This window comes from Flavobacterium plurextorum (assembly GCF_024638035.1).
Taxonomy (GTDB): Bacteria; Bacteroidota; Bacteroidia; order Flavobacteriales; family Flavobacteriaceae; genus Flavobacterium; species Flavobacterium plurextorum.
Genome location: NZ_CP100442.1, coordinates 2,939,970 through 2,997,640 on the forward strand (window position 1 = coordinate 2,939,970; position 57,671 = coordinate 2,997,640).

General features: G+C 32.1%; 58 protein-coding genes and 1 pseudogene (2 of these 59 cut by a window edge). 29 read left to right on the top strand and 30 right to left on the bottom strand.

Annotated elements, in window-relative coordinates:
• Together NLG42_RS13050 and NLG42_RS13055 are read right to left on the bottom strand one after the other, a co-directional pair.
• Nucleotides 1–859, bottom strand: partial view of an acyltransferase family protein gene (locus NLG42_RS13050; RefSeq protein ID WP_257681254.1) — the 5' portion only. It extends 293 nt beyond the left edge of the window; 859 of the gene's 1,152 nt are visible here — the first part of the coding sequence; the start codon lies at nt 857–859; its stop codon lies beyond the left edge, outside the window.
• Nucleotides 860–1,096: 237 nt separating this feature from the next.
• Complete coding sequence (locus NLG42_RS13055) at nt 1,097–2,059, bottom strand: WaaS/CpsH family glycosyltransferase (protein WP_257681255.1); 963 nt, start codon at nt 2,057–2,059, stop codon at nt 1,097–1,099.
• A 59-nt stretch (nt 2,060–2,118) separates the two neighbouring features.
• Here NLG42_RS13055 and NLG42_RS13060 point away from each other — a divergent pair, with 59 nt between their 5' ends.
• Nucleotides 2,119–2,883 (top strand): lipopolysaccharide kinase InaA family protein, encoded by a 765-nt coding sequence (locus tag NLG42_RS13060; protein WP_257681256.1) that lies wholly within the window; start codon nt 2,119–2,121, stop codon nt 2,881–2,883.
• Here NLG42_RS13060 and NLG42_RS13065 read toward each other — a convergent pair.
• Together NLG42_RS13065 and NLG42_RS13070 are read right to left on the bottom strand one after the other, a co-directional pair.
• A complete protein-coding gene (locus NLG42_RS13065; protein WP_257681257.1) occupies nt 2,864–3,637 on the bottom strand; it encodes a glycosyltransferase family 2 protein in 774 nt (257 codons plus the stop codon). The two genes, NLG42_RS13060 and NLG42_RS13065, sit on opposite strands and share 20 nt — an antisense overlap.
• A gap of 19 nt (nt 3,638–3,656) precedes the next feature.
• Nucleotides 3,657–4,721, bottom strand: coding sequence for a glycosyltransferase family 9 protein (locus tag NLG42_RS13070; RefSeq protein WP_089059000.1), 1,065 nt, complete (start codon nt 4,719–4,721; stop codon nt 3,657–3,659).
• Nucleotides 4,722–4,847: 126 nt separating this feature from the next.
• Here NLG42_RS13070 and NLG42_RS13075 point away from each other — a divergent pair, with 126 nt between their 5' ends.
• From NLG42_RS13075 to NLG42_RS13085, 3 genes and pseudogenes are all read left to right on the top strand, one after another.
• Nucleotides 4,848–5,594: a glycosyltransferase family 2 protein gene (locus NLG42_RS13075; RefSeq protein ID WP_257681258.1), complete on the top strand. Its 747-nt coding sequence runs from the start codon at nt 4,848–4,850 to the stop codon at nt 5,592–5,594.
• A 274-nt stretch (nt 5,595–5,868) separates the two neighbouring features.
• Nucleotides 5,869–6,582: a polysaccharide deacetylase family protein gene (locus NLG42_RS13080; protein ID WP_257681259.1), complete on the top strand. Its 714-nt coding sequence runs from the start codon at nt 5,869–5,871 to the stop codon at nt 6,580–6,582.
• 5 nt (nt 6,583–6,587) lie between these two features.
• Nucleotides 6,588–7,346, top strand: a pseudogene (locus NLG42_RS13085) (glycosyltransferase family 2 protein).
• A gap of 61 nt (nt 7,347–7,407) precedes the next feature.
• Here the strand turns inward: NLG42_RS13085 and NLG42_RS13090 are convergent.
• A complete protein-coding gene (locus NLG42_RS13090; protein WP_099719754.1) occupies nt 7,408–8,223 on the bottom strand; it encodes a 2,3,4,5-tetrahydropyridine-2,6-dicarboxylate N-succinyltransferase in 816 nt (271 codons plus the stop codon).
• 288 nt (nt 8,224–8,511) lie between these two features.
• On the opposite strand from NLG42_RS13090, the gene NLG42_RS13095 reads away from it, so the two are divergent.
• The 5 genes from NLG42_RS13095 to NLG42_RS13115 all read left to right on the top strand — a co-directional run bounded on the left by NLG42_RS13095 (nt 8,512) and on the right by NLG42_RS13115 (nt 11,864).
• Nucleotides 8,512–9,150, top strand: a complete 639-nt coding sequence (locus NLG42_RS13095) for a PAS domain-containing protein (protein WP_089052449.1) — start codon at nt 8,512–8,514, stop codon at nt 9,148–9,150.
• A 134-nt stretch (nt 9,151–9,284) separates the two neighbouring features.
• Nucleotides 9,285–9,530, top strand: a complete 246-nt coding sequence (locus tag NLG42_RS13100; RefSeq protein WP_257681260.1) for a hypothetical protein — start codon at nt 9,285–9,287, stop codon at nt 9,528–9,530.
• A complete protein-coding gene (locus NLG42_RS13105; RefSeq protein WP_089058994.1) occupies nt 9,520–9,801 on the top strand; it encodes a type II toxin-antitoxin system RelE/ParE family toxin in 282 nt (93 codons plus the stop codon). Before NLG42_RS13100 ends, NLG42_RS13105 begins: the two co-directional genes overlap by 11 nt.
• 24 nt (nt 9,802–9,825) lie before the next feature.
• The gene (gene ruvX / locus NLG42_RS13110) at nt 9,826–10,242 is read left to right on the top strand and encodes a Holliday junction resolvase RuvX (RefSeq protein ID WP_089052378.1); all 417 of its coding nucleotides are present in this window, start codon (nt 9,826–9,828) and stop codon (nt 10,240–10,242) included.
• Between the two features lie 125 nt (nt 10,243–10,367).
• Nucleotides 10,368–11,864: a malate:quinone oxidoreductase gene (locus NLG42_RS13115; protein WP_257681261.1), complete on the top strand. Its 1,497-nt coding sequence runs from the start codon at nt 10,368–10,370 to the stop codon at nt 11,862–11,864.
• A gap of 38 nt (nt 11,865–11,902) precedes the next feature.
• Here the strand turns inward: NLG42_RS13115 and NLG42_RS13120 are convergent, their stop codons facing one another.
• Complete coding sequence (locus NLG42_RS13120) at nt 11,903–14,125, bottom strand: FUSC family protein (protein ID WP_257681262.1); 2,223 nt, start codon at nt 14,123–14,125, stop codon at nt 11,903–11,905.
• Between the two features lie 198 nt (nt 14,126–14,323).
• Here NLG42_RS13120 and def point away from each other — a divergent pair, with 198 nt between their 5' ends.
• From def to mazG, 3 genes are all read left to right on the top strand, one after another.
• On the top strand, nt 14,324–14,914 hold the full coding sequence (def, locus tag NLG42_RS13125; RefSeq protein ID WP_099719750.1) for a peptide deformylase: 591 nt from the start codon (nt 14,324–14,326) through the stop codon (nt 14,912–14,914).
• Between the two features lie 65 nt (nt 14,915–14,979).
• A complete protein-coding gene (locus tag NLG42_RS13130; RefSeq protein WP_257681263.1) occupies nt 14,980–15,465 on the top strand; it encodes a DUF5606 family protein in 486 nt (161 codons plus the stop codon).
• Nucleotides 15,466–15,566: 101 nt separating this feature from the next.
• Complete coding sequence (mazG, locus tag NLG42_RS13135; RefSeq protein ID WP_089052373.1) at nt 15,567–16,337, top strand: nucleoside triphosphate pyrophosphohydrolase; 771 nt, start codon at nt 15,567–15,569, stop codon at nt 16,335–16,337.
• Between the two features lies 1 nt (nt 16,338).
• Here mazG and NLG42_RS13140 read toward each other — a convergent pair whose 3' ends face one another.
• Nucleotides 16,339–17,019, bottom strand: coding sequence for a Crp/Fnr family transcriptional regulator (locus NLG42_RS13140; protein ID WP_089052372.1), 681 nt, complete (start codon nt 17,017–17,019; stop codon nt 16,339–16,341).
• A gap of 202 nt (nt 17,020–17,221) precedes the next feature.
• On the opposite strand from NLG42_RS13140, the gene NLG42_RS13145 reads away from it, so the two are divergent.
• From NLG42_RS13145 to NLG42_RS13180, 8 genes are all read left to right on the top strand, one after another.
• Nucleotides 17,222–19,609 (top strand): heavy metal translocating P-type ATPase, encoded by a 2,388-nt coding sequence (locus NLG42_RS13145; protein WP_257681264.1) that lies wholly within the window; start codon nt 17,222–17,224, stop codon nt 19,607–19,609.
• A gap of 114 nt (nt 19,610–19,723) precedes the next feature.
• Nucleotides 19,724–19,915, top strand: coding sequence for a cbb3-type cytochrome oxidase assembly protein CcoS (gene ccoS / locus NLG42_RS13150; RefSeq protein WP_089052370.1), 192 nt, complete (start codon nt 19,724–19,726; stop codon nt 19,913–19,915).
• Nucleotides 19,916–19,917: 2 nt separating this feature from the next.
• Nucleotides 19,918–22,104: a cytochrome-c oxidase, cbb3-type subunit I gene (gene ccoN, locus NLG42_RS13155; protein WP_089058988.1), complete on the top strand. Its 2,187-nt coding sequence runs from the start codon at nt 19,918–19,920 to the stop codon at nt 22,102–22,104.
• Nucleotides 22,105–22,111: 7 nt separating this feature from the next.
• Complete coding sequence (locus NLG42_RS13160) at nt 22,112–22,300, top strand: CcoQ/FixQ family Cbb3-type cytochrome c oxidase assembly chaperone (RefSeq protein ID WP_089052368.1); 189 nt, start codon at nt 22,112–22,114, stop codon at nt 22,298–22,300.
• A 1-nt stretch (nt 22,301) separates the two neighbouring features.
• Complete coding sequence (locus NLG42_RS13165; RefSeq protein ID WP_257681265.1) at nt 22,302–23,240, top strand: cbb3-type cytochrome c oxidase N-terminal domain-containing protein; 939 nt, start codon at nt 22,302–22,304, stop codon at nt 23,238–23,240.
• A gap of 11 nt (nt 23,241–23,251) precedes the next feature.
• Complete coding sequence (ccoG, locus tag NLG42_RS13170; RefSeq protein WP_257681266.1) at nt 23,252–24,670, top strand: cytochrome c oxidase accessory protein CcoG; 1,419 nt, start codon at nt 23,252–23,254, stop codon at nt 24,668–24,670.
• A gap of 15 nt (nt 24,671–24,685) precedes the next feature.
• The gene (locus tag NLG42_RS13175) at nt 24,686–25,135 is read left to right on the top strand and encodes a FixH family protein (RefSeq protein WP_257681267.1); all 450 of its coding nucleotides are present in this window, start codon (nt 24,686–24,688) and stop codon (nt 25,133–25,135) included.
• 7 nt (nt 25,136–25,142) lie between these two features.
• A complete protein-coding gene (locus tag NLG42_RS13180; protein WP_099719746.1) occupies nt 25,143–25,844 on the top strand; it encodes a sulfite exporter TauE/SafE family protein in 702 nt (233 codons plus the stop codon).
• Nucleotides 25,845–25,884: 40 nt separating this feature from the next.
• Here NLG42_RS13180 and hemN read toward each other — a convergent pair whose 3' ends face one another.
• The 8 genes from hemN to prfB form a co-directional block, all read right to left on the bottom strand.
• Nucleotides 25,885–27,249 carry an oxygen-independent coproporphyrinogen III oxidase gene (gene hemN, locus NLG42_RS13185; RefSeq protein ID WP_257681268.1) on the bottom strand — a complete coding sequence of 455 codons (1,365 nt, stop codon included), beginning with the start codon at nt 27,247–27,249 and terminating at the stop codon, nt 25,885–25,887.
• A 126-nt stretch (nt 27,250–27,375) separates the two neighbouring features.
• The gene (locus NLG42_RS13190) at nt 27,376–27,846 is read right to left on the bottom strand and encodes a hypothetical protein (RefSeq protein WP_099719744.1); all 471 of its coding nucleotides are present in this window, start codon (nt 27,844–27,846) and stop codon (nt 27,376–27,378) included.
• A 110-nt stretch (nt 27,847–27,956) separates the two neighbouring features.
• A complete protein-coding gene (locus NLG42_RS13195; RefSeq protein ID WP_257681269.1) occupies nt 27,957–28,304 on the bottom strand; it encodes a hypothetical protein in 348 nt (115 codons plus the stop codon).
• A 119-nt stretch (nt 28,305–28,423) separates the two neighbouring features.
• Complete coding sequence (locus tag NLG42_RS13200) at nt 28,424–28,846, bottom strand: DoxX family protein (protein WP_089058980.1); 423 nt, start codon at nt 28,844–28,846, stop codon at nt 28,424–28,426.
• A 120-nt stretch (nt 28,847–28,966) separates the two neighbouring features.
• Nucleotides 28,967–30,595: an acyl-CoA carboxylase subunit beta gene (locus NLG42_RS13205; protein ID WP_257681270.1), complete on the bottom strand. Its 1,629-nt coding sequence runs from the start codon at nt 30,593–30,595 to the stop codon at nt 28,967–28,969.
• A gap of 166 nt (nt 30,596–30,761) precedes the next feature.
• Entirely contained in the window at nt 30,762–31,760 is a 999-nt protein-coding gene (gene lpxD, locus NLG42_RS13210) for a UDP-3-O-(3-hydroxymyristoyl)glucosamine N-acyltransferase (RefSeq protein ID WP_089058978.1), read from the bottom strand.
• A gap of 340 nt (nt 31,761–32,100) precedes the next feature.
• Nucleotides 32,101–32,547: a peptide-methionine (R)-S-oxide reductase MsrB gene (gene msrB / locus NLG42_RS13215; protein ID WP_257681271.1), complete on the bottom strand. Its 447-nt coding sequence runs from the start codon at nt 32,545–32,547 to the stop codon at nt 32,101–32,103.
• Between the two features lie 61 nt (nt 32,548–32,608).
• Nucleotides 32,609–33,707, bottom strand: a protein-coding gene (prfB, locus tag NLG42_RS13220) for a peptide chain release factor 2 (RefSeq protein ID WP_123922200.1) whose coding sequence is annotated in 2 segments (ribosomal slippage) — nt 32,609–33,643 and nt 33,645–33,707 — 1,098 coding nt in all. Because the reading frame shifts where the segments join, the coding sequence is not laid out codon by codon here.
• 382 nt (nt 33,708–34,089) lie between these two features.
• Between prfB and NLG42_RS13225 the strand changes: the two genes are divergently transcribed.
• Nucleotides 34,090–35,109, top strand: a complete 1,020-nt coding sequence (locus NLG42_RS13225; RefSeq protein WP_257681272.1) for a threonine aldolase family protein — start codon at nt 34,090–34,092, stop codon at nt 35,107–35,109.
• 181 nt (nt 35,110–35,290) lie between these two features.
• Here the strand turns inward: NLG42_RS13225 and NLG42_RS13230 are convergent, their stop codons facing one another.
• Nucleotides 35,291–35,611, bottom strand: a complete 321-nt coding sequence (locus NLG42_RS13230; RefSeq protein WP_089052354.1) for a YbaB/EbfC family nucleoid-associated protein — start codon at nt 35,609–35,611, stop codon at nt 35,291–35,293.
• Between the two features lie 149 nt (nt 35,612–35,760).
• On the opposite strand from NLG42_RS13230, the gene NLG42_RS13235 reads away from it, so the two are divergent.
• From NLG42_RS13235 to NLG42_RS13245, 3 genes are all read left to right on the top strand, one after another.
• Nucleotides 35,761–37,821 carry a S9 family peptidase gene (locus NLG42_RS13235; protein ID WP_257681273.1) on the top strand — a complete coding sequence of 687 codons (2,061 nt, stop codon included), beginning with the start codon at nt 35,761–35,763 and terminating at the stop codon, nt 37,819–37,821.
• Between the two features lie 72 nt (nt 37,822–37,893).
• A complete protein-coding gene (locus NLG42_RS13240; RefSeq protein ID WP_089058973.1) occupies nt 37,894–38,934 on the top strand; it encodes a cysteate synthase in 1,041 nt (346 codons plus the stop codon).
• 370 nt (nt 38,935–39,304) lie between these two features.
• The gene (locus NLG42_RS13245) at nt 39,305–40,213 is read left to right on the top strand and encodes a LamG-like jellyroll fold domain-containing protein (RefSeq protein WP_257681274.1); all 909 of its coding nucleotides are present in this window, start codon (nt 39,305–39,307) and stop codon (nt 40,211–40,213) included.
• 302 nt (nt 40,214–40,515) lie between these two features.
• Here NLG42_RS13245 and NLG42_RS13250 read toward each other — a convergent pair whose 3' ends face one another.
• The 6 genes from NLG42_RS13250 to gcvT form a co-directional block, all read right to left on the bottom strand.
• Nucleotides 40,516–40,992, bottom strand: a complete 477-nt coding sequence (locus NLG42_RS13250) for a hypothetical protein (protein WP_257681275.1) — start codon at nt 40,990–40,992, stop codon at nt 40,516–40,518.
• Nucleotides 40,993–41,506: 514 nt separating this feature from the next.
• Entirely contained in the window at nt 41,507–42,163 is a 657-nt protein-coding gene (locus tag NLG42_RS13255; protein ID WP_257681276.1) for a hypothetical protein, read from the bottom strand.
• Nucleotides 42,164–42,184: 21 nt separating this feature from the next.
• The gene (locus tag NLG42_RS13260) at nt 42,185–42,613 is read right to left on the bottom strand and encodes an SMI1/KNR4 family protein (RefSeq protein ID WP_257681277.1); all 429 of its coding nucleotides are present in this window, start codon (nt 42,611–42,613) and stop codon (nt 42,185–42,187) included.
• 364 nt (nt 42,614–42,977) lie between these two features.
• Entirely contained in the window at nt 42,978–43,691 is a 714-nt protein-coding gene (locus NLG42_RS13265) for a YebC/PmpR family DNA-binding transcriptional regulator (RefSeq protein WP_257681278.1), read from the bottom strand.
• 190 nt (nt 43,692–43,881) lie between these two features.
• The gene (locus NLG42_RS13270; protein WP_257681279.1) at nt 43,882–45,912 is read right to left on the bottom strand and encodes a S41 family peptidase; all 2,031 of its coding nucleotides are present in this window, start codon (nt 45,910–45,912) and stop codon (nt 43,882–43,884) included.
• A 220-nt stretch (nt 45,913–46,132) separates the two neighbouring features.
• Nucleotides 46,133–47,215 carry a glycine cleavage system aminomethyltransferase GcvT gene (gene gcvT, locus NLG42_RS13275; RefSeq protein ID WP_257681280.1) on the bottom strand — a complete coding sequence of 361 codons (1,083 nt, stop codon included), beginning with the start codon at nt 47,213–47,215 and terminating at the stop codon, nt 46,133–46,135.
• 344 nt (nt 47,216–47,559) lie between these two features.
• Between gcvT and NLG42_RS13280 the strand changes: the two genes are divergently transcribed.
• The 3 genes from NLG42_RS13280 (at nt 47,560) to NLG42_RS13290 (ending at nt 49,817) form a co-directional block, all read left to right on the top strand.
• Nucleotides 47,560–48,408 (top strand): NAD(P)H-hydrate dehydratase, encoded by an 849-nt coding sequence (locus NLG42_RS13280; protein WP_257681281.1) that lies wholly within the window; start codon nt 47,560–47,562, stop codon nt 48,406–48,408.
• Between the two features lie 253 nt (nt 48,409–48,661).
• On the top strand, nt 48,662–49,444 hold the full coding sequence (locus NLG42_RS13285; RefSeq protein ID WP_089058169.1) for a HipA family kinase: 783 nt from the start codon (nt 48,662–48,664) through the stop codon (nt 49,442–49,444).
• Nucleotides 49,434–49,817, top strand: a complete 384-nt coding sequence (locus tag NLG42_RS13290; RefSeq protein ID WP_257681282.1) for a DUF3037 domain-containing protein — start codon at nt 49,434–49,436, stop codon at nt 49,815–49,817. The genes NLG42_RS13285 and NLG42_RS13290 overlap by 11 nt, the downstream gene beginning before the upstream one ends.
• Before the next feature lie 232 nt (nt 49,818–50,049).
• Here the strand turns inward: NLG42_RS13290 and NLG42_RS13295 are convergent, their stop codons facing one another.
• Nucleotides 50,050–50,598 (bottom strand): HutD family protein, encoded by a 549-nt coding sequence (locus NLG42_RS13295; RefSeq protein WP_257681283.1) that lies wholly within the window; start codon nt 50,596–50,598, stop codon nt 50,050–50,052.
• Nucleotides 50,599–50,882: 284 nt separating this feature from the next.
• Nucleotides 50,883–51,389 (bottom strand): GNAT family N-acetyltransferase, encoded by a 507-nt coding sequence (locus tag NLG42_RS13300; protein WP_257681284.1) that lies wholly within the window; start codon nt 51,387–51,389, stop codon nt 50,883–50,885.
• 234 nt (nt 51,390–51,623) lie between these two features.
• Here NLG42_RS13300 and NLG42_RS13305 point away from each other — a divergent pair, with 234 nt between their 5' ends.
• Together NLG42_RS13305 and NLG42_RS13310 are read left to right on the top strand one after the other, a co-directional pair.
• Nucleotides 51,624–52,688, top strand: coding sequence for an endonuclease/exonuclease/phosphatase family protein (locus NLG42_RS13305; protein ID WP_257681285.1), 1,065 nt, complete (start codon nt 51,624–51,626; stop codon nt 52,686–52,688).
• 125 nt (nt 52,689–52,813) lie between these two features.
• The gene (locus NLG42_RS13310; RefSeq protein WP_257681286.1) at nt 52,814–53,197 is read left to right on the top strand and encodes a helix-turn-helix domain-containing protein; all 384 of its coding nucleotides are present in this window, start codon (nt 52,814–52,816) and stop codon (nt 53,195–53,197) included.
• A gap of 53 nt (nt 53,198–53,250) precedes the next feature.
• Here NLG42_RS13310 and NLG42_RS13315 read toward each other — a convergent pair whose 3' ends face one another.
• From NLG42_RS13315 to thrC, 6 genes are all read right to left on the bottom strand, one after another.
• Nucleotides 53,251–53,706 (bottom strand): hypothetical protein, encoded by a 456-nt coding sequence (locus NLG42_RS13315; protein ID WP_257681287.1) that lies wholly within the window; start codon nt 53,704–53,706, stop codon nt 53,251–53,253.
• 214 nt (nt 53,707–53,920) lie between these two features.
• Nucleotides 53,921–54,430, bottom strand: a complete 510-nt coding sequence (locus NLG42_RS13320) for a hypothetical protein (RefSeq protein ID WP_257681288.1) — start codon at nt 54,428–54,430, stop codon at nt 53,921–53,923.
• A 72-nt stretch (nt 54,431–54,502) separates the two neighbouring features.
• The gene (locus NLG42_RS13325) at nt 54,503–55,033 is read right to left on the bottom strand and encodes a hypothetical protein (protein WP_257681289.1); all 531 of its coding nucleotides are present in this window, start codon (nt 55,031–55,033) and stop codon (nt 54,503–54,505) included.
• Nucleotides 55,034–55,356: 323 nt separating this feature from the next.
• Nucleotides 55,357–55,500, bottom strand: a complete 144-nt coding sequence (locus NLG42_RS13330) for a hypothetical protein (RefSeq protein ID WP_257681290.1) — start codon at nt 55,498–55,500, stop codon at nt 55,357–55,359.
• Between the two features lie 71 nt (nt 55,501–55,571).
• Nucleotides 55,572–56,606: a hypothetical protein gene (locus tag NLG42_RS13335; protein ID WP_257681291.1), complete on the bottom strand. Its 1,035-nt coding sequence runs from the start codon at nt 56,604–56,606 to the stop codon at nt 55,572–55,574.
• A gap of 252 nt (nt 56,607–56,858) precedes the next feature.
• Nucleotides 56,859–57,671: the 3' portion of a threonine synthase gene (gene thrC / locus NLG42_RS13340; protein WP_257681292.1), read on the bottom strand. Its footprint extends 477 nt past the window's final position; the window shows 813 of its 1,290 coding nt (coding positions 478–1,290); the start codon falls outside the window, past its right edge — the gene reads right to left on this strand; the stop codon is at nt 56,859–56,861.

Here is a 57,671-nt window from a genome sequence, read left to right on the forward strand (position 1 = left end):
ACGCCGCTATCAGCGGATAAGGTTTTCTGCCGCTGTTGAAAAAATAGACAGAAACAGCTAATAATAACAGTGCTAATATGGTGTACTTTTTCTGTTTTAAAATCGTATTAAGCTTTTTTGTGTTTATTAATAATGCAACACAAATTCCGCCAATAAAAGGCATAAAATGTCTTAATGACGATTTGTTTATAACCATAATTATTGCGGCGGTAATTGTAAAACCGATTAACGCTTTGTAGTTGGTTTTTATTTTAAAGAACAATGCGATAAGAGGCAATAAAAAGTAAAAAATCCATTCGTAAGGCAATGTCCAAGTAATTCCGGCATTTAGAATGAAAGTATCTTCTAAGCCATTTAAGTTTGAGTTTTTCTTGCTGACGTTAAAAAATATCCAAGAAAGAATGCTTTTTAAGTTTTCTAAAAACGGAACTCTAATAGTAAAATTAGTCAAGCAGGCAGCCAGAATAAAAATGATAATTACGGAGAAAAAATACATTGGAAAAAGCCTGAAAAATCTTGATTTAAGATAGTTTGACCAATCAATTTCTCCCGTTTTATTATTGAGTAACTTGGTTGTAAACAAAAAAGCAGTAATTATAAAAAAGAAAACAACAGTAGTTTCTCCAAATTGATTGAACAAGTTAGATTCTGGATCTTCCCAATTTTCAGTTTTTAAATATACCTGCCATATATAACTGTGGTGCAAGAAAACAAAAAAGGCTAAATAACCTCGCAGTCCATCAATTTCGGGATAACTAACATCAGTTAACTTTATTTTTACTAGCCGATTAATTGCTAAAACAGATAGTACTAAGGCAATTAAAGCGGTAATTATAATCAGAGAAAAGGTGAAATTCATTTTGTTTTACATATTGAATAACACCAAAGTTTGACAATGAAAGTGAGGTGATATTTTTATTTTTGTGCAAACATACAGAATGATTAATTAAAATTGAACGAATTACAGCGTGTTTTTTTTATGTATTTAGGAGGTATAAATTGGTTAATTAAAGCATAAAAAAAAATAAACAATACGGTATGAGAACGCCAAATACGCTCAGTTTTTAATATTGAAGAGCTGCAAAAAGTAAAAGATTTACTTGAGATTTTTAAAAATTACATTCTCGCACCATCCTTCGATAGTATATTGATGTAAGATAGAATCAGGAATTTTTTCGTATTCATTTTTAAAAAAATCGGGAGAAATTACAGGATTCTTTTCATCTATAATAAGGATGTTATTAGGATTATAAAAATCGTAATTTTTGATATCAGAGTTCGTGGTAATTAACTTTTTATCCAAACCTAAGCTTTCAAAAACTCTAAAAGTTAATCCAATCTGACCAATTCTGTTAATGTCCAAAAGTACTTTTGAGCGGCCGATATAATCGTTTACTTCAGATAATGGCATATGTTTGTTGATATAAGTAATAGTATTATCAACAGGTTTTCGTTTTTTATCGTAAACAATAAATTTGAATTTTATTGATTTAGATTTTAACTCATCAGCGATTCGAGCTAAAATTGGCATTCTTTTATCGATTGAGCTAATATTGAAAACATCATACTCAAAAGCAGTATTGCTGCTTAAAGAAACATTGTTATTGTAGATCCAATTTGGAGCAAATTTTAGATTAAATTTCGCGCAGTCATCTTTTTCAAATGAAAAAACGTCATCAAAACAATGCAGAACTCGTTTAATTTTTGGGCAACGATAGATATTGTCGTTAAAAAATCCAATAGACTTTTTAGTATATTTTTTAAACTCAAGAATATTTTTAGGATCTATAAAATTACCTTTTATAGTTAAAATTACATCTTGAATTTCCTTATTTTCCTCTAACCGTTTTAAAATTTCTTTGCCAAAATGCTGATGCTTTAGGTTTGGTTTGTTTAAAGCTTTTAAAATAAAATTATAAGCCTTGTGCAGTACAGATGGATATTTGTATTTGAAGGTATTGAAATCGATATGCTGAACTATATGTCCTTGTTTTTCTAGAGTTGAAGCAATATGTTTATTGAGTCCCCAATTGTCAAGACTTATTAGTGTAATACGCATTATCGATATTTTTTTTTTATTAGATGGTAAAACTAACTAAATTTGCTGAAACATTTTTTATGATCTTAAGATTAAATCGAGGGTATGAAGAATTCGAAAATGAGATTGTCGAATTTATTCAGTTTTTTGACACCAAAGGAGAAGACTTCGTTATTGGTCAGCGTAATCAGATAAAACTTTTTGATTTTAACAATCAAAAAATGAATATCAAATCGTTTAAGGTTCCACATCTTATTAATAAAATCGCCTATAAATATTTTCGAAAATCAAAAGCAAGACGTTCTTACGAATTTGCAAATAAATTATTAGAATTAGGCGTAGGAACACCAAAACCAATTGCTTATGCCGAGTTTTCTTCGATCGTAGGTTTAGAGAAAAGTTTTTATATCAGCGAACAGCTTCAATGTGATCTGACTTATAGAGAACTGGTTGAAATTCCTGATTTTCCGGATCGCGAAAATATTTTAAGACAGTTTACCAGATTTAGTTTTGATCTTCATGAAAAAGGAATTGAGTTTTTAGATCATTCGCCTGGAAATACTTTGATTAAAAAGAATGCTGAGGGAAATTATGATTTCTTTTTAGTGGATTTAAATAGAATGGAATTTCATAATACAATGACTTTTGAAATGCGTATGAAAAATTTATGCCGTTTAACTCCTCTTGAGGAAATGGTTGCGGTTATGAGCAATGAATACGCTAAATTATATTCAGAATCTGAAGAAAGAATTTTTGAGGTATTATGGAAATATACTTCTGATTTTCAGGAGAAGTTTTACAGAAAAAAACGCTTAAAGAAGAAACTTAAATTTTGGAAGAAGTAAGTTCTTGCAGTTTTTTGTAACGAACAAAAACGCTATAAGCATTTAGGTAACAAATGGTAATGCCATTGAGACCGTCGAGAAAGCCAAGACGAATTAAAAATTGGTATAAAAAAGTATATAAAGGGTGAAGAATCATTAAAATATAAGATGATTTTTGCCCTTTTTTTAGTTTTTCATTCGCCTTCAAAATTCCGTAACTATGCATTTTTGACTTGTAATCTTGATACGAAGTATAAGAAAAGTGAATGATTTTGTTCTTTAAAATCGAAGTTTTACCGTTTACGATTAACTTTTCATGAACCATTCTTTCGGCATTGTATCTGCAATCTGATTTTTTAAAAAGCCTGAAAATCTTGTCAGTCTGCCAGCCGCTGAAGTTTAACGGCTTATTTTTGAACATAAAAGTTCGATATATTAAATAAGCACTTGCAGTGTTATTGCTGTTTATTGTCGAGATAATTTCAGTTTTTAATTCTGAAGTCAATCGTTCATCGGCATCAATAAATAAAACCCAAGAATTTCTAGCTTGATCTAAAGCAAAATTACGTTGAGCAGTATAGTTTGTAAAATGATTCTGAATCAATTTTACGTTCGGAAATGATTTGACTATAGCAACAGTTTGATCAGTACTATAGGAATCAATTACGATAATTTCATCAGCAAAATCAATGTCTTCGAGCAGAGATTTTATGTATCGTTCCTCGTTGAGTGTAATTATTAGAACCGATAATTTTTGCTCTTTATTAATATGCATATTGATATCCTGAGTATTCTCAGTTTTTGTACTCTTGAAAATAAGTTTCTAATTTTTCAAGCATTAATGGCAAAGGATACTCCGCATAATACTCAAAAGTATGTTCTTTTATGTATTGCTCAGTATGCTGCTCGTAAATTTCAGGTTTTAAGTCTTTCAAGTGAATAGAAGCATTTTTAGCCTCATTTTCAAATATTTGCCAAGTTTCTTTTCTAACAGAAGGTGTGAATATAGAAAATGTTGGAATTTCAAGTGCTTTTGCCATGTTTACCGCGCCGCCTTCATTTCCTATAAGCATTTCGCATTGTGATAGAAGTGCTAAAAAAGAACGTAATTCAGTACAATATAAATCAAAAGCGATGTGTTTTTTTGTTTCCTCACTACAATAATTATAAACTTCCATAGCAAGATCTTTTTGATCTGGAACATAATTAAAGATGATCGAAGCATTAGTTTTGGCAACCGTAAAATCAATTATTTTCGCCATTCCTTCAAGCGGATAAGTTTTGTAAACCTCGCTTCCTAGAATTCCAAACATGATTAAGGGTTTGCTGGTGTCAATGTTATGACTTTTTAAAAGACTTTTGGCATCATTAATTTCAGATTCTTTTAAAAAGATTTTTGGTTTAACATCTGTAATTTTTTCAGATATAAAAGGTTTTAAAAGTAACAATCGGTTTTCGATTGCAAGACCGTGTTCTGATTTTACAGCATCAAAACGCTCATAACTGTGATTGTAAAAAACGCTTGAATACCATTTATGATAAGAAACTTTATATTTTGCTCCAGAGAACAACGTAATTAAATTTGTTTCTAATTTGCTGTAAACATCAATTACAGCATTGTATTTTTTTCTTCGAATTTGAAAAATAAACTTAAATAAGGAAGGAATTGATTTTCTAACCTTATTTGTTAGTACAATAACATTGTCAATATTAGGATTTTCTTTTAGAACATCAACAGAATTAGGATAGCACATATAATCTATTGTGGAATCAGGATATTTTGTTTTTAGATTATTACAAATTATTGTACTCGTTAATACGTCTCCAATTCTTTTTTGCTGAATGACTAATATTTTCATTTATTTCTTTAATTCAATTTGAGGCTAAATTACAAACTATTTTATAATGTGTGCAAGCTGATCGTTAAGAATAGGATAAAACTAATCTAAAAGTTATCTTTGCATTAAAACAAATCGAATTTTAGAATGGAAATAAGCGGCTTAGTTATTACTTTTAATGAAGAGAAAAACATAGGAAAATGCATTGATGCTTTATTAAAAGTTTGTAATGAAGTAATTATAGTAGATTCTTTTAGTAAAGATCGTACAGTAGAAATTGCCAAAGAAAAAGGTGCAATAGTTATTGAGCAGGCTTTTTTGGGCGACGGACCACAGCGTACTCATGGTTTGCCATACTGCAAAAATGATTGGATTTTAAATCTTGATGCGGATGAATTTTTAGATAAAGATGCTGAAGCATTTATTTTGAATAAAAAATATCTTGAAGGGAATTATGATGCATTTAGTTTTCGAGTAAAAAATTTCTTAGGGGATAAATTGATTAATTTTTCGGGATGGTATCCAGATCATAAAGTCCGTTTTTTTAATAAACAAACAGCGCATCCTTCTGATTCAAAAGTGCATCAGAAAATAATTACTCAAAACGAGAAAAAAGTTGCAGTTCATATTTTGCATTACGGCTGGGATTCTTTAGATCAGATAATTGCCAAAAAGAATCAATATTCTGGCTGGCATGCACAGCAATTATTCGATCAAGGAATAAGAATAAATGCTTTAAAACCAGTACTTAATGGCGCCGTTGCATTTATTCGATGTTACTTTTTTAAAAAAGGTATTTTTAATGGTATTGACGGACTTACAATTGCAATGATTCAAAGCTTTTTCTCTTATATAAAATATGCAAAGCTTTTAAAACTTCAAAAAAAGCAATAATTAAAGAGCATCAAGATTAAAATTATTAAGAAAGATGCTCCATAAATATTTTAACTATAATTTATTGCAGACAATCTCAATGTCTGCTTTTTTTGTTTATAAAATAAGGTTTACAGTTATTATAAACGTACGGAATCTTCTGTAAATCAACTTCGATTATTGCCTAATTTTACATCGGTTTACTAGTTGGATTCTTATTTTTAGGTTAAGAAATGTTTTTTTTGTGCATAATAATACTATTAATGTTAGATTTGCAAAAAAAATGCAAAAGTAAATGTCAAAGCTGCCAATTTTAATGTACCATAATGTTGTTGAAGATGAAGCAAAATCTTTGAATTTATCTATTTCTGTGTCAAAGTTAGAGGCGCAGTTTAAATTTCTTTGCGATAATAATTACACAACATTTCATTTTAAGGATCTAGACAATTTAAAAGAATTGCCTTCAAAAAGCATTATTATTACTTTTGATGATGTTACCGAATGTCAGCTTTTATATGCTGTGCCTTTACTCGAAAAATACCAATTAAAAGCTTCTTTTTTTATACCTTTTACTTACGTTGGAAATTTTGATTATTGGATAGAAGGAAAAGAAAAGATAATGAGTGCAGAACAATTAAAAGGATTAGACAGTAATCTTATTGAGTTGGGATATCATTCTTTTGAGCATAAAAAATACAGTTCATTATCTAAAGAAGAACTGGAAGCCGACTTTATTAAATCGAATGATTTTATACTTGAAAATCAATTAGATATAAAACCTGTTTTGGCATATCCTTTTGGGAATTATGCTAAGAAAGATACCGAATTTGCTGTTTTTGAAAAAATAATGCGCGATAATGGTATCAAATATGGTTTACGAATAGGGAACAGGGTGAATAAATTTCCTTTTAAGAACAACTATTTAGTAAAAAGAATAGATATAAAAGGAGAAGATAGTTTATTGAAATTTAGATTGAAACTGAAAATAGGAAAGCTTAAAATATTTTAAGGAATATGGAAATTAGTGGGTTAGTAATTACCTATAATGAAGAAAAGTGTATAGGTAAATGTATTGATGCTTTGTTTAGAATTTGTGATGAAGTAATTGTTATAGATTCATTAAGTGTTGATAATACGGTTAAAATTGCAGAAGAAAAAGGGGCTAAAGTTATCTCGCAAGCTTTTTTAGGCGACGGACCCCAGAGAATTCACGGACTGCCTTATTGTAAAAACGATTGGATTTTAAATCTAGATGCTGATGAGATTTTGGCAGAAGATGCTGAAAAGTTTATCTTATCAAGAAAATATGAAGACCAGCATTTTGATGTTTATGCTTTTAGTCTTTATAACTATTTAGGAAATAAATTAATAAATTTTTCTGGCTGGTATCCTGATAAAACATCTCGTTTTTTTAATAAAAAAACTGCATCACCATCAAAAGACAGTGTTCATCAAAAGGTTTCAGGAAACAATAAAACCCATTTAAAAGTTCATGTCCACCATTATGCATGGGAGGATTTTGATCAGCTTATCAGGAAGAAAAATTTATATTCGACTTGGCACGCGTAACAGCTTTTTGAACAGAATAAAAAGATTAATAGTTTTAAACCGATATTAAACGGTTTGGTTGCTTTTATAAGATGCTACTTTTTTAAAAAAGGCTTTTTAAATGGATTGGATGGTCTTACATTCGCAATGATTCAGAGCTTTTTTTCTTATATGAAATATGCTAAGCTTTTAAAGCTTCAGGAAGCAGGCAAGAAGCAGAAATAACAATAAAAAAGGAATGAGTTTTTGAAATTCATTCCTTTTTTCTTATTTATAAAGCTATAAATTAAACGGCAACATCGTATTCACGAAGTGCATTGTTTAGGGAAGTTTTTAAATCTGTAGAAGGTTTACGAGTACCAATAATTAAAGCACATGGAACTTGAAATTCGCCGGCAGCAAACTTTTTAGTATAACTTCCAGGAATTACAACTGAACGAGCAGGAACAAAACCTTTCATTTCAACAGGCTCATCACCAGTAACGTCGATAATTTTTGTTGAAGCAGTTAAACACACATTAGCACCAAGAACAGCTTCTTTACCTACGTGAACTCCTTCTACAACAATACAACGAGAACCAATAAAAGCACCGTCTTCGATAATAACTGGAGCAGCTTGCAATGGCTCAAGAACACCGCCAATACCAACACCACCGCTTAAGTGAACGTTTTTACCAATTTGAGCACAGCTTCCAACAGTTGCCCAAGTATCTACCATAGTTCCTTCATCTACATAAGCACCAATATTTACATAACTTGGCATTAAGATTACACCGCTTGAAATATAAGCTCCGTAACGTGCAACAGCATTTGGTACTACACGAATTCCTTTTTCAGCATAATTTCTTTTTAGTAACATTTTATCGTGGTATTCAAAAATACCAGACTCCCATGTTTCCATTTTTTGAATTGGGAAATACATTACAACAGCTTTTTTTACCCATTCGTTTACCTGCCATTTATCGCCAACTGGTTCAGCACAACGTAATTTTCCAGCATCAATTAATTCGATAACCTCTCTAATAGCGTCAGTTGTTGTAGTTTCTTGTAATAAAGCTCTGTTTTCCCAAGCTTGTTCAATTATAGTCTGTAAAGAATTCATAGTGTTTAATTTTTGGCAAAGATAAGGTATTTGGGCAAATGCAAAAAAGAGAAAGCCTTTTGAAGATGTTATATATTTAACTTTTTGTTTGTATTTTGATAAATAATAAAGAAGCAATAATATAAAAATTGAAACTAAGAGCTATTAAAAGTTTTTTTAATATCAAAATATGACAAAAATCAGATTTTGCTTTTTTTCTTCTATCTAATTTCGCGACATAATTCCAGAGCAATTTTGTAAGGAAATTAAGCGTACAATCCAAAACAAATAATATAAGCAGAAAAAATGATGAATCAAGAAAATCAACTTCAAAATCGAATTCCAGTTATAGATAAAGAGGTTACGTGGGACAAGACACAAGTAATTATGAGTAAAACAAATGCGTTTGGTATTATTGAATATGCCAATGAAGTTTTTGTTGATGTTTCTGGTTATGAAGATTACGAATTAATGGGACAGCCGCATAATATTATTCGTCACCCAGATATGCCAAAAGTCATTTTTAAAGTTTTATGGGAAAATCTTAAAGCTGGAAAAAACTTCCATGCAATTGTAAAGAATTTAGCGAGATCTGGACGTTATTATTGGGTTATTACCGATTTTGAGATTGCAAAAGATGAAAACGGAGTCATTATGAACTATTTTGGAAGAAGACAAGCCGTTCCGCAAGAAGTTATTTCCCTGCATATTGAACCGTTGTATAAAAAACTGCTGCAAATAGAAGCTGCAAGCGGTGTTGAATACAGCGAGAAATATTTAATTGGATTTCTAGAGGAGAAAAAGAGAACTTATGTAGAGTATATAAAAGAGTTGATATACGAACATGAAAAAACACAGTCTAAGTTTGCGAATTACGAAGAAAAGGAAAAAGAAGACGAGGAGGAAGAGGAAGAAAGAGGCTTTTTTAGAAGACTGTTTAATAGATAGATATATTTTTTTAGTTTTAAATATTTTTGGTGAGGTCCGTTCTGAGTTTTTCAGAACGGATTTTTTATTAGAAAGTTAAACCTAAATGAGTTTACATAGAAAAGGTCTATATTTGTATGGTAAATGATAGTGTTATGGAAGCGATCAGATTAGAGTTTCAGCCGGAAATTAAAGAGAAAATCTTAAAATTATTAAGTTCATTTTCTTCAGATGAATTGAAAATAGTTGAGGAAGATAGCTTTGTTGATCCTAATTTTATTAAAAATAAAAGAAAATTTGAGGCTACAGCAGCTAAAATTGATAATGGTACCGCAAAATTCTATACGTTTGAAGAGTTAGATGAAATTTTAGAAAAAACAATTTCTAAATATGAAGATTAGTTTTACGGAAGATTTTGCGTTACAACTTAAAGAATTAGTAAAATATATAGCTAAAGATAAACCAAAAGCTGCGAAAAAATTTAAACAAGATCTGCTTAAAAACATTAAAAAAGATTTAATGAATCCTTTTTATTTTAAAAAGTCTATTTACTTTAAAGACGAAAAGTATAGAGATTATGTTTTTAAAGGTTATACTACAATTATAAGAATCGAATCTGAAATAGAAATAGTTTATATTATTGGTATTTTAAAACATAAAGCATTATTTTAAAGTAAATTTGCTAAAAAAAATAAAATGCCTAGAATCCTCTCATTAGATTACGGACAAAAACGTACAGGAATTGCTGTTACTGACGAAATGCAGATTATTGCATCAGGATTAACTACGATTCCAACTCATACTTTAATTGATTTTCTAAAAGATTATTTCGCTAAAGAAAAAGTAGAAGCAGTTTTAATAGGCGAGCCAAAACAAATGAACGGCGAGCCATCTCAGAGTGCATCGATAATTAAAGGTTTTGTAACTCACTTTTCAAATATTTTTCCCGAGATGAAGGTAATTCGTGTTGATGAACGATTTACTTCAAAAATGGCATTCCAGACTATGATCGACAGTGGTTTGAGTAAAAAGCAAAGACAGAATAAAGGTTTGATTGATGAGATTTCGGCAACAATTATGCTTCAGGATTATCTTTCTTCAAAGCGTTTTTAGGTTTATTTCTGATTAATTTCACATTTTTGGAAAAATTTATAATTTTCTAACTTTTATCATGTAAAAATTAGTTTTTTTTTGCGATTGAAAAAGGTACCTTTGCACTTTAAAAACAAATTACTGTTATGCCTGACAATACAATACGTTCCAATAGTGAAGTAGTGCTTATTGGAGCTGGAATTATGAGTGCAACTCTTGGATTAATTTTAAAAGAGCTGCAACCAGATATTAAAATTGAAATTTATGAAAGATTAGATGTGGCTGCTGCCGAAAGTTCCGATGCTTGGAACAATGCAGGAACCGGACACTCTGCTTTTTGTGAATTAAATTATACCCCAGAAAAGGCTGACGGAAGCATTGATCCAAAAAAAGCAATAAGTATTGCTGAATCTTTTGAAATTTCCCGCCAGTTTTGGTCTTATTTGGTACAACAAAATAAAGTACCTTCTCCAGAAAATTTTATAAAAAGCGTTCCTCATATGAGTTTTGTTTGGGGAGATAAAAATGTAGAATACCTTAAAAAGAGATTTAAAGCACTTCAAAGTAATCCTATTTTTTCTGAAATGACATTCAGTACTGATTTTAATCAGTTAAAAGAATGGATGCCATTGGTTATGGAAGGCAGAGCGGCTGATGAAAAATTAGCAGCTACTCACATGGAAATTGGTACCGATGTTAATTTTGGAGCGCTGACAAGAAGCATGTTTAATTATCTTGAAAAATTAGATGGTGTTAATTTATACTTTAACCACGAGGTTAAAAAATTAAAACAACGTGAGGATAAATCTTGGAGAATTAAAATCACTGATTTATCTACTGGTCAAAAGCGAAAAGCATATACTAAATTTGTGTTTATTGGAGCTGGTGGAGGTTCGTTACCTTTATTAGAAAAAGCAAATGTTCCTGAAGGAGCAGGTTATGGTGGATTTCCAGTAAGCGGACAATGGTTAAAATGTACAAATCCAGACGTTATTTCAAAACATCAGGCTAAAGTTTATGGAAAAGCAAGTGTGGGAGCACCGCCAATGTCAGTTCCACATATCGATACACGTGTAATTGATGGTGAAAAAGCATTGTTGTTTGGTCCTTTTGCAGGATTCTCAACACGATTCTTGAAAAATGGTTCGTATTTAGATCTTCCACTATCGATTAAAGCAAACAACTTAATTCCTATGCTTTCTGCAGGATATCATAATATTCCTTTAACAAAATATCTAATTGAGCAAGTTCGTCAAACTCCGAAGGACAGAATGAAAGCACTTCGTGAATATTTGCCAAGCGCTCGTTCTAAAGATTGGAAATTAGAAAAAGCAGGACAACGTGTGCAGGTTATTAAAAAAGGTGAAGATGGAGGCGGAGTTCTAGAATTTGGTACAGAAGTTATCAGCACACACGACGGAAGTTTAGCAGTTTTATTAGGAGCTTCTCCTGGAGCATCTACTGCAGTTGCTATTATGATTGATTTGATTGGAAGATGTTTTACAAATCAGATTAAAACACCAGAATGGGAAGCAAAAATGAAAGAAATGATTCCTTCTTATGGAAAAACGCTTAATGACAAACCAGAACTTTTAGCAGAACTTAGAAAAGAAACTGCCGAGGTTTTGAAATTGAATAATTAAAGTCAATATTTATATAAAAAACAACAAATTCAGATGAATTAATCTGGATTTGTTGTTTTTAGTTCTTTTGTAATTTTTAATATTTTTTCTGCAAGATTGCTCATCCATATTAATTGCTCAATAACCATTTGAGCTTCCTGCATTTTTGCTTGACGTGTTTCCTTGTCCAGTTCATCATCAGCAGCAAGACGCGAAAAATTTCGGCGTTTAAGCTCTTCAAATTGCAGTGTAACATCTTCTTTGTCAAAGAAAGTATCTGTTATAATAGCTTCATTTCTTAAAATTGAAATAGAATGCTCTAAATTTTGAAGAATAGTTTTTATGATGTAATTGAATGATTCTGAAGCCGATGTTGTTTGATGTGACTGTATATAAGTTGATAAAGAAGCTAAAGCGGATAAAAAAGAATGATTTAAAACTACTAACTTGTTTACCAAAGGCATAGTTTTTTGCTTAGATTTTGGTTCTTGCATCATCCTTTGAAAAGAAGTCATTAAATTTCCAGTCTCAACAAAAGCATTCTTTCTCGCTAATTTATAAGAGGTAGGAACTTCACCTTTTTTATTATAGAAATCAGCAATTTCTTTAAGATAATTTCTATTTGCTCTAATCGAATTTTCGATATGAATTGGTGTATTTAAAAATTCCCAAGCCGGCCATAAAAATTGATTGGCGATAAAAGCCAAAGTGGCGCCAGCAAGCGAATCGAGTATTCTAAACTGAATTACTTCAACAACATTTGGCGTCAAAATTCCGTAAATAAACACAACATACATCGTTACAAATGTGGCGCTTATTTTATAGTTAATTTGAGTAAACGAAATTCCGAGAAGCATACAAACAATCGAGAAAATACTCAAAGCAACATGGTTTTGAATAAGTGATACAATTCCAAACGCTAAAAGACCTCCTAAAATAGTTCCGAAAATTCTATTATACGATCGTTCTTTAGTTAAGCCATATCCAGGACGCATAATTACAACTATAGTTAACAGAATCCAGTAATTATTTTGAAGATGTAATAATTGACCAAGAATTAAACCACACAAAATAGTTACCGTTAAGCGAATCGAATGTCTGAATATTGACGACGAATAGCTTAGATTTTCAATTAAAGTTCGGAGTGGATAATATTGCGGTGTTAAGAATTTTTCTAATTCCTTGTCTTTATCTTTTAATTTATAAGATTGCATTGCCAGTGATAATGCACGTTGAATAGTTTTAATTTTTCCAACCTGATTTTTGGCGTATTTCAGCATATTAGTAAGCATTAATACGCCTTCTGCAGCTTCTTCTTTACCTAGACTTTTTTCATAATCAAAAATTGCAAACTCAAGAGCGTCAAGTTCATCTTTCAAATCATTTTTGTCAACATAAACAGCAATATGTTGTACGTTTTTAGAAAGCTTTTTTAAAGTTGATGCTAGTTTATAAGCTACATTTTGATAGCTGCGTAAAACTTCAGGATGTTTATTAAATTTTTCATGAATCTTATTATGATCAAAAGAAGTATACAAAGCAAGTTCTTGAATTTCTACTAAGGTTATAAAAACCAACAGCATTTTTCGATTTTGACTTGTTGTTCCTGATGTATTTTGATTTCCAATCAGCATTTTTCTCAAATCTTCATGAATCAAATTAAGATCAACTTGTATTGCGAGTTGTTTTTCGATTATCTTTTCGCGATTTGCTTCAGGATTCCATAAATCGCCTCTAAGTTTTAAGTATTTAGACGTTAGCTTTATACCTTCGGCAATTTGCAGTTCCATATATTTATAAGGTTGTACAAAGTGAAAAACAAGAGAAACTATTAAGTACAAAATTCCTCCGACAAAAATAAAACCGGAGTATTGAAAAGCTTCCCAGCCTTCATGTAAGTGACCAAATGATAATGAAATCGATAATAAAGCAGAAAATGAAACCAATGTTGCTCTCTGGCCATATACCGAAATCATTGAGCATATAAACAATAAAAAGCCCAAAAAAGGATAAAATAAGTAAGGATGCGGATAGGCAAGATTTACTAACAAATTTACACCCGAAACAATAAAAGAAGCAACAATAAGACCTTTTATTTTATGACTTAAAGAACTTGGAATATCACTGGGATACGTATAAAATGCACCTAATGCGATTGTAAAACCTATTTCGAAATGTCCTAAAAAATTTAAAATTAAAACGGGTACAACTGAGGCGATGGTTACTTTTGACGCATTTAAAAAAGAAGTACTATTTGTGAATTTCGAGATACGTTCAAACATAAAGTGAGGTTTACTAGCAAAGGTAAGAATTGTACGAGCTATTTTGGCATAATTATAGCTGAGTTTTTAGAAGCATGCAAAATATATCATAAATATAGGTTTAAAATTATTCATTGACTATTTTTTACTATTTTTGCCAGCTGAAATATAAGAACCCAATATAGGGTTTTTGTTAGATAAAACATTAAACAAGAACAAATGATTTTACCAATTGTAGGATATGGTGACCCAGTTTTAAGAAAAGTGGGTACGGTAATTACACCAGATTATCCAAACTTAAAAGAGACTTTAGCAAACATGTATGAAACCATGTATAATGCATATGGAGTTGGTCTTGCTGCACCGCAGGTTGGCCTTCCAATTCGTGTGTTTGTTATTGATACAACTCCTTTTAGTGACGATGAGGATTTATCATCAAATGAGCAGAAAGATTTGAAAGGCTTTAAAAAGACTTTTATCAATGCAAAAATCATTAAAGAAGAAGGTGAAGAGTGGAGTTTTAATGAAGGATGTTTAAGTATTCCAGATGTTCGTGAAGACGTTTATAGAAAACCAACCGTTACTATCGAATATTGTGAAGAAGATTTTGTAATGAAAACGGAAGTTTTTGATGGTTTAATCGCCAGAGTTATTCAGCACGAATATGATCATATCGAAGGCGTTTTATTTACAGATAAAATATCATCTTTGAAAAAACGTTTGATTCAGAAAAAATTGAAAAATATTACTGAAGGTAAAACGTTTCAAGAATATAGAATGAAATTTGCTGCTGCTAAAAAAGGAAGATAAATGTTCCGAATAATTTAGAACATAAAAAAAATATAATAAAATTCTTAATACTAATTTTAATAAACATGAATTTAGACAAAATTTTAGCCATTTCTGGGAAACCAGGTTTATATGTATTGAAAGTACAGACTCGTACAGGTTTTGTGGCAGAATCATTATTAGACGGAAAAAAAATTACTGTAAACTTAAAAAGTAATGTAAGTTTATTATCAGAAATTTCAATTTATACATACGAAGGAGAAAAACCATTGACTGAAGTAATGCAAAAAATTGCTGCTAAAGAAAACAAAGGTCAAGCTATTTCGCATAAAGAAGATAACGCAACATTAAGCGCTTATTTTAAAGAAATTTTACCAGAGTATGATGAAGAAAGAGTTTATCCTTCTGATATTAAAAAAGTATTAAACTGGTATAATTCACTTCAAGTTAAAGGTTTAGTTACTGATTTAGCACCAGCTGCAGCAGAAGCTCCAGAAGAAACTCCAGCAGTAGAAGAAAAAGTGAAAAAAGCTCCAGCTGCTAAAAAAGCAAAAGCTCAGAAAGAAGAATAATAGTTTTTCTAAATTTAAATATATTAATCCTGTTGAGATGTTTTCTTGACAGGATTTTTTACTTTTACAATCACTTGCCTGAAACATAAAAAATAAAAAAAATGAGCAAAGAACTTCAATTAAAAGCTTTTGAAAGATTATTAATTATAATGGATGAACTTCGTGAGCAATGCCCGTGGGATAAAAAACAGACATTGCAAACGCTGAGACACTTAACGATTGAAGAAACTTACGAATTGGGTGATGCTATTTTAGATAATGATTTGAATGAAGTAAAAAAAGAACTTGGTGATTTGCTGCTTCACATTGTTTTTTATGCAAAAATAGGTTCAGAAACAAATGATTTTGATATTGCTGATGTGTGTAATGAAATTTGTGATAAATTGATTCATCGCCATCCTCATATATATAGCGACACAGTCGTGAAAGATGAAGAAGAAGTAAAACAAAACTGGGAAAAGCTTAAACTTAAAGAAGGTAAAAAATCAGTTTTAGAAGGTGTACCTAGAAGTCTTCCTGCATTAGTAAAAGCAAGCCGTATTCAAGATAAAGTAAAAGGTGTTGGTTTTGATTGGGAAGAACCGCATCAAGTTTGGGATAAAGTTCAAGAAGAATTAGAAGAACTTCAAGTAGAAGTTAGATCCGGCGATCAAGATAAAATTGAAGCCGAATTTGGAGATGTTTTATTCTCCATGATAAATTATGCGCGTTTTTTAAATGTTAATCCAGAAGATGCTTTGGAACGCACTAATAAAAAATTCATCAAACGCTTTCAATATTTAGAAAGTAAAGCAGGTGAATTAGGGAAACCTTTAATGGATATGACTTTAGCCGAAATGGATGTTTTCTGGAACGAAGCAAAAAAGCAATAAACTATTCGGCCATTTTTTTTAGAGCCTTAATATTTTTCAGCATAATTTTTTTTCCAACAAGTTCAATCAGGTCCAGTTTATTAAAATCAGATAACAAACGGATACAGCTTTCTGTTGCTGTACCTATTATTCCCGCCAATTCCTCTCTTGTAAGTTGTACTTTTAAGGTTTTGTCTGTGTTTTCACCAAAACCTTCATGCAACTGTAATAAAGTTTCAGCTAAACGCTGTTTTACTGTTTTTTGAACTAAAGCAATTTTATCATTTTCAGATTCTTTTAAATCTTCGCAGACAGACTGCATTAAATTCAAAGAGAATTGATTGTTTGTATTGAAGAAATGTATGATTTCGTTTTTAGGAATAAAGCAAACCTCCATATCTGCAACCGCTTTTGCAGTTAAGTTTGCAGGTTCATTGCTGATCATTGAGCGTTGTCCTAATAATTCACCAGATTTTACCAGTTTTACAATCTGATCTTTTCCGTTAGCGCTTAACTTAGAAAGTTTTCCAACACCATCTTTAACACAAAATACACCATTGGTAACTTCGCCTTCTTCAAAAATAGCTTCGCCTTTTTTAATTGTATAGGTAGTTTTGCTGCTAGCCAATTTTACAACTTCATCTTTACTGAGGGCTTTTAGAGAAGAAAGTTGTCTTACGATACATTGATCACATTTACTCATGGCAAAAAAATTTAGTGCAAAATTAACCAATATTGACGTTTAATACTAGTAATATCGCTTAAAATATCTATAAAAAAGAGGATGATGCAATTTGGCAGTTTTATTTTCATTAAATTAGAATTCTATTTCATTTTAATATGATAATTGTCATAGTTAAAAGTGGTACTTATTTTGAATATTTGTTGCATTAAAAAAACAAATTATGATTGAGCAGAGTTGTTTTCATTGCGGATTAACTATTCCTAAAAATGAAGAAATCAATTTTGATGAAAAAAAGTTTTGTTGCACCGGTTGTAAAACGGTTTATGAAATTTTCAGTTTTCATGATTTGACCTGTTATTACGATTTTCAAAAATCACCGGGAGCCACACCGCAAGATATTCAGGGAAAATATGATTTTTTAGATAATGAAGCAATCCTTTCAAAAGTTTTAGAATTTCAGGAAGGAAATACCGCTATAGTTTCATTAAGTATTCCGCACATTCATTGCAGTTCATGTATTTGGATTCTAGAAAATCTTAACCGTCTTGAAACGGGAATAAGTACTTCGCAGGTTAATTTTCCAGAGAAAAAAGTTCGAATTACCTTCAATTCAGACGTGGTTTCACTAAAATCAATAGCTTATTTATTAAGTTCAATTGGTTATGAACCTTATATAAGTTTAGAAAATTACGAAACAGGAAAAAACAATGTTGACAGAAGTTTGACGTATAAACTGGGTGTTGCCTTTTTTTGTTTCGGAAATATTATGCTTCTTTCATTTCCTGAGTACTTTGAAATAAAAGAGTTTTGGCTGGATAATTATAAACCATTTTTTAGGATATTGATTTTTGTTTTGGCACTGCCAAGTTTCTTATATTCTGCAAGTGGTTATTACGTTTCAGCTTATAAAAGCATAAAATCAAAAATGCTTAATATAGATATTCCAATTGCTTTAGGAATCATCGTAATGTTCATTCGCAGCACTTTTGATATGGTGATGAATTATGGTCCTGGCTTTTTTGATAGTCTAACAGGGTTAGTATTCTTTATGCTCCTTGGAAAAATGTTTCAAATTAAAACGTATAGCTTTTTAAGTTTTGAACGTGATTTTAAATCTTATTTCCCTATTGCAGTTACTCGTATAAATCCTGATTCATCAGAAGAAAGCGTTCCTATTTATGATGTTTTAAAAGGAAATCGTTTGTTGATACGAAATCAAGAGTTAATTCCTGTTGATGGAATTTTAATAAGCGAAAAGGCTGAGATTGACTATAGTTTTGTAACAGGAGAAGCAGATCCTATTATTAAGAAGTCTGGAGATAAAGTATTTGCCGGTGGAAAACAGATTGGAAAAGTCATTGAAATGGAAGTACTGCAATCTGTTTCACAAAGTTATTTAACGCAATTATGGAGTAATGAGATATTTCAGAAAAAAGTACTTCAAAAGCATAAAACGATTACCGATGCAATAAGTCGTTATTTTACTCCTATTTTATTATTGATAGCCTTTGCAGGTTTCAGTTATTGGATTTTTATAGATGCAACTACAGCATTTAATGTTTTTACGGCGGTTTTAATCGTTGCCTGTCCTTGTGCGCTTGCGTTAACTGCACCATTTACTTTTGGTAATATACTGCGTATAATGGGGAAACAAAAAATGTACTTGAAAAATGCATTGGTTATTGAGCAATTAGCAAAAGTTGATACTATAGTTTTTGATAAAACAGGAACTATTACGACCAATAAAAAGTCTAATATTTTATATGAAGGAAAAGAGATTTCGAAAGAAAATTATATCCTGATAAAAAACGTTCTTCGTGGTTCAAACCACCCTTTAAGCCGTATGCTGTATGATTTTTTACCTGATGAGGATCGCATTAAAATTGACGAATTTACGGAGATAACAGGAAAAGGAATTTTGGCAGAAGTTAATAATCGAACAATAAAAATCGGGTCAGCTTCTTTTGTAGGAAATCCAAGTTTAAATACGTCAGAAATAGAACGAACTGCACTGCATATAAAGATTGATGATTTGTATTACGGACAGTTTGTGTTTCAAAATAAGTATAGGGAAGGTTTGGAGAAACTTTTTGCAACACTCAGCAGGGATTATAATATAAAAGTCCTTTCGGGAGATAATGATGGTGAAAGAGCTAATCTAGAAGCTATTTTACCTAAAAACACAGAATTGGTTTTTAATCAAAAACCAGAACAAAAACTTGATTTCATTAAAAAACTGCAAGATGCAGGAAAGAATGTTATGATGGTTGGTGATGGACTGAATGATGCTGGAGCATTAGCGCAAAGTAATGTAGGAGTATCAGTTTCCGAGAATGTCAATGTTTTTTCTCCAGCTTGTGATGCTATTTTGGATGCAGGAGAGTTTTATAGATTAGATTATTTTTTAAAACTGTCGCATAAATCCATATTAATCATCAAAATGAGTTTTGGATTGTCGCTGTTGTATAACATAGTCGGGCTCTCATTTGCTGTAACAGGAAATTTACTACCTTTAGTTGCAGCCATTATAATGCCATTGAGTACAATTACAATTGTCAGCTTTGTAACTGTCATGTCTAACTATTTCAGCAAGAGTAGTTTAGAATGATTTTAAATAATTCAAAGAGTAAATTTTATAAATTTAACATTATTCTTTGATTATGATAATTATCATATTTTACACGCAGGTAACCTATTAATTTTGTTAACATAAATTTACGGTATGAGTGTTATTTATCTATTAATTTCAGTAAGTATTTTCGTAGCAATATGTTTCTTTATTGCTTTCATCGCAGCGGTCAAATCTGGGCAGTATGATGACGATTATACGCCTTCGGTCAGAATACTTTTTGACGACGAAACCAAAATTACTTCCCAAAATAATAATTCACCAATAGAAGAAAAACAAGTATAATTATGGAAATGGAACAGTTTTATTACGACAACAAAATTGTAAAAAAATTCATTTACGCCACCATCCTTTTTGGAGTAGTGGGTATGTTAGTGGGGCTGACCTTAGCGGTCATGTACCTTTTTCCCAATTTGACAGATGGGATATCGTGGTTAAGTTATGGTCGTTTAAGACCGTTGCACACCAACGCCGTTATCTTTGCATTTGTTGGAAATGCCTTTTTTGCGGGGATGTATTATTCCATGCAAAGATTGCTTAAAGCCAGAATGTTTAGTGACTTTTTAAGTAACTTACATTTTTGGGGCTGGCAGTTAATTATCGTAGCCGCCGCAATTACATTGCCATTAGGCTATACTTCTTCAAAAGAATATGCTGAGCTTGAGTGGCCTATAGATATTGCCATAGCGCTTATTTGGGTAGTAATGGGGATCAATATGATAGGTACAATGCTGCGACGCAGGGAACGTCACTTATATGTAGCTATTTGGTTTTACTTGGCTACGTTTGTAACTGTTGCAGTTCTTCATATTTTTAACAATATTGAAATTCCAGTTTCAGCATTAAAAAGTTATTCAGTTTATGCTGGAGTACAAGATGCTTTGGTACAATGGTGGTACGGTCACAATGCAGTTGCATTTTTCTTGACAACTCCATTTTTAGGATTAATGTATTATTTCGTGCCTAAAGTAGCAAATCGTCCAGTTTACTCTTATAGACTGTCAATTATTCACTTTTGGTCTTTAATCTTTATTTATATCTGGGCAGGACCGCACCATTTATTATATTCAGCATTACCTAACTGGGCTCAAAATTTAGGTGTTGCATTCTCTGTAATGTTAATTGCTCCATCATGGGGAGGTATGATCAACGGATTGTTAACATTAAGAGGAGCGTGGGACAAAGTTCGTGAAGAACCAGTTTTAAAATTCTTTGTTGTAGCTATTACAGGTTATGGTATGGCGACTTTTGAAGGACCAATGTTATCTCTTAAAAATGTAAATGCTATCGCGCATTACACGGACTGGATCGTTGCTCACGTACACGTAGGTGCATTAGCATGGAATGGATTTATGTCTTTTGGTATCATTTATTGGTTGATTCCTCGAATGACAAAATCAGATTTATTCTCTAAGAAATTAGCAAACTTCCATTTCTGGATCGGTACATTAGGTATTATAGTATATACAATTCCATTATACGTAGCAGGTTTTCAACAAGCTTCAATGTGGAAACAGTTTAATCCAGATGGTACATTAACGTATGGAAACTTTCTTGAAACAGTAACTGCAATTATGCCAATGTATTGGATGAGAGCAATTGGAGGAAGTTTATATTTGATAGGTATGTTGACTTTGGTTTACAATATCATTATGACTGTAAAAGCTGGGCAGACAATTGAAGATGAATTGGCTCAAGCTCCAGCCTTGCAAAAAATCAGCAGCGGAAGACTTAATGGAGAAAAATTCCATTCTTGGTTAGAAAGAAAACCAATTCAATTAACCATTTTAGCTACAATAGCAATTTTAATTGGAGGGATTATTCAAATTGTACCAACCATTATGGTAAAATCTAATATACCAACAATTTCAAGTGTAAAACCATATACACCGTTAGAACTTGAAGGACGTGATTTGTATATCAGAGAAGGTTGTGTAGGTTGTCACTCACAATCAGTTCGACCATTTAGAAGTGAAGTTGAGCGTTATGGAGTACAATCAAAAGCAGGAGAATTTGTTTATGATCATCCGTTCTTATGGGGATCAAAACGTACAGGTCCAGATTTATTAAGAGTTGGTGGTAAGTATAATGATAACTGGCACTTTAATCATATGTGGAATCCGCAAAGTACATCTGCAGGATCGATAATGCCAGGTTATAAGTGGTTGTTTGATAATGAGCCAATGGACATTTCATTAACTCAGAAGAAAATGAAAGCAATGATTTCACTTGGTGTACCTTACACTGAAGAAGAAGTTGCAAATGCACAAAGAACTTTAAGAGATCAGGCAGTTAAAATTGAAAAAAGCTTAGAAAGTGATCCTGATTTTGTAAAAAGTTATGAAGACAGCAGAAAAAAAGCAGAAGCTAAAGGCGAGAAATTTATTCCTATGAATGAAAGAGAAATCGTTGCTTTGATTGCTTACATTCAAAGACTTGGTACTGATATTAAAGTAAAAGAAACTTCTAAATAACAGCATTATGTTTGAACAAATAAAACACAATATGGAAACGATATCGGGTATAGAAATTTACCCGATTCTTTCTCTCTTGATTTTCTTTTTCTTTTTCGTAGGATTAGGCTTTTGGGTATTTTCTTACAAGAAAGATAAAATTCAAGAAATGAGCCAAATACCTTTAGAGGATAATTTAATTTCAAAAGATAGATAAAATGAAAAAGTTTTTCCCAGTATATGTTAGAGTACCGTTGATTTTTTTCATCGTTTTTGCTTTGATGGAGTATTTTATAGATTCAGGTGATAAACCGGCATTTATTAAATATCCAATGGTATCTGTCTTTTTGTTTGTATTTCTATTTATTTTGATTGCAATCGAAATTACGCTTAGCGCAGTAAATCGTGTTATGTATCAATTAATGTCTCCCGAAGAAAAGGCAAAAGCTGAGTATGAAAACAGTTTGAGTCTTCAAGAGAGTACTTGGTACAAAGACTTAATGCATAAACTTACTAAGACAGTGCCAATGTCTAAAGAGGCTGATTTATTGCTGGATCATGATTATGACGGTATTAAAGAACTTGATAATAATTTACCGCCATGGTGGGTTTATTTATTCTATATCTGTATCATTTTTGGTGTAATCTATGTAGTTCGTTATGATGTTTTAGGAGCTGATGATCAGGAAATGGAGCTTAAAAAAGCAATGGCTCAGGCAAAAATTGATGTCGAAGAATATATGAAAACTGCTCCAGATTTGATGGATGAGAAAACAGTTGTTTTACTTACCGATGCACCAAGTTTAGATGCAGGAAAAGAAATATTTACAACTAATTGTGCAGCTTGCCATAGAGCAGATGGAGGAGGACAAATTGGTCCAAACTTAACAGATGATCATTGGATTTTAGGAGGCGGAATCAAAGAAATATTCCATACTATTACAAATGGAGGTCGTGATGGTAAAGGGATGATCGCTTGGAAAGGAACCCTTAAACCGAAAGAAATTCAAAAGGTTGCCAGCTACATTTTATCATTGCAGGGAAGTAATCCAAAAGACCCAAAAGAAGCCGAAGGTGAAGTATGGGCAGGAGAAGGTGCTCCTAAAGCAGATACTGCAGCAAACACACCAAAAGATACCACAGAAGTTAAAAAATAATTTAGAATATCATGTCAAATTTACCAGACGAAGCTTTTAGAGATACCATTGGAACTATAGATGAAGGCGGTAACAGGAAATTTATATTCCCTAAGAAACCGTCTGGTAAATTTTATAACTACAGAAAAATAGTCAGTTACATTTTACTGACTATTTTAATTGTTAATCCGTTTATCAAAGTAAACGGAAACCAATTTATGATGTTCAACATACTTGAACGTCGTTTTAATATTTTCGGATTTCCCTTTTGGCCCCAGGATTTCTACCTTTTCGTTATTTCAATACTTGTCGGCGTTGTATTTGTTATTTTGTTTACAGTTGTTTTTGGACGGATTTTTTGTGGATGGATATGTCCTCAAACCATTTTTTTAGAAATGGTATTTCGCCGAATCGAGTATTGGATTGACGGAGATCGCGGTGCACAGTCTCGTTTAGCAAGGATGGAGTGGAACGCAGAGAAAATTAGAAAAAGAGCTGTTAAATGGACAATTTTCTTTTTAATATCCTTTGGTATAGCAAATGTATTTCTTGCTTATTTAGTTGGCAGCGACGCCTTATTTTTAATGGTTGAGCAAGGACCTGTTAAACAAGCAAGTAATTTTATTGCACTTCTTATTTTTACCGGAGTTTTTTATTTCGTTTTTGTTTGGTTTCGTGAACAGGTATGTATTATTGCTTGTCCTTACGGACGATTACAAGGTGTTTTATTAGATAATAAATCAATAAACGTCGCATATGACTTTGTACGTGGTGAAAAAGAAAAAGGCAGAGCTAAGTTTAATAAAAAAGAAGATAGAGCACTGACAGGAAAAGGCGATTGTATTGATTGTCTTCAATGCGTGCATGTCTGCCCAATGGGAATTGATATTAGAAATGGAACACAACTAGAATGTACAAACTGTACAGCTTGTATAGATGAGTGTGATCACATTATGGAAAGTGTAGGATTACCAAAAGGACTTATTCGTTATGCTTCTGAAGATGAAATCGCTAAAAAAGAGCCTTTTAAGTTTACCGCAAGAATGAAAGGCTACACAGCTGTATTGTTCATTTTATTGAGTATTTTTGTTGGAATGCTGTTTTTAAGAACAAATGTTCAGGCAGTTGTTTTACGTTTACCTGGTCAGCTTTTTCAACATAAAGGAGATAAAATCAGTAATGTTTATACCTACAAGATTGTTAACAAAACAATGAAAGATTACAATGATATTCATTTTGAGTTAATAGATCAAAAAGGAGAAATTAGAAACGTAGGAAAACAACATTTTAAAGTTCCAAAAGAAGGAATTTCGCAAGGAACACTATTTATTGAAATAAATGAAGTATTGTTAGAAAGTGACAAAACCAAAGTAAAAATTGGTGTCTATAATGGTACCGAATTACTTGAAACAACGAATACAAATTTCTTAGGACCAAGAAGTTTTAATTAAATAAACACAAGTATCATGAAAATTAATTGGGGAACTGGAATTGTCATTGCATTTGCATTGTTTATGACATTTATTTTATATTTTGTTTTCGAAGTACAATCAAATAGTAAATATGATAATGATTTGGTTGTTGAAGAGTATTATAAGCATGATACTCGTTTTCAGGAAGAAATGGCAAGAATTCAAAATGCACATGATTTACAACATAAACCATCAATCAAATATAGTCAAGAAGGTGTGCAAGTTACTTTTCCTGCTGACTTTGAAGGAAGTAGAGTAAAAGGAAATGTTTTATTGTATAGACCTTCAAATAAGAAATTTGATTTTGATACTCAAATTGCTTTAACAAATTCGTCATTACTGATTCCACAGAAAAAATTAATAAAAGGACGTTGGGATGTTAATATGGAGTGGCAGTACGAAGGAAAAAAATACTTGACAAAAGAAGTTATCTACGTAAATTAATTATAAAATGTTATTTTCTGCTCTAATATTTGGCCTTATAAGCAGTCTGCATTGTGTTGGAATGTGCGGACCAATAGCTATGATGCTTCCAGTAGACCATAATAACGAAACCAAGAAGGCGGCTCAGATTATTACCTATCATTTAGGCCGATTATCTGCTTATGCGTCAATTGGATTGATTTTCGGACTATTAGGGAGAGGTTTTTTCCTTGCCGGAATGCAGCAAAATATGTCAATTTTTATTGGCGTTGCCATGATTTTAATTGTTCTAATTCCCGAAAAAGTATTTGCTAAGTATAATTTTTCGAAACCAGTATATAAAATTATTTCAAATATAAAATCGAGCCTGGGAAGCCAGTTTAAAAAGAAAAGTTACAAGTCTCTTTTTACAATTGGTTTATTAAATGGCTTTTTACCATGCGGAATGGTTTATGTTGCCTTGTTTGGTGCAATTGCCATGCAGAGCGCAGGACTTGGTGTGTTGTATATGCTTTTGTATGGATTAGGAACTATTCCTTTAATGACAGTTGTAGTATATATTAATTCATTGCTTAAATTACCTTTTAGAAACAAAATTCAAAAAGCAATTCCTTATGTTGCAGTAATAATTGGAGTGTTGTTTATTTTGAGAGGTTTAGGATTAGGAATTCCTTATTTATCTCCTTCTAATATGAATTTGTTTGTTCAAGCAACTCCAAATTGTCATTAAAACTTCGACTATTAAATTGTCTTTAAATTTTGACCGTTTTTTAAACTGTCATTGAGAATAAATTAGTCTCAGGAGATTTTCTTTTTAAATGCAAATCAAAAGCCATACAAATATTACGAACAAATGGTCTTCCAGCTTCTGTAATTTTTAGTTTATTTTCTTCAATTACAATTAGTTTGTCTTTCGCAATTTCTTCAAGATCTAATAATACTGACGGTAATTCTTTAAAGTACAGTGATTCATTACTCCAAGAAGTTTCAAGATCGCAAGTAAGATTTAAGATGTGTTTTCTAATGATTAAATCTTCCTCGTCTAAAATATGCCCTTTTACAATTGGCAGTTGATCTTCTCTTAAAATTCTATAATATTCTTCAAGACTCTTCGTGTTTTGAGCAAAACTATACCAGCTGTCGCTGATAGATGAAACACCTAAACCAATCATAAGCTGCGTTTTAGAAGCGCTGTACCCCATAAAGTTTCGATGCATTTTTTTATTATGCGCGGCATGATATAAACTGTCAGAAGACAAAGCAAAGTGATCCATGCCAATTTCATGATAACCGTTGGCAGAAAGCAATTGTTTTCCTGTTTCGTATAGTTTTCTTTTTTCAGCGTCCTTAGGAAGGTTTTCTTCATTAAAGCCGCGTTGTCCGTTTCCTTTTATCCAAGGCACATGAGCATAGCTGTAAAACGCTAAGCGGTCAGGTTTTAATGAATTTGTTTTTTCGACAGTATCAATAACATCTTCAACAGTTTGAAAAGGCAAGCCGAAGATAATATCGTGCCCGATAGATTTATAACCAATTTCTTTTGCCCAAAAAGTAACTTTTGCTACATTATGAAAAGGTTGTATACGATGTATTGCTTTTTGTACTTTTTCGGCATAATCTTGAACACCAAAACTAACTCGGCGGAAGCCTAAATCATATAGTTTTTTTAATTGTTCGTAAGTAGTATTATTAGGATGTCCTTCAAAGCTAAATTCATAATTATCGGCTTTATCGGCTAATTTAAAAATACCATTAATTAAATGTTCTAAATTTTCGGTAGAAAAAAAAGTTGGAGTACCGCCGCCTAAATGAATTTCCTTTATGGAAGGTTTTTCAGGAAGTAACTCACAATATAATCTCCATTCTTTTAAGATTGCACTTATGTATATTTCCTCTACAGAATGATTTTTTGTGATTCTTTTATTGCAGCCACAAAAGGTACACATGCTTTCGCAGAATGGCAGATGCAGGTATAAACTAATTCCGTTTTGTGAATTACTCTCCGAGAAGGACTTTTGAAAAGACGACTTCCATTGCTCTACAGTGAAGGCAGACTCGTTCCAGTATGGAACAGTTGGATAACTTGTATATCTTGGGCCTGGTACATTGTATTTTTGGGTTAGTGAAATTTCCATAAGACAAATTTATTTTCCCCCAAAGTTAGTTATTGATGTTAAGATGTAAAATGACAAATGTCATGTATGGATCAAAAAAAAAGAGACTCATAATGAGCCTCTTTTTACTGAATTAAACAACTAACATTAAATAGAATCCTGAATGATTTTAAGCCATTTTTTCGCAAACATATGATCTTGGTATACACTTATCTGTTTGATGCGGTCATCATCAAAATCATAGAATGGGATTGTAATTTTTTTAGAAGTTTCTTTATCCTGAAATTCAAAATCAATCTTCACTATAGTATCTGAATTGCCTTCAGTAGTTAAAACTAATTTGCAAGATGATACACTTTTTAAGTCTACAAATATCGATTCCTGCTGATTAGGATTGAAATTCATTAAAATGAATTTTCTGTTTTTTTGATCTATTGTAAGTGTTTTGTTGTTTTGTGATTCTGTTAAATCAAAATCTTCAGGATGTGTTGGATTAAACTTCTTTTTTATGTTTAAAATTTTTGATTTGTTTGCAGCGCTTGATCGTGCTGAAAAATATATTGGTACGGCAACTATGATCGCAATCACAACGCCAATTATCGTAATACTTGTGTCCATTTCTTTTTAAATTTGATAAATACATGAAATTATAAACGGTTTTTCGGAAAGAAAAACGGCTTAAGAGTGTGAGAAGAAAATATAATCTTCCTTAAAGTTTCATAGGTATACTACCAAAAAAAATGGAAAGGGTAGAGCATTATTAAGATTTTATTGCTCTGAGTAGAAAATTGATTGACAAAGTTTGAAGCTGTTTTTTCAATTCTATATTGCGGAATAGTAAGCAATAAAGAATCAAACCACTTTATTACGCCAGAATTGGTGTGCTTAATGTTTGCAGCCAATTGATAACCTGCCTGTGGTTGAATAAATGCAGATGAATCTGGTGTTTCTTTACCGAAATTGGTATCCGTTTTTTGAGTTTCGATTTTTTGTACCACAGAGCCTTCTGCTTGAGCAGCAAAAACTCCAATAATTAAGAGTGATATAAAAAATACAATTTTACGAATCCAATTCATGCGGGCGAAATTAGTTCATAAAATACAATAAAAGAAATTTAGAGTGCTAATTACTTCTTAAAAAATGTTTTATTAAATTATCCTCAATTTATTTTGATTAAATTGAGGATAATAAAACATTATTGCTGCATTTTAAAATAATAGTCAGCAGAGTGTTTTCCACCGCCATAAAACAAGAAAAATATGCAGAGTAACAATACGATGATTGCTAAAGCTAAGCTTTCAGAATGCATGTGCCCCATGAAATTGATAAGTACAGCTCCAAATAGTATTGGTAATTGAGCCGCGATTGCCCAGCGGGTCAGCAGTCCAAAAAAGATCATTATGCCTCCAATCATGTGAGCCGGTGCGATATAATGCAAAAGAAACATTCCGCCTCCGAATCGATCTATTGGAGAAATCAAATCATGCAAATACTGAACGTTGGTTACAAAAGAAACCCCTTTCATAAATAAGAAAACCCCCAATATTATGCGTACTAAATCTACTGGTAAATAAGTATGCGAATTTGCCCACTTATTTAAGCTTTTTACATTTTCCATGATACAACGAGATTAAAAATTATACACTAAGTTACTAATTTTTAATGATATATTTAATTTAAGTATCTGGAAATAAGTTTTTTGATATTATTTTAACACGTTTGAAAAGAGGTCCATAATTTAAACCTGAATTACTCCCAAGTTAAATGGTTTTTGAATAGGAGCATGGTTTGCAGCTTCGATTCCCATAGAAATCCATTTACGTGTGTCCAATGGATCAATTATAGCATCCGTCCATAATCTAGATGCAGCATAATAAGGAGAAGTTTGTTCGTCGTAACGAGCTTTTATTTTATTAAAAAGTTCAGTTTCTTTTTCTTCGTTGATAATTTCTCCTTTAGCTTTAAGTGAAGAAGCTTCAATTTGCGCTAAAACTTTTGCGGCTTGAGTCCCGCCCATAACAGCAAGCTCAGCGCTTGGCCACGCAAAAATTAATCTCGGGTCATAAGCTTTACCGCACATTGCATAGTTTCCTGCTCCATAAGAGTTCCCTACAATTACCGTGAACTTAGGTACAACCGAATTACTTACGGCATTGACCATTTTAGCTCCGTCTTTAATAATTCCGCCATGTTCAGATTTTGATCCAACCATAAAACCAGTAACGTCTTGCAGAAATACTAAAGGAATTTTCTTTTGATTACAATTGGCAATAAATCGGGTTGCTTTGTCGGCACTGTCAGAATAGATAACGCCGCCAAACTGCATTTCGCCTTTTTTTGTTTTAACTACTTTTCGTTGATTAGCAACAATCCCTACAGCCCAGCCATCAATTCTAGCGTATCCAGTAATTAAGGATTGACCATAACCATCTTTGTAAGCTTCAAATTCTGAATTATCAACGAGACGATTAATTATTTCCATCATATCATACTGCTCATTTCGGGCTTTTGGCAGAATTCCGTAGATATCAGTAGGTTCTAATGCTGGTTTTTCGGCTTTGATTCGACTATAACCTGCTTTGTCAAAATCACCAATTTTATCGACTATATTTTTAATCTTGTCCAGAGCATCTTTGTCATCTTTTGCTTTATAATCGGTCACGCCCGAAATCTCGCAATGTGTTGTTGCTCCGCCCAAAGTTTCATTGTCAATTGTTTCTCCAATAGCTGCTTTTACTAAATAACTTCCAGCAAGGAAAATACTACCGGTTTTATCTACAATTAAGGCCTCATCGCTCATAATTGGAAGGTATGCTCCGCCTGCAACACAACTGCCCATTACAGCCGCGATTTGGGTAATACCCATGCTGCTCATTTGTGCGTTATTTCTAAAAATTCGGCCAAAATGTTCTTTATCTGGAAAAATTTCATCTTGAAGCGGTAAATAAACACCTGCACTGTCAACTAAATAAATAATAGGAAGTTTGTTCTCGATAGCAATTTCCTGCGCTCGCAGATTTTTTTTTGCAGTTATAGGAAACCAAGCTCCTGCTTTTACAGTGGCATCATTTGCAACAACGATACATTGTTTGCCTTTTACATAGCCAATTTTAACAACTACACCACCAGAAGGACATCCGCCATGTTCTTTGTACATTCCTTCGCCTGCAAAACCACCAACTTCAATACTATTTGAATTTTCATCCAATAAATAAGTGATTCGCTCACGAGCCGTCATTTTTCCTTCGGCATGTAATTTTTCAATTCGTTTTTCACCGCCGCCTAGTTTTACTTTGGCAAATTTTTGTTTTAATTCAGAAAGGAGTAGTTTATTATGATCTTCGTTTTTATTGAAGTTTAAATCCATGATATAGTATTGATTTTATAAAATAGTGTTGGCTAATTTACAAAATCAATTGAAATAAACAGAGTATTTCAAATTTGTCTGAACTTTAATTTTAGAGGATTTTATTTTCTTAAATAAAAAAGCAGAAGCGGCCGGCTTCTGCTTTTTCTATAGCTGTTAAATTGTATTATTTTTTCGGATTGCAAGCCATTCTTTTTAGTGTTGCCCATTGTTTTAAAGCATCACGAGCTTCAACTGCTGGATAGCCTAACATTGTTTTTCCTGCAGGAACATCACCTATAACACCAGATCCTGCACCAATAACAGCACCGTCACCAATTGTCGTGTGGTCTTTTATAGAGGCGCTTCCGCCAATAATAACTCCGTTTCCTAAAGTTACTGATCCAGCTAAGCCGCTGTTTCCAGCCATAATACAAAATTTACCTAATTTACTATTATGCCCAATTTGAACTAAATTATCAATCTTACACCCATCGCCTAAAATTGTAGAGCTGAATTTCCCACGATCGACGCAAGAGTTTGCTCCAATTTCAACTCCGTTTCCTATAATAACATTTCCAATTTGCGGAATTTTAACTAAACCTTTTTCAGAACATGGACGAAACCCAAAACCGTCGGCTCCAATTGTAGCATTTGGATGAATAATGCAATCGTTACCAATATGGCAGCGCTCGCGAACTACAGATCCTGACCAAACAACAGTATTTTTTCCAATTGTACATTCGTCTAAAATTGTCACATTCGGATATAAAGTTGCATTTGCTCCTATTACAACCTTTGGACCAATATAACATCCAGCACCAATTTTAGCACCTTCTCCAATTATTGCAGTTTCATCTACAGTTGCAGTTTTGTGAATGTTTGTATGAAATATTGGAGCAGGAGGAGCGAAAAGATTTAGAATTTGAGACATTGCTAAATCAGCATTTTTTACTTTTATAAAAGCACGATTTTCTCCTGGTTCAATCGAAATGTCTTCGTTAACTACAGCGATTGAAGCATTTGATGCTGACCAATATTTTTCATATTTTTTGTTTCCTATAAACGAAATTTCAGAAGTGGTGGCTTTTTCTAATTGCTCGGTTGCGGTTATGCTTTGTGAAGTTGTGCCGTAGATTACACCATTTATTACTTCATTAATTTCTTGAATAGAATAGGATTTCATTGATAAGTTTAATTGACTAAGGGTTTATTTTTTGCCAAATAAAATGAAATAGATTTTAATTACCTAATAAAATTTTCAAGTTTTTTGATAAAAGTTTATAATAATAGTTTAAATATTACAAAATTAACATTTTACCTATTAATTTAATGAATGTATTCTAATTTTGCATGCTGATTTTTCTAGTGTTATTGATATTTGAATAATTATATATTGCAAAATATACAATCGTAAAGAGAATCATTTTATTGATAGGTAGTGACTTACATTTTTAATGTTAATTATTGTTTTGGCATTAAAATCAAAAAAGCGATTTCTTTTTTGAGTAAGAAATCGCTTTTTGTTAGTCTTTAATTTTAGAGAGTGAAATTGCATTGATGCAATATCGCAAGCCGCTTGGTTGTGGTCCGTCTGGAAAAACATGTCCTAAATGTGCGTCGCATACATTACAGACAACCTCAACACGAATCATTCCGTATGATTTGTCTGTATTATAAGCAATTGCATTTTCTTTTATTGGCTGTGTAAATGATGGCCAGCCCGTTCCTGATTCAAATTTTTCGGAAGCATCAAAAAGTAAAGTGCCACAGCATTTGCACTCATAAATTCCAGGATCGAATAAACTGCAAAGCTCAGAACTAAAAGATCTTTCAGTTCCTTTTAAGCGAGTTACCTGAAACTCCTCAGGAGTTAAAAGCTGTTTCCATTCGTCTGCTGTTTTTTCAACTCTTTTTTCAGGAGCTGGATTTCCTTTATTTGTAAAATGAATTACATCTGCCCATTTTATCATGATTTTTTCTTTTTAGTTTAAAGTTTACTGCAAACTGAAACTTAACACTGACCACTTTTGACTATTCTTCTTCTTTTTGTCCCATCATCATTAAAAATGCTTTTAAGAAAGGGTCAATATTTCCGTTCATAACGCCGTCAACATCGCTGGTTTCGTAACCGGTACGAACATCTTTTACTAATTTATAAGGCTGCATTACGTAATTACGAATTTGTGAGCCCCATTCGATTTTCATTTTTCCAGCTTCAATATCAGCACGTTGTGCTTGTTGTTTTTTTAATTCAATTTCGTATAACTGAGAACGAAGCATTTGCATAGCGCGCTGTCTGTTATCTTGTTGAGATCTTGTTTCGGAACACTGAATTTGGATTCCGGTTGGTTTGTGTACTAATTGAACTTTTGTTTCAACTTTATTCACATTTTGTCCTCCGGCACCACTCGAACGAGAAGTTGTAATCTCAATATCAGCAGGATTAATATCAATTTCGATACTGTCATCAACCAATGGATAAACATATACAGAAGCAAATGAGGTGTGACGTTTTGCATTGCTGTCAAAAGGAGAAATTCTTACCAAACGATGTACGCCGTTTTCTCCTTTTAAATACCCAAATGAATAGTCGCCTTCAAACTCTAAAGTAACCGTTTTGATTCCTGCAACATCGCCAGCTTGAAAGTTAAGCTCTTTTATTTTATAGCCATAACTTTCTCCCCACATCATATACATACGCATTAACATTCCTGCCCAATCACAGCTTTCGGTTCCACCGGCTCCAGCGGTGATTTGAAGAACAGCGCTTAAGCTGTCGCCTTCATCAGAAAGCATGTTTTTGAATTCGATGTTTTCTATATGCGATTGTGTAATGTTGTATTGTTCGTCAAGTTCCTCTGCAGAAAGCTCGCCTTCTTTATAGAAATCATACGCCAGCTGTAATTCCTCTGTAAGTGAAACAGCTTTGTCATAATCTTCAATCCATTTTTTCTTGTTTCGAAGATTCTTTACAATATTTTCTGCTTCCTTAGGATTGTTCCAGAAATCTGGAGCAAAAGTCTTTTCTTCTTCGTTTGCAATTTCGATTAGCTTGGCATCGACGTCAAAGATACCTCCTCAACGCACCAAGGCGCTCCACAATACCTTTTACTTGTTCGGCTGTTGTCATAAATTAATAAGTGTTTTTTTGTTTGTTTTTTGCAGTTATTACGTTTGTACTGTTTTAAAAATTCACAACGTAATTTCCTTGTACAAAAATAAGATATAGTTTTTAGAATTTGCATTAAATCATCAAGGATAATACAGGTAAATAGCGTTTGTCTTAGAATGACTTGTTTAGACTTTATAATGATGTGTTGTGGACGAAGCAAAAACTTTTAAAAATAACAGATTTTTTTTTGAATTATTAAGGTCTGAATTATATGTTTTTTATAAATATTACGTTAATTTGGTTCTATAGTTATTAGGCAAGTTAAAATTTATTAAAACTTGCGATCAAAAACTAACAGTAATACGTAATTTTGCTGTCCAAAAAAAAGATATAGTTTTATATGGAAATAAATTTAATTAGCGATACCATAACTAAACCTACACACGAGATGCTGCAGTATATGTTTAACGCTCATGTTGGCGATGATGTATACAAACAGGATCCTACGGTTATCGAATTAGAAACAAGAGTGGCTGAGTTTTTTGGTATGGAAGCTGGACTTTTTTTTCCGTCAGGAACTATGGCAAACCAAACAGCAATAAAACTACATACGCAGCCGGGTGAGCAGTTAATTGCTGATAAATATGCGCATGTTTATCATTATGAAGGAGGAGGAGTTTCTTTTAACAGCGGAGTTTCCTGCTGTTTATTAGATGGTCATCGCGGAATGATAAATGCGAGACAGGTTGCTGCGGCGATCAATGATCCTGAATTTTATCACAGTCCTTTAACAAGTTTAGTTTGCGTAGAAAATACGACAAATAAAGGCGGTGGTGCTTGTTATGAATTAGAAGATCTAAGAGAAATAAAAAAAGTCTGTGATGCAAATAATTTAAAATTCCATTTAGATGGAGCTAGGATTTGGAATGCATTAGTAGCAAAAAGACAAAATCCAAAAGAATTTGGGGCGATTTTCGATACTATATCAGTTTGTTTGTCAAAAGGATTAGGAGCACCAATTGGTTCTGTTTTGCTTGGAAGCAAAGCTGATATTTATAGAGCGTTGAGAATCAGAAAGATATTGGGTGGAGGAATGCGTCAAGTTGGTTATTTGGCAGCTGCAGGATTGTATGCTTTGGCAAATAATATTGAACGCTTGGCAGAAGATCATAGAAGAGCTAAAGAAATTGGGGCTATTTTAAGTACAAAATCATGGGTTGCTTCAGTGGAGCCTGTAGAAACTAATATTTTGATTTTTTCTTTAGCAGAAGGATACAGCGATCAGCTTTTGATTGAAAAATTAAAACAAAAAAATATTATAATAAGCTCTCTAGGACACAATAAATTACGAATTGTAACGCATTTAGATTATAAAGAGGTTATGCATAGTTATGTAGTGGAAATGCTTTCGAAAATTTAGTTTTTTTTAAAGGTTCAAAGTTGCAAAGGCCCAAAGATTCAGAGGTTTTCTTTGCTTTATGTACAAAACTTCAATTCTTTAAACAAAAAAAAAGACGCATTGCGTCTTTTTTTGTTTAACCTTTATTCTCTAAGCCTTTGCTGCTTTGAATCTTTGCAACTTTGAACCTTTTAAAAAAAAACTATTTAAAAAGATTATCCATTCCTGGAATCATTGGCATATCCATTTTTGCAACAGCATCCAATTCTCTTTCGTTAACGCTTGTTGCTTTTTCAATTGCTTTGTTTAAGGTTACAATTAAATAGTCTTCAAGCTGTTCTTTGTCTTCTAATAAAGAATCGTCTATAGAGATTGTTTTTATTTTTCTATTGGCAGTTAATGTTACTTTTAATAATCCATCAGCGCTTTGTTCGTCAATTAAAACAGTATCTAGGCGTTTCTTTGTATCTTCAATTTTTTGCTGGGTTTCTTTAAGTTTTCCCATCATTCCCATTAAATCCATTTTTTGTTGATTTTTAAATTATTTCATACAAAATTAGTATATTGCTTTATGATTACAATAGAATATTTTATGAAAAAATTAATTCCCGTTCTGTTCTGTTTGTAGTATTTTTGCCTTTCCGTATTTAAAAACTAATGCTTAATTAAATAATGCAAAACGATATATTGGCTCCAAAGGCTAAAGAAATTCCAAAAACATTAAAGAAACATAAAGAATCTAGGATAGATAATTATTTTTGGCTGAACGATCGCGAGAACCCAGAAGTTATCGATTATTTGAATAAAGAGAATGAATTTTATCAAGAAATGACCGCTCATACAAAAGACTTGCAAGAGTCATTGTATGAAGAAATGAAAGGGAGAATTAAAGAAGATGATTCATCGGTTCCTTATTTTTATAACGGATATTTTTATATTACAAGATTTGAAACAGGTCAGGATTATCCAATATTCGCCAGAAAAAAAGGCAGTCTATCAGCAGATGAAGAAATTTTATTCAACTGTAATGAATTAGCAAAAGGGCATGCTTATTTTAAATTGGGAGGTTTAAGTATAAGTCCAGATAATAAATTTGTCACTTTTGGAGTTGACATTGTTGGAAGAAGGATTTACACGATTCAAATCAAAAACCTTGAAACAGGAGAAATATTATCAGATAAAATCGAAAATGCTACTGGAGGATCTGTTTGGGCAAATGATAATAAGACGATTTTTTATACCAGACAAGACGAAGTTACTTTAAGAGCAGATAAAATTTTTAGACATAAATTAAATACAGATTCTAAAAATGATGTTTTGGTTTATGATGAAGTTGATGATACTTTTAATGTTTCGGTAAGTAAAGAAAAATCAAGAAAGTACATTGTAATAAGTTCTGGAAGTACTTTGACGACTGAATATAGAATTTTGAAATCAGATAATCCTGATGGTGAATTTGAAGTTTTTCAGCCTCGTGTTCGTGGATTAGAATATAGTATTTCGCACTACGAAGATTCCTTTTATATCTTGACGAATAAAGATAAGGCGACTAATTTTAAATTAATGAAAACGCCTGAAAATAAAACAGGAAAGAAAAACTGGGTAGATCTTATTCCGCATCGCGAAGATGTTTTATTAGAAGATATTGAAATTTTTAAAAACTTTTTAGTTGTAGAAGAACGCTCAAATGGTTTGAATCATATCCGAATTATGCCTTGGGGTGATGATCAGGATTATTATCTGCCATTCGGAAGCGAAACTTACAATGCTTATACCACAACTAATATTGATTTTGATACAGATGTTTTGCGATACAGCTATCAATCGCTTGCAACGCCATCGTCTGTAATTGATTTTAATATGAAAACCAAAACCAAAGAGATCTTAAAAGAGCAACAGGTTTTAGGAGGTAAATTTGATAAAGAAAATTATATCGAAGAACGTGTTTGGGCAACTGCAAGAGATGGTGTAAAAGTGCCGATTTCGATGATTTATAGAAAGGGATTAGAGAAAAATGGAAAAAATCCGTTGTTATTGTACTCGTATGGCTCTTACGGAATTACAATGGATACTTATTTTTCGTCTACAAGACTTTCTTTGTTAGACCGCGGTTTTGTTTATGCGATCGCGCATATTAGAGGTGGAGAAGACTTAGGAAGACAATGGTATGAAGATGGAAAACTGTTAAAAAAGAAAAATACCTTTACAGATTTCATCGATTGCTCTAAATTTGTAATTAACGAAAACTATACATCTCCTGAACATTTATATGCTGAAGGAGGATCTGCAGGAGGACTTTTAATGGGAGTTGTTGTTAATGAAGCTCCAGAATTATACAACGGAGTTATTGCTCAGGTACCTTTTGTAGATGTCATTACAACGATGCTGGATGACAGTATTCCGCTTACAACCGGAGAATATGACGAATGGGGAAACCCAAATAATAAAAAGTATTACGATTATATGTTGTCGTACTCACCGTATGATAATGTAAAAGCGCAAAACTATCCTAATATGTATGTATCAACGGGATTGTACGATTCTCAGGTACAATATTGGGAACCGGCCAAATGGGTGGCTAAATTGAGAGATTTAAAAACAAATAATAATTTTTTGTTTTTAGATACCAATATGGATGCTGGTCATGGCGGGGCTTCAGGGCGTTTTGAGGCTTTGAGAGACTTAGCAAAGGAATTTAGTTTTTTATTAGATTTAGAAAAAATTAAAAGCTAATTAAAAATTTTTTGTTAAATTTGCAACCTATCGAGGTTATTTTAAAATACCACCTCGATTAACTATTTTTTTATGAAAGAAGAAATAAACGCTTATAATAATGTTTTAGAGTTAATAGGTAATACCCCTCTTATTAAGCTAAATAAAATCACCGAAGAGTTAGAAGGAAATTTCTACGCAAAGGTAGAAGCTTTTAATCCAGGTCATTCCTCAAAAGATAGAATAGCGTTATATATTATCGAAGAAGCCGAGAAAAAGGGAATTTTATCACCAGGTGATACTATTATCGAAACTACATCAGGTAACACAGGTTTTAGTTTGGCAATGGTAAGCATTATAAAAGGTTACAATTGTATTTTGGCCGTAAGTTCAAAATCATCCAAAGATAAGATTGACATGTTGAGGAGTTTAGGAGCTAAAGTATATGTTTGCCCTGCTCACGTTTCTGCAGACGATGAAAGATCATATTACAACGTAGCTAAACGACTTCACGAGGAAACTAAAGGTTCGGTTTATATCAATCAATATTTTAATCAATTAAATATTGATGCCCACTACAACACTACAGGTCCTGAAATTTGGGAACAAACAAAAGGAAAAATTACACATCTTATTGCTTGCAGCGGAACTGGAGGAACAATTTCTGGAACAGCAAAATTCTTAAAAGAGCAAAATCCGAATATTAGAATTTTAGGTGTTGATGCTTTTGGATCAGTATTGAAAAAATATCACGAAACAAAAGAGTTTGATAACAAAGAAATTTATCCATACCGTATTGAAGGTTTAGGGAAAAATTTAATTCCATCAGCAACAGATTTTGATATCATCGATAAATTCATGAAAGTGACCGATGAGGAGAGTGCGCACTCAGCTAGAGAGATCACTCGAAAAGAAGGTTTGTTTGTTGGTTATACTTCGGGAGCGGTAATGCAGGCTATTAAACAATATGCAGAAGAAGGTGAGTTTACAAAAGACAGCAATATTATAGCAATTTTTCCAGATCATGGTTCACGCTATATGAGTAAAGTGTTCAGTGATGACTGGATGAACGAACAAGGTTTCTTTGATAGTGTTAATGAAGAAGAAGCTCAAAAAATTGAATTTGTAAAGTAGATAGCTGCTTTTTTAGATATTAGAACTCCATTCGTATTTGCGAATGGAGTTTTTTTATGGAACTGTTTTACTGTAATCTTAGGATTGAGCTTAAATTCAGGTTTTTTATATTGCTGATATTTTGGTTTCAAATAAGAATATCGTATTTATACGTAAGAAATTTTTATTTTAATTGTGAGATGTTTAAAAATTTAATATAATAACATGTAGTATAAATAATTCCAATTGTTGGTTAAAAATCATCAATTTTGGTTATTTGAACGATTATTTAGGTTAGTTGTCGGATAAATTTCAGCTCAAAAACATAATAATCTAGTTTAGCAGTGTTAAAATGACACAATGTTTTTTTTAATCCCTAAATCTACATATCATGAAAAAATTACTACTCTCATTTTTGTTTGTAAGTTATTTGAATGCTACTGCTCAAAACCCAATTCAGGAGTTTAATTTCAATGGAACTTTAAATAATACAGCAAATACAACTTCTTTTATCGGAACAAATAATTTTGTTGCTGATAGAGCAGGAGTTGCTGCAAGTGCACAAAGATTAAATGGCAAGGCTATGGAAGCTGTTATTGATAATCTGCCAATGGCAAATAATGCAAGAACAGTAAGTATTTGGGTTAAGTTTAATGATATAGCTTCGGCGAATTATATTTGGGGCTACGGTACAGCTTACAATGCGCAGTATTGCGGATTATTACAGCAAGGTACCTCATCATCAAATTCAGATTTAAGTTTAGCTGGCTGGGGTGCTTCAAATGATGTTATTGTTTCAACCACTTTAAGCAAGGATATATGGTATCAATATGCAATAACGTATGATGGCACAGCTTCTAAAATATATAGAAACGGAGAATTATTGAAATCGTTAAGCGGTATAACACGCTCAACCAAAGGAAATATTTTTAGATTAGGAGAAGTGAATACAACGGTTGGAATTAATGCTGATATCGACGATTTAAAGATCTATGATACAGCTTTGACAGATCAACAGGTTGCGGCTCTTTATAATAGCTCTAAAGCAGTTGCTGTGGCTATAGCGGCAACGGTGACAAAACCGGCAGTTCTTAAATCTAAAGTAAATACAAAACCTGCAGCATCAGGTTCTATAATAACGAATAGTGATGTAAATGCAGGAACAAAAAATATTGAAGTGTTTTCGCAAGGACAGAAAGTGTTAGGAAGTACCAGTTCACTGAATGTTAATGATCTTCCGGAGGGAACTTATCTGCTGAAAATTACAAATTCACCAGCCAAGAAAATTACTTCAAAATAAGGCATTACGTTATTTTTAAAATAGTTAGTTAGTTTTTTATATTTTTAGTAGCACTCAGGTTTTGGAATAGTAAAAAAGCCTTCTGAATTTTCAGAAGGCTTTTTGCTTTTTAGCTTATTACGCTTAGAACCACAAATAAGATTACCAGAATGATTACGGCATATCTTGTATATTTTGATGTTTGCATGATTGTTTCGTTTTTAAATTATTTCACTTTTGAGAAAAACAAATATAATAGTTTTTTTGATTATGGGTTTCTTTTTTGATATTTTGAGATGACGGTATAATATGTTAAAATAGATCTAAGTCGTGGGTTTATGCTTTTCTTCTTTTCGCCTTATGTTTAAATAACAAAATAGTGCCGGCAGTATTGCAATCATAAATAATGGAGTAGCCCAATATTGACGCATTTCATATGAAAAAGGACTATTGATTACATTATTCTGTCTTCTATAAAGGATTTTATCTTTTACCGTATTAATTCTCCAAATCGGAATCTGGCTTGTGTTTAAACTTCCACTTTCAATAATATTTATTGGTATTGTGATTCCGCTTTTTAGTTTATCAGATTTGCAATAACCATAAAACACCCACGAAGTTTTGTTGCTCCCGCTATTTGACGGAGGTATTTTTTCATTTACTACCAGTATGTCTTTAGAGTAATTTTTCTCGGGATTCAACGATGCATAAAAGATTTTAGTTTTTGAGAAATCATTTATTGCTTCTATTCCAATTATTGATAATCCCAAAAATATAAGAATTAAACAAAGTGTTTTCATTAGGTTAATAGTGTTTTATTGGTGTTGCTTTATCTATTTGTTAGTGTTATTCAATAAATTTATTTAGTTTTCAGAATACAAAATATAATGATTTTACTCGATTATGGATTTCTTTTAAAAATTAAATAAATTATTGAAAATATAGCAAATAAAAAGAAAAAAGGTTCTAAGAAATATTTTAAGTCTAATTTTTTTTTGGTTTACGTGTTTTCGCATTAATTATATAAAAAAAAAAACTCCAGATTTCTCTGGAGTTCAATTTTATAATATAAAAAGAAAAGACTACGCAATCCGGAAAGCTTTAGGGACTGACTTTGCATCATTTAAATATAAATCTACTTTAAGAAAACCGAAATTTTATACAGTCTGAGACTTTAAATGTTAAGTGCTTTTGATATGTAAACATTTAAGTAGTAAAAAAATAGTGTTAAAATATTAATTTCTAAAATAATAAGAAATTGAAGTTTAAATTTAAAAATTACGTTAATGGGGCACATATTGCGATAGAGAAAAATTAAATTTCCATTTTTGCTAAGTATTCATTTATGTCAAAATCAGGATTTGGATTCTCTTTATATTCTCTTATTAGTACTTCTTGAGATAGAAAAATATCATATCCTATTTGTAAACTCCCCCTTTCATTAAATTCTTTTTGTAATAGATTTTCGTTCTCCCAGCCTAAACTTTTATTTATTTTTTCTAAAACAGATGACAATCTATGATTATTTAAATTATATCGCTCCAGATTCCAAATATATGAATGACTATTTTCGTCAAAAGACATTGGCATCCAGATGTCAGACTTTGTTGATAATACGAAACTTTGCTGAAACGTACGAAAGCTTTGCAGGCAAAAGATACTTGAATGTATTTCTTCACCTTTTTCGGTATATATTACCGTGTCCCCACTAATATCAAACTCAAAACAGGTTTGTAAATAATTATCTTTTTCTATTAAAGAGATTAAATCGTCGATGTTTTTATATTCCAATTTTTGATTCTTACCGTCTAATAATTTTGGAATTAATAATTGCGATTCGATGAGAATAGTTAATATGATTTTTAAATCTGATCTAATCTCAGGGTATGGTGAAATGTCATAATCATAATCGTATTTATTGCTGTCAAAATGCCAACTTCCTCTTAATTTTCTCGGTACATAAAGTTTCATAACTTAAAAATTAATAAATCATTATAAATTTATTTCCTCTTCAATCTTTAACCCATTTATAAAATCTTCAAAACTATCTGCAATTTTTAAAAATTGCTCTTCAGGAAGATAATCTGTCCAGCGGTTGACTAAGATAGTTTCATAATTTTGGCCCTGATCTAGACATAAACAAAAATGCCATCCTCCCATATCTAAAGCAAAAGGAATGAGTTTGCGATGATAATTTTGAAGAAACTCTTCGGTAAGTTTAAACAAATCAGCATAGTTTAAATAATTTTTAACTTCCCAGACAGTTTTGTCATGATCTACAAAATATCTCTCATAATGACATAATCCTCCATTTAATTTTAAAAAGGCTTTAAAATATTCAGGTAAGTTTTCACTAATGATACTTTCGATGTGTCTCATATTTGAGTCACCCATTCTTGGATATAGATTTAATTTTCTCATTTTTTATGGATATCTTCTAAAAATATTGCGCAATCCCGAAAACTTTCGAGACCGACTTTGCATCATTTATATACAAATCTACTTTAAGAAAACGGAAATTTGATACAGTCTAAGACTTTAAATGTAAGATACTTTTAAAATATGAATATATAATGTAATGAAAAAAATAGTGTTAAAATATTAATTTCTGAAGCAATAAGAAATTGACATTTAAATTTAAAGATTACTATGATTGACTTATTACAATGAAAAACAAGATTAGAAAACTTTGACTGACGGTTATTTACGAGCTGATTTTCATTAATAAGTAAAAAAAAACTCCAGATTTCTCTGGAGTTCAATTTTATAGTATAAAAAGAAAAGACTATTCCTCTTTCATAGTATGATAAACGTTCATTACGTCATCATCTTCTTCAATTTTTTCGATTAATTTTTCAACATCAGCGATTTGAGCTTCTGTTAATTCTTTAGTGATTTGCGGAATACGCTCAAAATCTGATGATAAAATTTCAAGTCCTCTGTTTTCTAATTCTTTTTGCAAAGCACCAAAACTTCCAAAAGGAGCATAGATTAAGATTCCATCTTCATCTTCAAAAACTTCTTCGGCACCAAAATCAATTAATTCAAGTTCTAATTCTTCAGCATCAAGACCGTTGTTTGCAATTCTAAAGTTACAAGTATGGTCAAACATAAATTCAACAGAACCTTGAGTTCCCATAGTTCCGTTGCATTTGTTAAAATAACTGCGAATATTAGCAACTGTTCTGTTATTGTTATCAGATGCAGTTTCAATCAAGATTGCAATTCCGTGAGGCGCATATCCTTCAAATAAAATTTCCTTATAGTTGGCAGTATCTTTATTACTTGCATTTTTTATCGCGCGCTCCACATTGTCTTTCGGCATGTTTGCGGCTTTTGCATTTTGTATAACAGCTCTTAATCTAGAATTGGCATCAGGGTTTGGACCGCCTTCTTTAACTGCCATAACGATATCTTTACCAATTCTGGTAAATGTTTTAGCCATTGCTGACCAACGTTTCATTTTTCTTCCTTTTCTAAATTCGAACGCTCTTCCCATTTCTAATTTTTAGTTTTTGTGATGCAAAAATACGGTTATTCCTTAATTTTTCCAAAATCAAAATTTAAGTTTTTTTGATTTATTTTGAGGTTCAGGTTTTAAGTTTCAAGTTGGTACAATATTGCGTAAAATTTAGCACGCTATGTGTAAAACCCGAAACTTGAAACAAAAAAACTTGGAACAAAAACTTTTATTTCGAAGAATTAAAGTCATTTATAATATTAACCGCTTCGTTTAGATATGGATTTATTTTTAAATGATCCATTTGGTACTGATTTATTGTTTTGTCATTAGGATATGCACTCAATAAATACTGATTTACAGTGGAGTTGTAAACGTCCAGCGGATTATTTTCGTCATTAAAAGTATTGATTTCTTTCCATAAAGAATTTACTATTTTTTTCTGATTAAAAACAGCATCAATCGTCATTGGTACTTCAGCTTTTGGAGTGTTTACCAGTTGATCGATTTTTAGATTGATTTTTTTAATGTCATTAAAATAAAAATTATCAGCCAATCTCGCTTTACTGTTTTTGGCTAGTTTATCAATTAAAGCTCGTTTTACATACGGGCGGTATTTTAGCGTTGAAGTAATGCTGTCATTTTTAATAGCAGTTGGAAAATCGCTTTCTTTTTGATAAACATCTTCATAAAACTCAGAAAGAACCACATCTGGTGTAACTCCTATATATTGATGACTTTTTCCTGTTACTCGGTAAAATTTATTAATCGTAATTTTTAGAAAGTCCGTATTTTTTGTTTCGTCAAGCGAAAGAATCGTCTGCATAGTTGCTTTACCAAGCGTACTGCTGCCTACTAAAAGTGCACGGTTATAATCTTGCATGATAGAAGAGAAAAATTCACTGGCCGATGCCGTATTACTATTTACTAAAATTACAATTGGACCTTTGTAGATTACACCTTTAAAAGGGTCGTTTATAATAGATTTTTCTTTAGTATGATCGATAACAATCGAAAGCGGACCATAATCAACAAACATTCCGGCAAGTTTTATGGCTTCTTCCATAGAACCGCCGCCATTATCTATTAAATCTATAACAAGACCTTTGATATTGTCTCTTTCTAATTTTATAATTTCTCTGGCTACATCATCAGCACAGCCTTTTCGGCTGTTTCCATCCTGATCAGCATAGAAACTTGGAATTTTGATATATCCTATTTTACTGTCTTTGCCAATTATAAAACTGAAAACCGAATTTTCTTCATCTTTCATTACTTGCTTTTCAATGTAAACCTCAAAACTTTTACCTGAATTTCTTTTAAGAGTAATAGTCAAGCTCTTATTCGCTTCAGATAAAATCATGGTCGAAATAGATTCTAATGAAGCACACGAAACCTGAAGCGTTTCTTTTTGATTAGAAACCGAAACGATTTGATCGCCTTTTTTTATCTGGCCAGTTTGATATGCAGGACCATTTGGATCAAGTTCTTGTACAATAATTTCATTTTTTTCATTAAGGTTTACTGTCATTCCTAATGATAAATGCTCTTTGGACAACGACGCAACAAAGCTCGATTTAGAATCGTCGCTAAAATAGGCTGTATGCGGATCAAAATAGGTGCAGAAAAAATTATAAAGATTTTCGTTTTGATTCGTTTTGGTTTCCAGCAACGTATTAATACGACAGATTTCATTTGATAAAATCAATTTTCTAGATTTTGCCTCTATAGATTTAAAATTGTTTTTAATAGAATCTAAATTATCGCTTGTTTCTGCCATATCATCAAGAATTTGATAGCGTATTTTTTTTCGCCATACTTTCTCTAAATCTTCTTTTTTCAAATAGAAAGGAAATGATTTTTTGTAGAATCTAATGGTGTCTTTTTTACTGTAATCAAAAGGAGCAGCTTGAATTTTTTCAAGAATATTTTTTGTTCTTTCTAATCCAGCGATGTATTTTGATGTAATGTCAGTCAAAAAACTGCAGTCATTTTCTAGAATTAAATCGTCTAAGTTTAAACGATATTTTGCGGCCATTTCATCGTATTCACTCTTAAAAAAAATGTTTCGAGAAGGATCTAATTCATTAATTAGATTGTCAAAAACAAAAACTGATAAACTGTCATCGACTGGTTTCGGACGTAGATGTTCTGCTTGGATTGTCGCATTTATTTTGTTTAGTATTTCGCAGGTGTTGTCACTATTTTGACTAAATAGAACGTTGGCAGTTAACATCAATACTAATACTATTTTTTTCATAAATCGAAAATCTTCGTTTAGACTAAAATTACGTTTATTTTTTCATAAAAATTACGTTTTTTCTAAAAAATCTTACATTCGAATAAATGTTTTTAACAGCCGTAAATGCATTTGAAAATAACGCAGATTAAATCACTTTTTCTTGTAAATACTTTAATTTTTGGCCAAAAAAAAATGCATTACAATTTGTAATGCATTTTCTAAATATTTTAGGAAAATATTATTTCTTGTAAAAAGGCAGTTTTACCACTTTTGCAGGAACATCATTTTTTCTAATTCTAATAAAAACATCACTGTCAACAGCGCTGTTAGCAACAGTAACATATCCTAAACCAATACCTTTGTTCATAGAAGGAGACATTGTTCCAGAAGTTACAATACCAATTACTTCACCTTGAGCATCAACGATTTCATAATCGTGTCTTGGCACCGCACGTTCCTGCATTTCAAAAGCTACTAATTTTTTTGTAACACCAGCTTCTTTTTGTTTTTTCAAACTTTCAGAATTTGTAAAATCTTTAGTGAATTTAGTAATCCATCCTAAACCAGCTTCAAGAGGAGAAGTTGTATCGTTAATGTCGTTTCCGTATAAACAGAATCCCATTTCCAAACGTAAAGTATCACGAGCAGCAAGTCCAATAGGTTTGATTCCGTAAGTTGCACCAGCTTCAAAAACTTTGTTCCAAATTGCTTCAGCATCTGCATTTTTGCAATAAATTTCAAATCCGCCAGAACCAGTATATCCAGTAGCAGAAATAATTACATCATTAAAACCTGCAAAATCCCCAACTTCAAAGTGGTAATATGGAATTGCAGCTAAATCTAATGACGATAAAGGCTGCATTGCTTCAACCGCTTTTGGTCCTTGAATTGCCAATAAAGAATAATCATCAGAAAGATTTTTCATTTCAACACCTAAATCATTGTGAGATGAAATCCAGTTCCAGTCTTTTTCAATATTCGAAGCATTTACAACAAGTAAATACTCTTCCTCTTTCATTTTATATACAATCAAATCATCTACAATTCCGCCTTCATTGTTTGGCAGACAAGAATATTGAGCTCTTCCAATTGTCAAAGTCGAAGCATCGTTTGAAGTTACTTTCTGAATCAAAGCCAAAGCATTTGGACCAGTAAGTAAAAATTCGCCCATATGCGAAACGTCAAAAACGCCCACACTGTTTCGAACTGTTTCATGTTCAGCATTTACACCTTCGTATGTAATAGGCATATTGTAACCTGCAAAAGGCAGCATTTTTGCTCCCAAACTCTCATGTATGTGCGTAAGCGCAGTATTTTTCATTGTGTTGTTTTATAAAATTGAATCGCAAATTTATTTAAAAAATATCAAATTTGAATGGTATAAATTATAAATTTCGCAATGATTAGGAGCTATTTCCTGCTATCCGCTATATCTTTTACTTTTTAAAGAAAAAAGTAAAAGGATGCCGCTGTTATCAGGGCTAGGGCTGACCGTTTAAAAGAAATATTCGTGCTTTCGATTTTTTATGTAACTTTAATCAAGAAACATAAAAGAATCCTTTATACAAAGTTTTTATAATCAGCTATGTTTGTTCAAACAAGTGAAGCGCCATTATTCGCAAAGAAAAGCTATGATTCTATGTGTTTAAAATAAAAAAGCATCAAATGAAATCTCCGTATTTAATCACAAAAGAGGAAGCTTTAAGAGTCTACAAACCCGTAAATCCTCATACACACAAAGGACTTCAAGGCCATGCCGTTATTATTGCGGGAAGTTACGGAAAAATTGGAGCCGCCGTTTTGGCCTCAAAATCCTGTTTAAAATCAGGATGCGGACTCGTAACGACTTTTATCCCAAAATGCGGTTATCAGATTCTTCAAATCTCAATTCCCGAAGTAATGACAGTTACAGACGAAAATACAAATTTCATTACTAACATTCATTTACCGTTAATTCCGCAGGCAGTTGGCATTGGACCAGGAATAGGGAAGGAACTCGGAACACAAAAAGCCTTATTTGAATTTTTAAGAATCAATAAAGCACCTTTAGTTATCGATGCAGATGCCTTAAATATTTTAGCCGAAAATCTATCTTGGTTGGAATTAGTTCCAGAAAACACCATTTTAACGCCGCATCCAAAAGAGCTGGAACGTTTAATAGGTAAATGGAATTCAGATTCCGAAAAATTTCAAAAAACAATTGCATTTTCAGAGAAATATAAAGTGATTGTAGTAATGAAAGGCGCGCCGACTTTTATCATTAATAAATCTGAAATTTACCAAAACACAACCGGAAATGCTGCTCTTGCCACCGCAGGAAGCGGAGATGTTTTAACCGGAATCCTTACAAGTCTCCTTGCACAAGGTTATGAGTCCAAATATGCAGCAAAACTAGGCGTTTATCTTCACGGATTAACAGCCGATTTAGCTTTACCCAAAACAGGTTATGAGTCTTTTACCGCTTCTACAATTATTAAATATCTTGGAAAAGCTTTTCTTGAATTAGATAATTAGAAAATGTGTTAATTAGATAATATTGTACTTTTTTGACTTTAGCTTAACCACAAAGAGCGCAAAGGTTTACGCAAGGTTCGCAAAGTTTTTGTAGATATAGCTTTGTGAACTTTTCGATTTTGTAAAATCCTTATTAAATAAAATCTTAGCGTGCTTTGCGGTTAAAATAAAAATCAAAAAATCGTAAGTTTGTAATGTCAAAGATTAGAAACTTAGCAACTCAGTACCTTAGCATCTTTGAATCTTTAAAAAAATGAAAAACAACTTCGATCTTAGAACGGTAAATGTTACTCGTTATATTACGCCTTTGCGCGAAGGCGGATCTTTGCCCGCTTTGGCAGAAGCCGATGACGATTTTAAATACGTCTTAAAATTCAAAGGAGCCGGACACGGTGTAAAAGCCCTTATAGCCGAATTAGTAGGCGGACAAATTGCAAAAGCTTTAAAATTGCAACTGCCAGAATTGGTTTTTGCTAACCTTGATGAAGCTTTTGGAAGAACCGAGGCCGATGAAGAAATTCAGGATTTACTGCAAGGAAGTCAAGGATTGAATCTTGCCCTTCATTTTTTATCAGGTGCTATTACTTTTGATCCAGTTGTAACCACTGTCGATGCCAAATTGGCTTCACAAATCGTGTGGCTGGACGCCTATATTACAAACGTTGACAGAACTTTTAAAAATACCAATATGCTGATTTGGCATAAAGAACTATGGCTTATAGATCATGGTGCGTGTTTGTATTTTCATCATTCTTGGAACAATTGGGAACAACATGCCAAAAGTCCGTTTGCATTAATAAAAGATCACGTTTTATTGCCGCAGGCTTCACTTTTAAAAGAAGTTGACGCCGAGTTTAAAGCGCTTTTAACAACAGAAATTTTAGAAGATATTGTAAATACAATTCCGCTCGAATGGCTGCAATGGGAAGATACCGATGAAACGCCCGAAGGTTTAAGAAATGTGTATTTGCAGTTTTTAAAAACCAGATTAGAAAATTCAGAAATCTTTGTAAATCAGGCTCAAAATGCAAGATAATCACTTATATGAGTATGCCGTGATTCGAGTTGTACCAAGGGTAGAACGCGAAGAATTCCTGAATATCGGAATTATTTTGTTTTGTAAAAAAGCCAAATTTATAAAAGTACTTTTTCATCTTAATAAAGAAAAAATACAAGCACTTTCTAACGATTTTGACATCGAACAATTAGAATGTAATTTGACTTCATTAGAAAAAATCACAAACGGAGCTAAAGACGGCGGACCAATTGCAGAATTCGATATTCCAGAGCGTTTTCGATGGTTGACTGCAATTAGAAGTTCAGCAATTCAAACGTCAAGACCACATCCAGGTTTGTGTCAGGATTTAGAGAAAACTATTCAGCGTTTGTTTGAGGAATTAGTTTTGTAAGGCTCAAAGGCACAGAGGTTCAAAGCGACAAAGATTTTATTTAATGAATTTATCCTTGATCTTGTCATTTCGATCCCGAAGCCTCGGGAAAGAAATCTTCGTGAGAAGCTCGACAAAGATTGGATTTCTGTTGCGGAGTTACTTGCGGAGATTTCTCCTTCGTCGAAATGACAAACTGTGAGGAAACTTTATCAAAAAAATTAGTGCCTTTGCGCCTTCGCGACAAAAAAGATTAAAAATCTAATATTCCAAAAAGACATTCAGCAGAAAAATCAAGTACTACATTTTCCTTTTCTTGATTTTCAATCACCAATAAATCATACGGTTCTAAAGAGTAATGCTTCTCATTAATCGTAATAACCGTTGTCTGTAAAGAAAATAAAAGTAGTATTTGAGCATCACAATTCTGATGATCATTTGTTATTTCCAGTTTGTGATGAGGTATTTTTTCAGAAATCATCCAGTTAAAATCAATCCCTTTTGTATAAGAAGTCACTTCATCATCCGAATTGAATTCCATGATTTCATATTTCTCGTATACTTTTTTTTCTTTGTTTATCTCAATATGCAAGCTGTTATCAAGCATAACCAAGTATCGGTAATAGCCTTTAAATTTGGTAAACTCAGAAGGAACTTCGTCTATGGTAGCACTGCTTATTCTAAATACAAAATCTCTATCGGCATAACTTGCTGTTTTCGGATATATCGTATATTCATATGTCAATCCGCCGCTCCAAATAGAAGCTGTAACATTTTTTTTAGGCAAAAAACGTATGTTCATTATATTAAAATTTTTAATCCGTTGGGTGAAATTATTTTAACACATAGAAACATAGATTTTGTTTACGTAAAAAAGGCGTTTCACTTATTTAAAATGCATATAGCCTTCTATGTGAAAGAAATATATTTCTTTTTGTATCCTTTTTTACACATAAAATCTATGTTTCTATGTGTTTAATATTTTTTAATAAGACTTCAAGTTTTTAAATACATAATTGATCCTGCTTTTAGAATAACTTATACTGTAAAAAAATGTGGTGTCTTTATTTCTTCGCGGTAAAAAACTTAAATCTTTTTCTCGAGGCAAAAGAACTCCAAAGGTTCTTCCGAAACCGTTATATGTACGCCGCTTTCAGGAAAAGCTTCTCTTTCGCCAGTATCAACATAACCGTGTCGTTTGTACCAAGCGATCAGTTCTTCACGAACCGAAATAACCGTCATAATAATGCTGAATAAACCTAGAGTTTTAGCATGAATTTCGGCTTCAGCCAAAAGCTTTTTCCCAATTCCGCTATTTTGAAGTTCAGGCGAAACTGTCAACATTCCTAAATACAATTGATGTCCTTTTTCGACCAACAAAACGGAACCAATAATCTTATCATTCTCTGTAAATTTCAAAATCGTGTTTTTTGGATCCTGCAAAATTTCGGTCATTTCTTCTTCATCAGTTCTTTTTCCTTCCAGTAAATGCGCTTCGGTTGTCCAGCCTTTTTTAGAAGTTTCGCCTCTATAGGCGGAGTTAATTAAAGTTACTAATGCGGGAATATCTTGTAGTGCTGCTTTGGTAATCATGGTATGCGATTGTGTTTTTATAAAATTGAATTGTCTCCTGCTTTAGCTGGAAAAACAAAATTACAATATTGAAGAATTGCTTTAGCCAAAATACAAACGTTTTTTGATTGAAGCCATTTTTGTATTAATTTTTAACAACTATTTCTCTTGATTTGTATTATAATGTATATTTGAATTTAGCAAATCAATAATGTAGACGAGAGAAAAACTCAGTCTAATTTTTTAAGATATTCAATGAAAAATAAAATACGATTCCTTGTTTCTTTGTTGTTTTTTGGAGTAGCAATTAGTTCTGTGTCAGCTTTTGGTGTGAAGTCTTTGGCGGAAGATAATTTTAAGAAAGAGTTAAAAGTGCTGTCATTAAATACTTGGCACGAAGGAACTACAGTAAAAGGAGGATTTGATGCGATTGTAGACGTAATTCTTCAAACTGATGCCGATATTGTTTTGCTGAGTGAAATACGCAATTATAAAGAAGTATTGTTTACACCGCATATTTTAGAAGCTTTAAAAGCCAAAGGCAAGATTTTTTATGGTTCGAGCCTCAAAACAGATGCTGTTATTTTGTCTAAATTTCCTATCGAATCTACGACATCGATAAGTTCAGAATCGTTAATAAAATGTATGATTAGGTTAAACAAGAAAACTAGTGTTGCCGTATATGCAGCACATTTAGATTATACACATTATGCTTGTTATCTGCCAAGAGGTTACGACGGAGTTAATTGGGAAAAATTGCCAGAACCCATTTTAGATACCGAAAAAATTCTGAAACAGAACATTGATTCGCAGCGCGACGAAGAAATTGCTCTTTTTGTAAAAGATGCTCAAATCGAACGTCAAAAAGGAAATCTAGTGCTTTTAGGAGGCGATTTTAATGAACCTTCGCATTTAGATTGGACAGCAGCAACAAAAGATTTATACGATCATAACGGCGTTATTATACCTTGGCATAATAGTGTAACGCTTAAAAATAATGGTTTTCTAGACGCTTACCGAGTAAAATACCCTGATCCTGTTAAATACCCAGGATTTACTTGGCCGGCTTATAATACAGATGTGGAATTGTCAAAACTATTATGGGCAAAAGACGCGGACGAAAGAGATCGTATTGATTTTATCTATTTTTATCCAAATAAAAAACTCTCGCTGACAGATACTGTAATTGTTGGACCAACGGCAAGTATTGTAAAAGGGAAAGGAGTGGAGACTCAAGACGGAGATACGTTTTTGAAACCAAACGGTATTTGGCCGTCTGATCATAAAGGAGTTTTGGCAACTTTTTCGATTGCTGATTAATTACTGACGTTATATAAAGTCTCCTGACTTCGTACACATTGGTTATGAAAAGGGTATCTTACAAAAATAGGTTTGTTTTTTACGGAAATCTATTTTCGTTTAAGAATTTTAAATATCTTTGAATTATGAGTACAGCAATAAAACCAAGACATATCGGCAGAAATATAAGCCGTATCAGGGAGCTTAAAGATATGAAACAGGATGCACTGGCATTTGCTTTAGGAATAACCCAACAGACCATTTCGAATATTGAAAACAGTGAAACGGTTGACGAACAAAGATTAATTGAGATCGCAAAAGCTCTTGAAGTTTCTGTTGAGGCAATTAAAAACTTTTCGGATGAAGCGGTTTTTAATATTATTGGAAATACTTTTCAAGATCAAAGCGCAATTTACAATTGCAACTGTACTTTTAATCCTTTAGATAAAGTTGTTGAACTTTACGAACGTTTGGTGCAAGCTGAAAAAGATAAAGTGGAGTATTTGGAGAAGTTATTGAACGGGAAATAATCGTTTTGAAGATATATTAAATTGAGAAGAGACCTTTGATGAGGTCTTTTTTTTTATTTAAGATTAAGGTCTTTGTACAAAATATCATTTACTTTTTTAATTTCAACAGCCATTTCCAAATAAGGATTTATATTTTCAAATTCTTCTTCTTTAAAATTGCAATAGAAATTAATCTTAGTAACTAAATCCATAACTGCTTTAACGCTTTCTTTATTTAGATATACAGTGTTGCGTACAAGAGTATTATTTAACAAAGTAAGAGTTTCAACTGTTCCTTTTGCGTCTGAACTTCTTTCAAGAAATGGATTATTGTAGATTTTTTGTTCTAATTCAAATCGATAATCAATAAGTATCTTGTTTAGTTCATTGAATGCTCGAGTTTTATTTTGATATAGAATTTCGATACGTTTTGATCGATTTGAAAGCTTATGAGTTACATAACCAACTATTATTCCGGTAAAAATTGGTAAAAGTACGGCAAGCCATTTAAAAAGTTCTAGATCGTTCATTATGTGTCTTTTGATAAAATTAATAATAAAGTCTTATGCTTTTTATTAATGTAAAATTTAATCCCAATTGGTTTTGAATTTCGTTGTGTTCACGAGCAAGACATTTGCGCTGAGGCCAAATTAAGATTTATCTTTCGATTATGCACTTTTTTCTAAATGCAAAACCATTTTTAAATTAAGCCTAAAACCCCAATCTCGCAAACTGCTGTTGGAACTAGTATTTTTTTTCTATTTCAAGAATTTTGTCAAAATAGTTAAATGTCGAGCTTTTTTTAATTATAAAATGTTTATACTCTGACAATAAAATGGCTGGAATTTCAATATTCGATGTGTCAATTATATTACAGTTTTTAGGAATAGATATTTCTTTGTTAATATTAATTTCAGTGTTTAGATTATTAATATGAGACAAATCATTTAAGTGTTGTTCAGACTTTAACGGAGATGATAAATATTCAAAACCCTCCATTTCTCCTGAATATATGCCTATATTTTTTTCTACATCTAATCTAAGCAAATGTATTCCTCCCTCATCGTGGGAATTACCTAAAACTAAACCACCATTTTGTCCATTAAAAATAATTTTTAATTCATTCAATTTATGTATTTCATCAATCGAGAAAATTAGTTCTGATTTAGGAATTTTAGCATCAAAACTCCATATCCAGTTTCCAATCTCAAGTTTTTTGCATAATTGGTAAAATTTTTCTCCTGGTATCATCATATATTATTCATAAAGAAACAAAGGCACAATTTTGACTTTAATATTTGTGCTAACAGCTGTTACCTGCTGTTATTATTCAAAATGTCTTCCGTACCATTTTAATTTAAAATCTAACACATCTATTTTATCGTTATAAACTCCAGAATATGTTATTATTATTTTAATATCCTTTAAAGCTTCTCTTATTGCCATTTGATTTTTTTCTGAAAAATGAGATTTTATATTTCGATTGTATTCTAGTAAAATTTTGTCTTCGTTGGGAGCAAGGATATATTTTTGTGCTTTGCTAAAATTACTCCAAGTTTCTTGATCTAACAACACTGGCATAAAATCTATTAAATGTTTTTTTTCTTCACCAGTTAATTCGTTGACGTACTTTATTGATTTAGTTATCAATGGTCCTGTTCCTTTATTTTGCAGAATCACACAAATGTTGTCTTCAAAATCTTTCGGAAGAATATAACCGATTGGTTTAACTGATAGATAGTTGTGTTTTTGTGAAGATTTATAAGTTACCCAAGCAACGAACAAAGCGCAAATTGCAATAATTGCTTCCATATTTTTTCCTAAAAAGTTCAATGCTGATTCTAATGTTTCTTTCATAATAGTAGTTAACGTTCCGACGCTTGGCGTGGTTGGGGACTAAACCCAGAGCTGTGCGAAGTCTGATGCTGTGCGAAGTCTCCGACTTCGTACCGGCTCCTATATTCCGTTCCAATATTTTATAATTTGCTTTGTGATTAATTGGAACGGGTACGAAGTCGGAGACTTCGCACAGCGATCTTAACACTTCGTAGAGCAGGGTAATTATCCCACTCTTTATCGTCAAGCCCAATATATGCAATTACATCTCTTCCTTTATCACCAGCTCCAGCGGGTTTTCTTACTTTTTGATATTTATTTTTGCAGTAACCTGAAATCCATTCTCAAATTATATCTTCAAATTCACTATCTGATACTATTTTTAATAGGTCAATAGCAGGAATAGATGTTCCCAAAATCACGTCACTATTTGAAAGTAGACCAATTGATTTTGGTTCTTCTGGGCTAATTAATTTTTCTTCTATCAATTTTTAGATTTATAGGTTTTGTTTTTATGCGTAATTTTCTGATTCTACGGGAGCCTTGCTGTTAACCGTAGTTATTTTTTATCTTTTACTTTAGCTTCTTCTTTTGCTTTTATTTCTGCAATCACTTTTCCAATTCTATCAGCAATCAGTTTTGATGTGTTTTGTAAATCTTGAAGTGTGTCGGTTATGCTTCTGCCCTCTAATTGATTAACGGTTTCTCTAAAAACTCCGTAATAAGCTGATAAAGAGTGTAAAGTCTGATCGTTTTGTTGTTTTAATTCTTGTAAAGCATTTACATCGTAAATCATTTCTATCTTGTCTGAAGTAGGAATTTCAGTATCTCTATTCCTACGTGTCAAATATGATGTAACATCGTCATATTCTCTCCAACTTTCAACAACTTGAATCGAATCAGCATAATCTCTAAGGATTTCTGTGATTTCATCTTTTTCATTTTTCGGACAACAAATCACTTTAATAGCACTTAGTGGAAAAGTCATACCAATACTATTGGGACACCTCCATTCTCTTTCCCACATGAATCCTTGACTGATTTTGTCTTCGAGTAATGGAAAAAGTAAAGGTTTCATATTTTCAAATAGTGGTTTATAATTTTGAATTTCACCATTATCATCAACAATATTTAAATTTTCTGTAATAATTTTGTTGCAAAAAGAAAGGAATTCTCTGTTACTTTGTGAATCTAAATAAATAACGGGTCTTACATTTCGATGTACTACTAAATCAGTTTTTGAAAAACCTATTCCAAATTGCTGATCATTTCTCCAACGTGTAAAACTTCTATATCTAAAAAAATCTAAAGCAAAAAGAGGGGATTCTGTAAAACATACAACACTTGAATTGTAATATTGTGCGCTTCCATCGTATACAGGAATTGATGAACGTAAAAAGCCTTGTTTTTCATCTACAACAATACCTTCTGGAGCATTTTCTCCACGTAGAATACTTAATAATTCATTTCGACCAGTCATATGAATTAAAAAAGGAGATAAGTCTGGTTTTTCAACAGAAGATAAATCAAATGTTGGAGTTGAAATTTGATAATCTTTCCAACGGATTCCTGAATCAGGGCCTTGTAGTTTCATATTACGGTTTTTATAATTACGGCTAACTCATTTATATGCGAAACAAACTTTGGCATGTACACCTGAATAGGGGTAGATAAGCGAAGCGTTATTTCGTTTTCTTACTTTTCAAATATATGTGTTTTTTATTGCTAATTTTTACGGATTTCCGTACTTGATATTTTTATATATTAATTCAAAATAATTGATGGTTATGCAATAAAAAAAGCGAGTATTTTTTTTACTCGCTTTAATCATCTATTTATATGTATTTTACCCCAAGAAACTCTTCAACTCCTCATACGTCTTAATCTTCACACTAACTTTCTCCTCATTAATAACACTCTCAATCTGAGCAGGAATAGGAAGCGTAATTCCTAAAGCAGGCTCAACAACATCTAAGAATTTAATAGGATGTGCCGTTTCTAAGAAAATACCAATCGCATTGGGGTGTTTTTTCAATTCTTTTTTCAAACCTAAATAACCAACAGCGCCGTGTGGTTCTGCAATATAACCGTCTGTGTTATAAATATTCTTTAGCGCTTCAAGTGTTTCTTCGTCAGTATAACTATAAGAAGAAAAGTCTTTTTCGAAAGCTTTTAAGTCATTATTGTACAATTCCTGAATTCTAATAAAGTTGCTTGGGTTTCCAACGTCCATGGCGTTAGAGATTGTTGCTTTAGAAGGTTTTGGGTCGTATTTTCCGTTTTCTAAGAATCTTGGTACGGTGTCGTTTACGTTTGTAGAAGCAACGAAATGCTCAATTGGCAAACCTAATTTCTTTGCCATAATTCCGGCACAGATATTCCCAAAGTTTCCGCTTGGGCAAGAGAAAACTAAAGGTTTGTTTTGGCTTTTCAACGCTTTGTAAGCAAAGAAAAAATAAAACATTTGCGGCAACCAGCGCGCAATATTAATAGAGTTTGCTGAGGTTAGGTTTTTATGCGCCAGAGTTTCATCAAGAAACGCTTTTTTTACCATATCCTGACAATCGTCAAAAACACCGTCAACTTCAAGCGCTTTTATGTTTTGCCCTAGAGTAGTCAATTGTTTTTCCTGAATATCGCTCACTTTTCCTGACGGATA

Bases quoted from the DNA above. Each gene is read 5' to 3' on its own strand.
- NLG42_RS13055 (WP_257681255.1), bottom strand. From the start codon at position 2,059: ATGCGTATTACACTAATAAGTCTTGACAATTGGGGACTCAATAAACAT.
- NLG42_RS13060 (WP_257681256.1), top strand. From the start codon at position 2,119: ATGATCTTAAGATTAAATCGAGGGTATGAAGAATTCGAAAATGAGATT.
- NLG42_RS13065 (WP_257681257.1), bottom strand. From the start codon at position 3,637: ATGCATATTAATAAAGAGCAAAAATTATCGGTTCTAATAATTACACTC.
- NLG42_RS13070 (WP_089059000.1), bottom strand. From the start codon at position 4,721: ATGAAAATATTAGTCATTCAGCAAAAAAGAATTGGAGACGTATTAACG.
- NLG42_RS13075 (WP_257681258.1), top strand. From the start codon at position 4,848: ATGGAAATAAGCGGCTTAGTTATTACTTTTAATGAAGAGAAAAACATA.
- NLG42_RS13080 (WP_257681259.1), top strand. From the start codon at position 5,869: ATGTCAAAGCTGCCAATTTTAATGTACCATAATGTTGTTGAAGATGAA.
- NLG42_RS13090 (WP_099719754.1), bottom strand. From the start codon at position 8,223: ATGAATTCTTTACAGACTATAATTGAACAAGCTTGGGAAAACAGAGCT.
- NLG42_RS13095 (WP_089052449.1), top strand. From the start codon at position 8,512: ATGAATCAAGAAAATCAACTTCAAAATCGAATTCCAGTTATAGATAAA.
- NLG42_RS13100 (WP_257681260.1), top strand. From the start codon at position 9,285: ATGGAAGCGATCAGATTAGAGTTTCAGCCGGAAATTAAAGAGAAAATC.
- NLG42_RS13105 (WP_089058994.1), top strand. From the start codon at position 9,520: ATGAAGATTAGTTTTACGGAAGATTTTGCGTTACAACTTAAAGAATTA.
- ruvX (WP_089052378.1), top strand. From the start codon at position 9,826: ATGCCTAGAATCCTCTCATTAGATTACGGACAAAAACGTACAGGAATT.
- NLG42_RS13115 (WP_257681261.1), top strand. From the start codon at position 10,368: ATGCCTGACAATACAATACGTTCCAATAGTGAAGTAGTGCTTATTGGA.
- NLG42_RS13120 (WP_257681262.1), bottom strand. From the start codon at position 14,125: ATGTTTGAACGTATCTCGAAATTCACAAATAGTACTTCTTTTTTAAAT.
- def (WP_099719750.1), top strand. From the start codon at position 14,324: ATGATTTTACCAATTGTAGGATATGGTGACCCAGTTTTAAGAAAAGTG.
- NLG42_RS13130 (WP_257681263.1), top strand. From the start codon at position 14,980: ATGAATTTAGACAAAATTTTAGCCATTTCTGGGAAACCAGGTTTATAT.
- mazG (WP_089052373.1), top strand. From the start codon at position 15,567: ATGAGCAAAGAACTTCAATTAAAAGCTTTTGAAAGATTATTAATTATA.
- NLG42_RS13140 (WP_089052372.1), bottom strand. From the start codon at position 17,019: ATGAGTAAATGTGATCAATGTATCGTAAGACAACTTTCTTCTCTAAAA.
- NLG42_RS13145 (WP_257681264.1), top strand. From the start codon at position 17,222: ATGATTGAGCAGAGTTGTTTTCATTGCGGATTAACTATTCCTAAAAAT.
- ccoS (WP_089052370.1), top strand. From the start codon at position 19,724: ATGAGTGTTATTTATCTATTAATTTCAGTAAGTATTTTCGTAGCAATA.
- ccoN (WP_089058988.1), top strand. From the start codon at position 19,918: ATGGAAATGGAACAGTTTTATTACGACAACAAAATTGTAAAAAAATTC.
- NLG42_RS13160 (WP_089052368.1), top strand. From the start codon at position 22,112: ATGTTTGAACAAATAAAACACAATATGGAAACGATATCGGGTATAGAA.
- NLG42_RS13165 (WP_257681265.1), top strand. From the start codon at position 22,302: ATGAAAAAGTTTTTCCCAGTATATGTTAGAGTACCGTTGATTTTTTTC.
- ccoG (WP_257681266.1), top strand. From the start codon at position 23,252: ATGTCAAATTTACCAGACGAAGCTTTTAGAGATACCATTGGAACTATA.
- NLG42_RS13175 (WP_257681267.1), top strand. From the start codon at position 24,686: ATGAAAATTAATTGGGGAACTGGAATTGTCATTGCATTTGCATTGTTT.
- NLG42_RS13180 (WP_099719746.1), top strand. From the start codon at position 25,143: ATGTTATTTTCTGCTCTAATATTTGGCCTTATAAGCAGTCTGCATTGT.
- hemN (WP_257681268.1), bottom strand. From the start codon at position 27,249: ATGGAAATTTCACTAACCCAAAAATACAATGTACCAGGCCCAAGATAT.
- NLG42_RS13190 (WP_099719744.1), bottom strand. From the start codon at position 27,846: ATGGACACAAGTATTACGATAATTGGCGTTGTGATTGCGATCATAGTT.
- NLG42_RS13195 (WP_257681269.1), bottom strand. From the start codon at position 28,304: ATGAATTGGATTCGTAAAATTGTATTTTTTATATCACTCTTAATTATT.
- NLG42_RS13200 (WP_089058980.1), bottom strand. From the start codon at position 28,846: ATGGAAAATGTAAAAAGCTTAAATAAGTGGGCAAATTCGCATACTTAT.
- NLG42_RS13205 (WP_257681270.1), bottom strand. From the start codon at position 30,595: ATGGATTTAAACTTCAATAAAAACGAAGATCATAATAAACTACTCCTT.
- lpxD (WP_089058978.1), bottom strand. From the start codon at position 31,760: ATGAAATCCTATTCTATTCAAGAAATTAATGAAGTAATAAATGGTGTA.
- msrB (WP_257681271.1), bottom strand. From the start codon at position 32,547: ATGATAAAATGGGCAGATGTAATTCATTTTACAAATAAAGGAAATCCA.
- NLG42_RS13225 (WP_257681272.1), top strand. From the start codon at position 34,090: ATGGAAATAAATTTAATTAGCGATACCATAACTAAACCTACACACGAG.
- NLG42_RS13230 (WP_089052354.1), bottom strand. From the start codon at position 35,611: ATGGATTTAATGGGAATGATGGGAAAACTTAAAGAAACCCAGCAAAAA.
- NLG42_RS13235 (WP_257681273.1), top strand. From the start codon at position 35,761: ATGCAAAACGATATATTGGCTCCAAAGGCTAAAGAAATTCCAAAAACA.
- NLG42_RS13240 (WP_089058973.1), top strand. From the start codon at position 37,894: ATGAAAGAAGAAATAAACGCTTATAATAATGTTTTAGAGTTAATAGGT.
- NLG42_RS13245 (WP_257681274.1), top strand. From the start codon at position 39,305: ATGAAAAAATTACTACTCTCATTTTTGTTTGTAAGTTATTTGAATGCT.
- NLG42_RS13250 (WP_257681275.1), bottom strand. From the start codon at position 40,992: ATGAAAACACTTTGTTTAATTCTTATATTTTTGGGATTATCAATAATT.
- NLG42_RS13255 (WP_257681276.1), bottom strand. From the start codon at position 42,163: ATGAAACTTTATGTACCGAGAAAATTAAGAGGAAGTTGGCATTTTGAC.
- NLG42_RS13260 (WP_257681277.1), bottom strand. From the start codon at position 42,613: ATGAGAAAATTAAATCTATATCCAAGAATGGGTGACTCAAATATGAGA.
- NLG42_RS13265 (WP_257681278.1), bottom strand. From the start codon at position 43,691: ATGGGAAGAGCGTTCGAATTTAGAAAAGGAAGAAAAATGAAACGTTGG.
- NLG42_RS13270 (WP_257681279.1), bottom strand. From the start codon at position 45,912: ATGAAAAAAATAGTATTAGTATTGATGTTAACTGCCAACGTTCTATTT.
- gcvT (WP_257681280.1), bottom strand. From the start codon at position 47,215: ATGAAAAATACTGCGCTTACGCACATACATGAGAGTTTGGGAGCAAAA.
- NLG42_RS13280 (WP_257681281.1), top strand. From the start codon at position 47,560: ATGAAATCTCCGTATTTAATCACAAAAGAGGAAGCTTTAAGAGTCTAC.
- NLG42_RS13285 (WP_089058169.1), top strand. From the start codon at position 48,662: ATGAAAAACAACTTCGATCTTAGAACGGTAAATGTTACTCGTTATATT.
- NLG42_RS13290 (WP_257681282.1), top strand. From the start codon at position 49,434: ATGCAAGATAATCACTTATATGAGTATGCCGTGATTCGAGTTGTACCA.
- NLG42_RS13295 (WP_257681283.1), bottom strand. From the start codon at position 50,598: ATGAACATACGTTTTTTGCCTAAAAAAAATGTTACAGCTTCTATTTGG.
- NLG42_RS13300 (WP_257681284.1), bottom strand. From the start codon at position 51,389: ATGATTACCAAAGCAGCACTACAAGATATTCCCGCATTAGTAACTTTA.
- NLG42_RS13305 (WP_257681285.1), top strand. From the start codon at position 51,624: ATGAAAAATAAAATACGATTCCTTGTTTCTTTGTTGTTTTTTGGAGTA.
- NLG42_RS13310 (WP_257681286.1), top strand. From the start codon at position 52,814: ATGAGTACAGCAATAAAACCAAGACATATCGGCAGAAATATAAGCCGT.
- NLG42_RS13315 (WP_257681287.1), bottom strand. From the start codon at position 53,706: ATGAACGATCTAGAACTTTTTAAATGGCTTGCCGTACTTTTACCAATT.
- NLG42_RS13320 (WP_257681288.1), bottom strand. From the start codon at position 54,430: ATGATGATACCAGGAGAAAAATTTTACCAATTATGCAAAAAACTTGAG.
- NLG42_RS13325 (WP_257681289.1), bottom strand. From the start codon at position 55,033: ATGAAAGAAACATTAGAATCAGCATTGAACTTTTTAGGAAAAAATATG.
- NLG42_RS13335 (WP_257681291.1), bottom strand. From the start codon at position 56,606: ATGAAACTACAAGGCCCTGATTCAGGAATCCGTTGGAAAGATTATCAA.